Origin of the sequence: Streptomyces sp. NPDC053493 (genome assembly GCF_044544825.1) — a bacterium.
Taxonomy (GTDB): domain Bacteria; phylum Actinomycetota; class Actinomycetes; order Streptomycetales; family Streptomycetaceae; genus Streptomyces.
Map to the genome: position 1 here is coordinate 287,548 of NZ_JBITXS010000010.1, position 53,125 is coordinate 340,672.

At 73.1% G+C, this 53,125-nt stretch carries 49 protein-coding genes (1 of these 49 cut by a window edge); 35 read left to right on the forward strand and 14 right to left on the reverse strand.

Features of this window, described 5'->3' with window-relative positions:
• From leuS to ACIGO8_RS26845, 6 genes are all read left to right on the forward strand, one after another.
• Positions 1-1,901 carry the 3' portion of a leucine--tRNA ligase gene (gene leuS, locus ACIGO8_RS26820; protein ID WP_399735696.1) on the forward strand. The gene continues 970 nt to the left of window position 1, outside the view, so only the last 1,901 of its 2,871 coding nucleotides appear in the window; the start codon falls outside the window, past its left edge; it ends in the stop codon at positions 1,899-1,901.
• A gap of 116 nt (positions 1,902-2,017) precedes the next feature.
• Positions 2,018-2,725 carry a hypothetical protein gene (locus ACIGO8_RS26825; protein WP_399735698.1) on the forward strand — a complete coding sequence of 236 codons (708 nt, stop codon included), beginning with the start codon at positions 2,018-2,020 and terminating at the stop codon, positions 2,723-2,725.
• A 282-nt stretch (positions 2,726-3,007) separates the two neighbouring features.
• Positions 3,008-3,853 (forward strand): DegV family protein, encoded by an 846-nt coding sequence (locus tag ACIGO8_RS26830; protein WP_399735701.1) that lies wholly within the window; start codon positions 3,008-3,010, stop codon positions 3,851-3,853.
• A gap of 325 nt (positions 3,854-4,178) precedes the next feature.
• Entirely contained in the window at positions 4,179-5,051 is an 873-nt protein-coding gene (locus ACIGO8_RS26835; protein WP_399735703.1) for a helix-hairpin-helix domain-containing protein, read from the forward strand.
• Positions 5,048-7,582, forward strand: coding sequence for a ComEC/Rec2 family competence protein (locus tag ACIGO8_RS26840; RefSeq protein WP_399735706.1), 2,535 nt, complete (start codon positions 5,048-5,050; stop codon positions 7,580-7,582). The genes ACIGO8_RS26835 and ACIGO8_RS26840 overlap by 4 nt, the downstream gene beginning before the upstream one ends.
• Positions 7,583-7,730: 148 nt before the next feature.
• Positions 7,731-8,615 carry a YceI family protein gene (locus ACIGO8_RS26845; protein WP_399735708.1) on the forward strand — a complete coding sequence of 295 codons (885 nt, stop codon included), beginning with the start codon at positions 7,731-7,733 and terminating at the stop codon, positions 8,613-8,615.
• A 9-nt stretch (positions 8,616-8,624) separates the two neighbouring features.
• Here ACIGO8_RS26845 and ACIGO8_RS26850 read toward each other — a convergent pair whose 3' ends face one another.
• Complete coding sequence (locus tag ACIGO8_RS26850) at positions 8,625-8,870, reverse strand: hypothetical protein (RefSeq protein ID WP_399735710.1); 246 nt, start codon at positions 8,868-8,870, stop codon at positions 8,625-8,627.
• Positions 8,871-8,926: 56 nt separating this feature from the next.
• On the opposite strand from ACIGO8_RS26850, the gene holA reads away from it, so the two are divergent.
• Positions 8,927-9,916, forward strand: coding sequence for a DNA polymerase III subunit delta (gene holA, locus ACIGO8_RS26855; RefSeq protein WP_399735713.1), 990 nt, complete (start codon positions 8,927-8,929; stop codon positions 9,914-9,916).
• Between the two features lie 276 nt (positions 9,917-10,192).
• On the opposite strand, the gene ACIGO8_RS26860 is transcribed toward holA, so the two are convergent.
• Both ACIGO8_RS26860 and rpsT read right to left on the reverse strand, forming a co-directional pair.
• On the reverse strand, positions 10,193-10,534 hold the full coding sequence (locus tag ACIGO8_RS26860; protein WP_399735715.1) for a hypothetical protein: 342 nt from the start codon (positions 10,532-10,534) through the stop codon (positions 10,193-10,195).
• 204 nt (positions 10,535-10,738) lie between these two features.
• Positions 10,739-11,005: a 30S ribosomal protein S20 gene (gene rpsT / locus ACIGO8_RS26865; RefSeq protein ID WP_399735718.1), complete on the reverse strand. Its 267-nt coding sequence runs from the start codon at positions 11,003-11,005 to the stop codon at positions 10,739-10,741.
• A gap of 185 nt (positions 11,006-11,190) precedes the next feature.
• Between rpsT and lepA the strand changes: the two genes are divergently transcribed.
• The 3 genes from lepA (at position 11,191) to hemW (ending at position 16,437) form a co-directional block, all read left to right on the forward strand.
• Positions 11,191-13,059 carry a translation elongation factor 4 gene (gene lepA / locus ACIGO8_RS26870; RefSeq protein ID WP_399735721.1) on the forward strand — a complete coding sequence of 623 codons (1,869 nt, stop codon included), beginning with the start codon at positions 11,191-11,193 and terminating at the stop codon, positions 13,057-13,059.
• A gap of 191 nt (positions 13,060-13,250) precedes the next feature.
• A complete protein-coding gene (locus ACIGO8_RS26875; RefSeq protein WP_399735724.1) occupies positions 13,251-15,128 on the forward strand; it encodes an AMP-dependent synthetase/ligase in 1,878 nt (625 codons plus the stop codon).
• A gap of 76 nt (positions 15,129-15,204) precedes the next feature.
• Positions 15,205-16,437 (forward strand): radical SAM family heme chaperone HemW, encoded by a 1,233-nt coding sequence (hemW, locus tag ACIGO8_RS26880; RefSeq protein WP_399735728.1) that lies wholly within the window; start codon positions 15,205-15,207, stop codon positions 16,435-16,437.
• Positions 16,438-16,618: 181 nt separating this feature from the next.
• Here the strand turns inward: hemW and ACIGO8_RS26885 are convergent, their stop codons facing one another.
• Both ACIGO8_RS26885 and ACIGO8_RS26890 read right to left on the reverse strand, forming a co-directional pair.
• Positions 16,619-17,422, reverse strand: a complete 804-nt coding sequence (locus ACIGO8_RS26885) for a DUF3097 domain-containing protein (protein ID WP_399735730.1) — start codon at positions 17,420-17,422, stop codon at positions 16,619-16,621.
• Positions 17,423-17,432: 10 nt separating this feature from the next.
• On the reverse strand, positions 17,433-18,155 hold the full coding sequence (locus ACIGO8_RS26890; RefSeq protein WP_399735844.1) for an MBL fold metallo-hydrolase: 723 nt from the start codon (positions 18,153-18,155) through the stop codon (positions 17,433-17,435).
• A 168-nt stretch (positions 18,156-18,323) separates the two neighbouring features.
• Here ACIGO8_RS26890 and hrcA point away from each other — a divergent pair, with 168 nt between their 5' ends.
• From hrcA to ACIGO8_RS26925, 7 genes are all read left to right on the forward strand, one after another.
• The gene (hrcA, locus tag ACIGO8_RS26895) at positions 18,324-19,343 is read left to right on the forward strand and encodes a heat-inducible transcriptional repressor HrcA (protein ID WP_399735732.1); all 1,020 of its coding nucleotides are present in this window, start codon (positions 18,324-18,326) and stop codon (positions 19,341-19,343) included.
• Entirely contained in the window at positions 19,344-20,483 is a 1,140-nt protein-coding gene (dnaJ, locus tag ACIGO8_RS26900; protein ID WP_399735734.1) for a molecular chaperone DnaJ, read from the forward strand.
• Positions 20,484-20,683: 200 nt separating this feature from the next.
• Positions 20,684-21,772, forward strand: a complete 1,089-nt coding sequence (locus ACIGO8_RS26905) for a nitronate monooxygenase (protein WP_399735737.1) — start codon at positions 20,684-20,686, stop codon at positions 21,770-21,772.
• Entirely contained in the window at positions 21,769-22,512 is a 744-nt protein-coding gene (locus tag ACIGO8_RS26910) for a 16S rRNA (uracil(1498)-N(3))-methyltransferase (protein ID WP_399735739.1), read from the forward strand. Before ACIGO8_RS26905 ends, ACIGO8_RS26910 begins: the two co-directional genes overlap by 4 nt.
• Positions 22,513-22,709: 197 nt before the next feature.
• Entirely contained in the window at positions 22,710-23,069 is a 360-nt protein-coding gene (locus ACIGO8_RS26915) for a histidine triad nucleotide-binding protein (RefSeq protein ID WP_399735741.1), read from the forward strand.
• Positions 23,070-23,072: 3 nt separating this feature from the next.
• Positions 23,073-23,975 carry a ribonuclease Z gene (locus ACIGO8_RS26920; RefSeq protein ID WP_399735744.1) on the forward strand — a complete coding sequence of 301 codons (903 nt, stop codon included), beginning with the start codon at positions 23,073-23,075 and terminating at the stop codon, positions 23,973-23,975.
• A 10-nt stretch (positions 23,976-23,985) separates the two neighbouring features.
• Entirely contained in the window at positions 23,986-25,011 is a 1,026-nt protein-coding gene (locus ACIGO8_RS26925; protein ID WP_399735746.1) for an adenosine deaminase, read from the forward strand.
• Between the two features lie 26 nt (positions 25,012-25,037).
• Here ACIGO8_RS26925 and ACIGO8_RS26930 read toward each other — a convergent pair whose 3' ends face one another.
• Complete coding sequence (locus ACIGO8_RS26930; protein WP_399735748.1) at positions 25,038-26,372, reverse strand: MFS transporter; 1,335 nt, start codon at positions 26,370-26,372, stop codon at positions 25,038-25,040.
• 149 nt (positions 26,373-26,521) lie between these two features.
• On the opposite strand from ACIGO8_RS26930, the gene ACIGO8_RS26935 reads away from it, so the two are divergent.
• The 5 genes from ACIGO8_RS26935 (at position 26,522) to ACIGO8_RS26955 (ending at position 31,139) form a co-directional block, all read left to right on the forward strand.
• A complete protein-coding gene (locus ACIGO8_RS26935; protein WP_399735750.1) occupies positions 26,522-27,760 on the forward strand; it encodes a carbohydrate kinase family protein in 1,239 nt (412 codons plus the stop codon).
• Positions 27,761-27,926: 166 nt separating this feature from the next.
• Entirely contained in the window at positions 27,927-28,964 is a 1,038-nt protein-coding gene (locus ACIGO8_RS26940; RefSeq protein ID WP_399735752.1) for a PhoH family protein, read from the forward strand.
• 12 nt (positions 28,965-28,976) lie between these two features.
• Positions 28,977-29,474, forward strand: coding sequence for an rRNA maturation RNase YbeY (gene ybeY, locus ACIGO8_RS26945; protein WP_399735755.1), 498 nt, complete (start codon positions 28,977-28,979; stop codon positions 29,472-29,474).
• Positions 29,475-29,484: 10 nt separating this feature from the next.
• A complete protein-coding gene (locus tag ACIGO8_RS26950; RefSeq protein ID WP_399735757.1) occupies positions 29,485-30,789 on the forward strand; it encodes a hemolysin family protein in 1,305 nt (434 codons plus the stop codon).
• On the forward strand, positions 30,786-31,139 hold the full coding sequence (locus tag ACIGO8_RS26955; RefSeq protein WP_399735760.1) for an MmcQ/YjbR family DNA-binding protein: 354 nt from the start codon (positions 30,786-30,788) through the stop codon (positions 31,137-31,139). The genes ACIGO8_RS26950 and ACIGO8_RS26955 overlap by 4 nt, the downstream gene beginning before the upstream one ends.
• Before the next feature lie 23 nt (positions 31,140-31,162).
• On the opposite strand, the gene ACIGO8_RS26960 is transcribed toward ACIGO8_RS26955, so the two are convergent.
• Entirely contained in the window at positions 31,163-32,662 is a 1,500-nt protein-coding gene (locus ACIGO8_RS26960; protein ID WP_399735762.1) for an MFS transporter, read from the reverse strand.
• A gap of 156 nt (positions 32,663-32,818) precedes the next feature.
• Here ACIGO8_RS26960 and ACIGO8_RS26965 point away from each other — a divergent pair, with 156 nt between their 5' ends.
• The 7 genes from ACIGO8_RS26965 (at position 32,819) to era (ending at position 39,288) form a co-directional block, all read left to right on the forward strand.
• On the forward strand, positions 32,819-33,640 hold the full coding sequence (locus tag ACIGO8_RS26965; RefSeq protein ID WP_399735847.1) for a helix-turn-helix transcriptional regulator: 822 nt from the start codon (positions 32,819-32,821) through the stop codon (positions 33,638-33,640).
• Positions 33,641-33,907: 267 nt separating this feature from the next.
• On the forward strand, positions 33,908-34,639 hold the full coding sequence (locus ACIGO8_RS26970) for a hypothetical protein (protein ID WP_399735765.1): 732 nt from the start codon (positions 33,908-33,910) through the stop codon (positions 34,637-34,639).
• Positions 34,640-34,681: 42 nt separating this feature from the next.
• On the forward strand, positions 34,682-35,044 hold the full coding sequence (locus ACIGO8_RS26975; protein WP_399735768.1) for a cytidine deaminase: 363 nt from the start codon (positions 34,682-34,684) through the stop codon (positions 35,042-35,044).
• Between the two features lie 237 nt (positions 35,045-35,281).
• The gene (locus tag ACIGO8_RS26980) at positions 35,282-35,761 is read left to right on the forward strand and encodes a hypothetical protein (protein ID WP_399735770.1); all 480 of its coding nucleotides are present in this window, start codon (positions 35,282-35,284) and stop codon (positions 35,759-35,761) included.
• 190 nt (positions 35,762-35,951) lie between these two features.
• A complete protein-coding gene (locus ACIGO8_RS26985) occupies positions 35,952-37,298 on the forward strand; it encodes a beta-xylosidase (RefSeq protein WP_399735771.1) in 1,347 nt (448 codons plus the stop codon).
• A gap of 26 nt (positions 37,299-37,324) precedes the next feature.
• Complete coding sequence (locus ACIGO8_RS26990; RefSeq protein ID WP_399735774.1) at positions 37,325-38,308, forward strand: WxL protein peptidoglycan domain-containing protein; 984 nt, start codon at positions 37,325-37,327, stop codon at positions 38,306-38,308.
• Positions 38,309-38,346: 38 nt separating this feature from the next.
• Positions 38,347-39,288, forward strand: coding sequence for a GTPase Era (gene era / locus ACIGO8_RS26995; RefSeq protein WP_399735776.1), 942 nt, complete (start codon positions 38,347-38,349; stop codon positions 39,286-39,288).
• Positions 39,289-39,359: 71 nt separating this feature from the next.
• Here era and ACIGO8_RS27000 read toward each other — a convergent pair whose 3' ends face one another.
• The 3 genes from ACIGO8_RS27000 to ACIGO8_RS27010 form a co-directional block, all read right to left on the reverse strand.
• On the reverse strand, positions 39,360-41,237 hold the full coding sequence (locus ACIGO8_RS27000) for an exo-alpha-sialidase (RefSeq protein ID WP_399735779.1): 1,878 nt from the start codon (positions 41,235-41,237) through the stop codon (positions 39,360-39,362).
• Between the two features lie 161 nt (positions 41,238-41,398).
• Positions 41,399-41,662, reverse strand: a complete 264-nt coding sequence (locus ACIGO8_RS27005) for a protealysin inhibitor emfourin (protein WP_399735782.1) — start codon at positions 41,660-41,662, stop codon at positions 41,399-41,401.
• Between the two features lie 27 nt (positions 41,663-41,689).
• On the reverse strand, positions 41,690-42,775 hold the full coding sequence (locus ACIGO8_RS27010; protein WP_399735784.1) for a M4 family metallopeptidase: 1,086 nt from the start codon (positions 42,773-42,775) through the stop codon (positions 41,690-41,692).
• Between the two features lie 294 nt (positions 42,776-43,069).
• Here ACIGO8_RS27010 and leuA point away from each other — a divergent pair, with 294 nt between their 5' ends.
• From leuA to ACIGO8_RS27025, 3 genes are all read left to right on the forward strand, one after another.
• Positions 43,070-44,845 carry a 2-isopropylmalate synthase gene (gene leuA / locus ACIGO8_RS27015; RefSeq protein ID WP_399735787.1) on the forward strand — a complete coding sequence of 592 codons (1,776 nt, stop codon included), beginning with the start codon at positions 43,070-43,072 and terminating at the stop codon, positions 44,843-44,845.
• Positions 44,846-45,073: 228 nt separating this feature from the next.
• Positions 45,074-46,354, forward strand: a complete 1,281-nt coding sequence (locus ACIGO8_RS27020) for a choice-of-anchor A family protein (RefSeq protein WP_399735790.1) — start codon at positions 45,074-45,076, stop codon at positions 46,352-46,354.
• A gap of 161 nt (positions 46,355-46,515) precedes the next feature.
• The gene (locus ACIGO8_RS27025; RefSeq protein WP_399735792.1) at positions 46,516-47,208 is read left to right on the forward strand and encodes a TerB family tellurite resistance protein; all 693 of its coding nucleotides are present in this window, start codon (positions 46,516-46,518) and stop codon (positions 47,206-47,208) included.
• Between the two features lie 63 nt (positions 47,209-47,271).
• Here ACIGO8_RS27025 and ACIGO8_RS27030 read toward each other — a convergent pair whose 3' ends face one another.
• Together ACIGO8_RS27030 and ACIGO8_RS27035 are read right to left on the reverse strand one after the other, a co-directional pair.
• Positions 47,272-48,699: a LuxR family transcriptional regulator gene (locus ACIGO8_RS27030; RefSeq protein WP_399735795.1), complete on the reverse strand. Its 1,428-nt coding sequence runs from the start codon at positions 48,697-48,699 to the stop codon at positions 47,272-47,274.
• Between the two features lie 101 nt (positions 48,700-48,800).
• Entirely contained in the window at positions 48,801-50,174 is a 1,374-nt protein-coding gene (locus ACIGO8_RS27035; RefSeq protein ID WP_399735797.1) for an FAD-dependent oxidoreductase, read from the reverse strand.
• Between the two features lie 231 nt (positions 50,175-50,405).
• Here ACIGO8_RS27035 and ACIGO8_RS27040 point away from each other — a divergent pair, with 231 nt between their 5' ends.
• From ACIGO8_RS27040 to ACIGO8_RS27050, 3 genes are all read left to right on the forward strand, one after another.
• On the forward strand, positions 50,406-50,864 hold the full coding sequence (locus ACIGO8_RS27040) for a hypothetical protein (RefSeq protein ID WP_399735800.1): 459 nt from the start codon (positions 50,406-50,408) through the stop codon (positions 50,862-50,864).
• A gap of 55 nt (positions 50,865-50,919) precedes the next feature.
• Complete coding sequence (locus tag ACIGO8_RS27045) at positions 50,920-51,540, forward strand: TOPRIM nucleotidyl transferase/hydrolase domain-containing protein (RefSeq protein ID WP_399735802.1); 621 nt, start codon at positions 50,920-50,922, stop codon at positions 51,538-51,540.
• A 128-nt stretch (positions 51,541-51,668) separates the two neighbouring features.
• A complete protein-coding gene (locus ACIGO8_RS27050) occupies positions 51,669-52,235 on the forward strand; it encodes a ClpP family protease (protein ID WP_399735805.1) in 567 nt (188 codons plus the stop codon).
• Positions 52,236-52,273: 38 nt separating this feature from the next.
• Here the strand turns inward: ACIGO8_RS27050 and ACIGO8_RS27055 are convergent, their stop codons facing one another.
• Together ACIGO8_RS27055 and ACIGO8_RS27060 are read right to left on the reverse strand one after the other, a co-directional pair.
• Positions 52,274-52,543 carry a DUF397 domain-containing protein gene (locus tag ACIGO8_RS27055; protein WP_399735806.1) on the reverse strand — a complete coding sequence of 90 codons (270 nt, stop codon included), beginning with the start codon at positions 52,541-52,543 and terminating at the stop codon, positions 52,274-52,276.
• A partial coding sequence (locus tag ACIGO8_RS27060; RefSeq protein WP_399735809.1) for a DUF5753 domain-containing protein occupies positions 52,525-53,125 on the reverse strand: 601 nt, incomplete at its 5' end. The genes ACIGO8_RS27055 and ACIGO8_RS27060, both read right to left, overlap by 19 nt.

Here is a 53,125-nt window from a genome sequence, read left to right on the forward strand (position 1 = left end):
CCCTGTTCGGCGCCACCTACATGGTGCTGGCGCCGGAGCACGACCTGGTCGAGAAGATCGTCCCGGCCGCCTGGCCCGAGGGCACCCACGACGTGTGGACCGGCGGCCACGCCACCCCGGCCGAGGCCGTCGACGCCTACCGCAAGCAGGCCGCGGCCAAGTCCGACGTCGAGCGGCAGGCCGACGCCAAGGAGAAGACCGGCGTCTTCACCGGCGCGTACGCGACCAACCCGGTCAGCGGCGAGCAGGTCCCGGTCTTCATCGCCGACTACGTCCTGATGGGCTACGGCACCGGCGCCATCATGGCCGTCCCGGCGCACGACAGCCGCGACTTCGCCTTCGCCCGCGCCTTCGAGCTGCCGATGCGCTGCGTCGTGGAGCCGTCGGACGACCGCGGCACCGACCCGTCGACCTGGGACGACGCCTTCGGCTCGTACGAGGCCAAGCTGGTCAACTCCGCCAACGACGAGATCTCCCTGGACGGCCTGGGCGTCGTCGAGGCCAAGGAGAAGATCACCGCCTGGCTGGCCGACCGCGGCATCGGCGAGGGCACCGTCAACTTCCGTCTGCGCGACTGGCTGTTCAGCCGCCAGCGCTACTGGGGCGAGCCCTTCCCGATCGTCTACGACGAGGACGGCGTCGCCCACTCGCTTCCCGAGTCGATGCTGCCGCTGGAGCTGCCGGAGGTCGACGACTACTCGCCGCGCACCTTCGACCCGGACGACGCGGACACCCAGCCGGAGACGCCGCTGTCCCGCAACGAGGACTGGGTGAACGTCACCCTGGACCTGGGCGACGGGCCCAAGAAGTACCGCCGCGAGACCAACACCATGCCCAACTGGGCCGGTTCCTGCTGGTACGAGCTGCGCTACCTGGACCCGCACAACGACCAGAAGCTGGTCGACCCGGCGATCGAGCAGTACTGGATGGGCCCGCGCGAGGGCATGCCCACCGGTGGTGTCGACCTGTACGTGGGCGGCGCCGAGCACGCCGTGCTGCACCTGCTGTACGCGCGCTTCTGGTCCAAGATCCTGTTCGACCTGGGCCACGTGTCCTCGGCCGAGCCGTTCCACAAGCTGTACAACCAGGGCATGATCCAGGCCTTCGTCTACCGGGACTCCCGCGGCATCGCCGTCCCGGCCGCCGAGGTCGAGGAGCGCGACGGCGCGTTCTACTACCAGGGCGAGAAGGTCAGCCGCGTCCTGGGCAAGATGGGCAAGTCGCTGAAGAACGCGGTCACGCCGGACGAGATCTGCGTCGAGTACGGCGCCGACACCCTGCGCCTGTACGAGATGGCCATGGGCCCGCTGGACGTCTCCCGCCCGTGGGACACCCGCGCGGTCGTCGGCCAGTACCGGCTGCTGCAGCGCCTGTGGCGCAACATCGTCGACGAGACGACCGGCGAGGTCACCGTCGTCGACGAGCCGGCCGACGAGGACACCCTGCGTGCCCTGCACAAGGCCATCGACGGCGTCGCGCAGGACATGGCCGCGATGCGCTTCAACACCGCCATCGCCAAGATCACCGAGCTGAACAACCACCTCACCAAGTCCGGTGGCGCGGTCTCCCGCACGGTCGCCGAGCAGCTGGTGCTGCTGGTCGCCCCGCTGGCCCCGCACATCGCCGAGGAGCTGTGGCACCGCCTGGGCCACACCGACTCGGTCGTCCACCAGGACTTCCCGGTCGCCGACCCGGCCTACGTCGTCGACGAGACCGTGACCTGCGTCGTGCAGATCAAGGGCAAGGTCAAGGCGCGCCTGGAGGTCTCCCCGTCGATCACCGACGCGGAGCTGGAGGCGCTGGCGCTGGCCGACGCGAACGTCGTCGCCGCGCTCGGCGGCGCGCAGATCCGCAAGGTCGTCGTCCGCGCGCCGAAGCTGGTCAACATCGTCGCGGGCTGACGACTCCTCCCCCTAGGGGGAGCGTCGGGGCAGGTTGGGGGTTCCATCGGAACCGCCGGCCTGCCCCTTCCGTTTACCGTGGAGGAACCACAACCGAAGGCGGAGGGGCGAGGCACATGGAAGCCGCGATCACGATCATGGCGTTGCTGTTCGTCGCCCTCGTGGCCTTGGGCGTCTACGCCACGGTGAAAGTCGTCAAGGCGGCCAAGCGAGGCGTCGACCGCACGATCGACCACGCTCGGCGCACGGTCGAGGACACCACGCTGAGGGCGAAGAGCTTCGGCCAGACCGGCGTCGCGGGTGAGCTCGCCCAGCTGCGGCTCTCGCTGCGCAGCTCGATGCGCGCCACGCAGGACGCCCTGCACGCGGGCGTCGCCGAGGACGCCTCGCTGAAGGAGTCCCTGGACCTCTTCCAGCGACTCAGCGCCCACGGCCGCGAGCTGGACGAGGACCTCAAGCGGCTGGAGCGCGAGCCGGACCGGTCGCACGTCGCGGCCCGGATGCCGGACCTGCGGCGCCGCACCGAGCAGATCACCCACTCCGCCGACGCGCTGCGCTTCGCGGCCCGCGACCGGGCCCGGCAGTTCGCCGAGGACGACCTGTCGGCGCTGAGCGCCCAGATCGACGTGGAGGCGGGCGCCCTGCGGCACTGGACCACGACGGACGGTGCGGCCGCGGGCGCGGCCGGTGGCGAGCGGGGCCAGGCCTGGCCGGGCGCGGACGACCCGGCGCCCGAGCAGCAGCCGCAGGCGATCACCGCCCCCGACCCGCGCCGCACGGCGTACCCGTGGGAGAAGTCGACCCGGCCCGAGACGACGACCTGACGACGATTCGGCGGGGCGCGCCGAGGGTGATCTGACGACGGACCGAGGGCGGCCGGGCGACGGCCTGAGGGCAACTTGACGACGGCCCGAGGGCGATCCGACGAGGGCCTGAGGGTGGCCCGCGGCGGCCTGAGGACAATGTGACGACGGCTTGAGGGCGGCCGGCGGCGGGCCGCCGAGGACACGGGCGGACACAGTCGGACGCGGGCGCCCGAGGGCGCGGGGACCCGCTGACGGGGGCCGGGCTGCCGGGCGGCGGGCCCGGCGGGTAACCTCCCGCTCATGTCCCGGCATGTCGCGATCGTCACCGATTCCACGGCCTACCTGCCACCCCAGACGATGGAGCGGCACGCCATCACCGCCGTCCCGCTCACCGTCGTGATCGGCGACCGCGCGCTGGAGGAAGGGACCGAGATCTCGGCCCGCTCGCTCGCGGAGGCGCTGCAGAAGCGGCGCTCGGTGACCACCTCGCGGCCCGCGCCCGAGGTCTTCGCCGCGGCCTATCGCGCCGCCGCCGAGGCGGGCGCCCGCGGCATCGTCTCGCTCCACCTGTCCGGCGAGTTCTCCGGCACCTACGACGCCGCCGTGCTCGCCGCCAAGGACGCGCCCGTGCCCGTCCGGGTCGTCGACACCCGCATGGTGGGCATGGCGCTCGGCTTCTGCGCCCTGGCGGCGGCGGAGGTCGCCGACGCGGGCGGCTCGCTGGACGAGGCGGCGGCCGCGGCCGAGAAGCGGGCCGCGAGCACCTCCGCCTTCTTCTACGTCGACACGCTCGACTACCTGCGCCGCGGCGGGCGCATCGGGGCCGCGCAGGCGCTCCTCGGCTCCGCGCTGGCGGTGAAGCCCCTGCTCGAACTCGACGGCGGGCGGATCGAGCTGCGGGAGAAGGTGCGCACGGCGTCGAAGGCGATCGCGCGCCTGGAGGAGATCGCGGTCGAGCGGGCCGGGGCCGGCCCCGTCGACATCGCCGTGCACCACCTCTCCGCGCCGGACCGGGCGGCCGTCCTGGCCGACCGGCTGCGCGAGCGGCTGCCGGCCGTCGAGGACCTCCAGGTCACCGAGGTCGGCGCGGTCATCGGCGCGCACACCGGCCCCGGGCTGCTCGCGGTGGTCGTCTCCTCGCACTGACGGCTCCGGCGCTGTTCCGTCGCTCGTGCGGGTGACGGAGTTTTCCACAACTCGCGGGTTGTCCACGGAAGTCGAGCGGTCTCGGCAGATCGCCCGGAATCCGGCCTACGGTCGTTCCATGACTCTTCGTACGCATGTCGCAGCACGCCGTCACTCCGCGACGAGCGGCCCCGGCCGGCCGCCGGGATCGGACGGAAGGACACGGTCGCGAGGCCGTGGCGGCCGAAGCCGGGGAAGGCACGCGGTCGGGGCCGTTCCGGGATCGGTACGGCGCAGGGGCGAGGCCCTGTTCCCGCCGCTGCCGTCGCCGCCGACGTTCTCGCCCGTGCCCCTGCCCGAGGAACCACCGGACCCGCACCTCGACGTGGACGTCGGGCCGGCCGCCGACCCGGGCGCGGGCCTGGACGCCGGCCTGGACGCGGAACGGGACGGGCGCCCGGGCCTGGAGGCGGGTGCGGATCGTGAGCGCGCGGGGCCGGAGCCGCCCGCGCGGCGCGGGGAGCGGTTACGGCTCGCGCTGCGGGACCGGCTGCCGCTGTGGGTGCAGACCCGCTGCGGTCTCGAACGGCGCTCGCTGGCCGCTCTGTCCGTGGTCCTGGTCGTCGCGGCCGGGGCCGCCGGGGCCTACTTCTGGTCGGGCCGGCCCGAGCAGGTCAGGGCGCCCGAGGTGGTGGCGGCCGCCCGCCCGCTGCCCGAGGCCGCCGGGCCCGCGCTTCCGGAGCCCGCGGCACCCTCGCCGACGGGGACGAGCGCGGTCGTGGTGGTGGACGTCGGCGGCAAGGTGCGCGAGCCGGGAGTGTTCACGCTGCCCGCCGGATCCCGCGTGACCGACGCCCTGCGCGCGGCCGGCGGCATCCGCCCGGGCGCCGACCTGACCGGCCTCAACCGGGCGCGCGTCCTCCTGGACGGCGAACAGGTCGTGGTCGGCGTCCCGGCCGCGGCCGGGACCGGCGCGGTCGGCGGCGTGAGCGCGGCGGGCGGAGCGGTCGGGGCGGCGGGCCCGTCGGCTCCGCTGAGTCTCAACGCCGCGACCGTCGAACAGCTCGACACCCTGCCCGGCGTCGGACCGGTCCTCGCCCGGCACATCGTCGAACACCGCGTCCAGCACGGCGGGTTCCGGTCGGTCGCCGAACTGCGGGACGTCAACGGGATCGGCGCGCGCCGGTTCGCGGACCTCGAACCGCTGGTGCGGCCATGAGCGAGGACCTCCGGGCCGCCGAGCACGCCGTGGTCACGCGCGCACCGGTGTGGGAGGAGGGCCCGGCCGATCTGCGGCTGGTGCCGCCGGCGCTCGCCGCCTGGGGCGGCGCGGCGCTCGCGATCGGCGCCGCGGGCTGGTGGACCGTCGCGGGCGTGCTGCTGTGCCTGGCCGGAGCGGCGCTGCTGACGGTCCCCGCCGCACGGCGCGGGCTGAGGACGACCGCCTGCGCCGGCGTGCTGCTCTGCGCCGCCGCGGGCGCCGCGTCCGGCGGCCTGCACGCGGCCGATCTGCGGCGCGGTCCGGTGCCCGCACTCGCGCGCGACACCGGCCGGGTCGTGGCCGAGGTGACGGTCACCTCCGATCCGCGGCTCACCGCCCCGAGAGTGAGCGGAAGCCGGGCGGCGCCGGTGTCGGTCGTGACGGAGGCCGAGGTGCTCCGTGTCGAGTCGCGGGACGGCGCGACGCACCGGACCAGAGCGCCGGTCCTGCTCGTGGTGCGGGCCGGAGAGGGCCGCCGGGCATGGCTGGGGCTGCTGCCCTCCACCCGGCTGAGAGTGGCGGGCAGGCTCGCCGTGCCGGTGCGGCCGGGCGACCCGTTCGCCGCGGTGCTGCGGGTCGACGGCACCGGCCCGCCCCGGATCACCGGTCCGCCGAGCGTGCCGCAGCGCACGGCCGGTGCGCTGCGCGCCGGACTGCGGCGGGCCACGGAGGGACTGTCCCCGGACGCCCGGGCGCTGCTGCCGGGCCTGGTGGTGGGCGACACCTCCCGGATCGGGCCCGAGCTGAAGCGGGCCTTCGAGGACACGGACCTGTCCCACCTGCTGGCCGTGTCCGGATCGAACCTGACCGTGATCCTGCTGCTGCTCATCGGCCGGCCCGGCACGGCGCAGCAGATCGAGCGGGGCGGGCTCGCCCCGAGGCTCGGCATGCCGCTCCGGACGACCGCGATCGCCGGCGGCGGGCTGACGCTCGCCTTCGTGGTGGTGTGCCGTCCCGACCCGAGCGTGCTGCGGGCGGCGGCGTGCGGGCTCGTCACGCTGCTCGCCGTCGCGACGGGCCGGCGCCGCTCGCTGATCCCGGCCCTCGCCGCCGTGGTGCTCGCCCTGGTGCTCTACGACCCGTGGCTGGCGCGGAGTTACGGCTTCCTGCTCTCGGTCCTGGCGACCGGGGCGCTGCTGACCGTGGCGCCGCGCTGGAGCGAGGCGCTGCGGCGGCGCCGGGTGCCGGGCAGGGTCGCGGAGGCGCTGGGCGCGACGCTGGCGGCGCAGGTGGTGTGCGCGCCGGTCGTGGTGGTCTTCGCCGCCCGGGTGAGCCTGGTGGCGGTCCCCGCCAATCTGCTCGCGGAGCCGGCGGTGGCGCCGGCCACCGTCCTGGGCTTCGCCACGCTGGGCCTGGCCCCCGTGTGGCCGGGCGCGGCGGAGGCGGTGGCATGGGTCGCCGGCCTGGCCGCCGGGTGGATCGCGTGGGTGGCCCGCACCGGGGCGGGGCTGCCCGGGGCGCGGGCGGCCTGGCCGGAGGGCTGGTGGGGCGGTCTGCTGCTCGCGGCGCTGTCGGGGCTGGTGCTCGCCGCGGTGGGGCGGCTGCCGTACCGGCGGTGGATCGGTGCGGGCTGCGCGGTGCTGCTGTGCCTCGTGGTGGTGCGGCCGCCGCCGCTGGTCCGGCTGGTGACGGGCTGGCCGCCGCCGGGCTGGGTGTTCGCGATGTGCCAGGTCGGTCAGGGTGACGCGACCGTGCTCGCGGCCGGCGGCGACAGCGCGGTCGTGGTGGACGCCGGGCCGGACCCGGCGGCGGTGGACCGGTGCCTGAGCGACCTCGGTGTGCGCCGGATCCCGCTGCTGGTGCTGACCCACTTCCACGCGGACCATGTGGCCGGCCTGCCGGGTGTGCTGCGCGGCCGGGCGGTGGGCGCGATCCAGACGACGGGACTCCAGGAGCCGCCGGAGCAGGCGGAGTTCGTGCGGCGGACGGCGCGCGCGGCCGGCGTGCCGGTGGTGCGGGCCGAGGCGGGCGAGCGGCGGCGGCTCGGGCCGCTGGAGTGGCGGGTCCTGTGGCCGCGCGCGGACCCACGTGGCGACCCGCGGTCCGGCCCGCGCGGCGGGGGAGTGGCGGGCGGCCTCGGGGCGGAGGAGTCGGGGGAGTCGGGGGCCAACGACGCCAGCGTCACCCTGTTCGTGCGGGCCGCCGGCGGGCTCACCCTGCTGCTGCTCGGCGATCTCGAACCGCCCGCTCAACAGGGCCTGTTGCGGGAGTACCCGGCGCTGCCGCCGGTCGATGTGCTCAAGGTCGCGCACCATGGCTCGGCCCATCAGGATCCCGCGCTGATACGCGCGGCGCGGCCGCGGCTGGCGCTGGTGTCGGCCGGCCGGGACAACCCGTACGGCCATCCGTCGCCGCTGACGGTGGCGGCGCTGCGGGCCGGTGGCGCCCGGGTGCTGAGCACGGACCGGGACGGTGCGATCGCGGTGACCGGCGCGGGCGCGGGCCTCACGGCGCACACGGTCGCGGTCGCCGTGGCCGGTCCGGGCTGAGGAGCGTGCCGTCGGAGTCCGGCGCGCACCGGCGGGTCATATCGGACCCTGGGTAACAGATGCGCCGTTTGCCTCGAACGCCTCAACAGTGATCGAATGCGTCTTCGTTGAGGCAAGAGGTCAGCGATGTGCTCGGGGGTACGGGGAAGTGTTCGGTCTGTTCGGCAAGCGTGGTGCGGGAGCCTCCCGGGGCGGACCGCTGGCGGGCCTCCCGGTGCCGGCCACGGCGGGCGTGCTGAGCTGCCGGGTCCTCGACCCCGTCCACGAGCCGGTCCGCCAGGCCGAGTTCGTCGTCAGCGACACCGCGGGCCGCAAGGTGCTCGCCGGCGAGACCGACCCGTACGGCAGTGTCCTCGCCGCCGTGCCGGCCGGGGAGTACCGGCTGGCGGTGACGTCGGAGGGCTACACGCCCTACCACGGCAGCGCCGTCGTGGCGGAGAGCGGTCACGCCCACCTGGGCGACGTGCTCCTCCAGGTCGCGCCGCAGCCGCCGCTGCCCGAGCCGGGCGACTGGGAGATCGACCCCGCGCACTCGCAGATCGGCTTCACCGCGCGGCACATCGGACTCGCCCGCATCCACGGGCGGTTCAACAGCTTCGCCGGCGCGGTCCGGATCGCCGACCGGATGGAGCGGTCGGCGATGCACGTGGTGATCGACGCCGCCTCCATCGACACCGGCGTGCAGATGCGCGACGACCACCTGCGCTCCGGCGACTTCCTCGACGTCGGCGCGTATCCGACGATGGAGTTCTTCAGCGAGCGCTTCGTCCACAAGGGCGGCAGCCGCTGGGCCGTCAGCGGCGCGCTCACCCTGCACGGCGTGAGCCGCACGGTCACCCTCGACACGCAGTACCTCGGCCTCGGCAACGGCCTGGAGGGCGAGACCCGCGTCGCCTGCCGCGCGACCACCGAACTCCACCGCGAGGACTTCACCCTGACCTGGCAGACGCTGCTCGCCCGCGGCATCGCCGCGGTCGGCTCCAGCATCACCATCGACCTGGACGTCCAGATCGTGCCGAAGAAGCAGGCCTAGCGGCACCGGCTAGGGAGCCTCCAGCCAGCCCTCGTACTCGGCGGCCAGGGCGTCGAGGGCCGCCGGGTCGAGGCGGGCGTCGGGGTCCTCGACGACGACCAGCCACTGGGCGTCCTCGGCGTCGTCCTCGCCGGCCAGCGCGTCCCGGACGAGCTGGGGCTCCTCGGCCACGCCGAAGCGGTCCGGCAGCTCGCCCGCGACCTCCTCCGCGGCGTCGCGGTCGGGCAGCACCAGTACGTGTCTCACATCGCTCACGTGCACATTCTCGACGATGGCCGGACTGTCGGTGCCGCGTGGGATGCTGGAGCGCGATGGCCACCAGAAAGACTTCCTCCGACGACCTCCTCGCCCCGGTCACGCTCGCCGTGGGCCAGGAGGACCTGCTGCTCGACCGCGCGGTCCGCGAGGTGGTGGCGGCGGCGCGCGCCGCCGACGCCGACACGGACGTGCGCGACCTCGCACCCGAACAGCTTCAGCCCGGCGCGCTGGCGGAGCTGACCAGCCCCTCGCTCTTCGCCGAGCGCAAGGTGCTGGTGATGCGCAACGCGCAGGACCTGCCGGCGGACACCGTCAAGGAGATCAAGGCGTATCTCGACGCGCCGGCCGAGGAGATCACCCTCGTGCTGCTGCACGCGGGCGGCGCCAAGGGCAAGGGACTCCTCGACGCGGCCCGCAAGGCGGGAGCGCGTGAGGTGGCCTGCCCGAAGACGACGAAGCCGGCGGAGCGGCTGACGTTCGTGCGCCAGGAGTTCCGGTCGCTCGGGCGTTCGGCCACGCCCGAGGCGTGCCAGGCGCTCGTCGACTCGATCGGCAGCGACCTGCGGGAGCTGGCCTCCGCGGTGGCGCAGCTGACCGCGGACGTCGACGGCACGATCGACGAGGCGGTCGTCGGCCGCTATTACACGGGCCGCGCCGAGGCCTCGTCCTTCACGGTCGCCGACCGCGCCGTCGAGGGCCGGGCGGCGGAGGCCCTGGAGGCCCTGCGCTGGTCGCTGTCGACCGGCGTCGCACCCGTCCTGATCACCAGTGCGCTCGCCCAGGGCGTCCGGGCCATCGGCAAGCTCTCCTCGGCCCGCGGCGGCCGGCCGGCGGACCTCGCGCGCGAGCTGGGCATGCCGCCGTGGAAGATCGACCGCGTCCGTCAGCAGATGCGCGGCTGGACGCCTGACGGCGTCGCCGTCGCCCTGCGGGCGGTCGCGGAGGCCGACGCGGGCGTGAAGGGCGGCGGCGACGACCCGGAGTACGCCCTGGAGAAGGCCGTGGTCGCCATCGCCCGCGCCGCCCGCATGCGCCGCAGCTGAGGCCAGGCATCGCCGGCCGGTAGGCCAGGGCAGCACCGGCCCCTCCACCAGCGGCACCGGCCGGTCGGCCCGGCACCGGCCGGTCGGTCAGCTGGCGCCGGCCGCTCCACCAGCCGGCAACGGCCGGTCGGCCCGGCATCGGCCGGTCGGTCAGGCGGCACCGGCCCCTCGACCAACGGCAACGGCCGGTCGGTCAACCCGCGCCGGCCGCTCGACCAGCGGCAACGGCCGCTCGACCAGCCGGCACCGGTCCCTTGACCCGTCGGCGCCCGCCCGTCAGCGGCGGTGTGGTCGTCTGCCGCCGCGTGCCGCGCGTGCGGTGCGACGGACCGCGCGGGTGAGGAGGCCCGGGCGGCGTCGGGGCGGGGTGAGCGGTCTGCGCGCCGGCCGGAAGCCGTCGGGCGACACCAGCGGCGTCTTGCGCTCGGCCTGCGCCCGGATCTCCACGTACGACTCGTGCGCCGTGATCCTGAACGCCTCGTCGTGCGCGGCCAGCGCCGCCGTGATCGCCGCGCCCGCCGTGCCCCGGCGGCGCGCCACGACGGCCAGGCGGGCCAGCAGTCCCAGCACCCCGGCGAGCGCCGCGGCGATCACCAGGAGCGGCAGGAAGTCGGTCATGCGGCGAGCGTACGCGCCCCACGGCGTACGGCGAAGGCCCCGTCGCCTCCTGGGGAAGGAGGGCGGCGGGGCCTTCGTCGTACAACACGGGTGGCCCGTACACGCGTGGCGAACGCGTCTCGCGTACGAGGCCGGGTGGCCGGGCGGGAGCGGTTAGAGGGCCCGCTGGGTCCCGTACGGCCGGTGAAGCCTTGAGATCAGAGCTCAGCCCTGGAGGGAGGCAACCTTCTGAGCCAGCGCCGACTTCTTGTTGGCGGCCGAGTTCTTGTGGATGACACCCTTCGAGACAGCCTTGTCGAGCTGACGCGAAGCGGCACGAGCGGCCACGGTGGCCTTCTCGAGGTCGCCGGCGGCGACAGCCTCACGGGCCTTGCGGATCGCGGTCTTGAGCGACGACTTGACGGCCTTGTTGCGCAGGCGCGCCTTCTCGTTGGTCTTGTTCCGCTTGATCTGGGACTTGATGTTCGCCACGAAAAGAGCCTTTACAGGTTCGATGTTTCTTCAGGATGTGCCACGCAGCTGAGAGGGCACACGAGACACAGCTGTCCACGGTATCAGCCGCTCTCCACCCCGCCCAAACCGAGCACCGGCCCGCAGCCATGGGACCATGGAGCCTACGTATCCGTTCTGAACATCGCCCGAGACGAGAACCCTGCGTGCCCGCGACTCCTACCCACGTGCCCGAGCCGAGCCGAACCGACCCGGCTCTGATCCGCAACTTCTGCATCATCGCGCACATCGACCACGGCAAGTCCACGCTCGCCGACCGGATGCTCCAGCTGACCGGTGTGGTCGACCAGCGGCAGATGCGCGCCCAGTATCTCGACCGGATGGACATCGAGCGTGAGCGCGGCATCACGATCAAGTCCCAGGCGGTCCGGCTGCCCTGGGCCCCCTCCGAGGGGCCCGAGCAGGGCACGACGCACATCCTGAACATGATCGACACCCCCGGGCACGTCGACTTCACCTACGAGGTCTCGCGTTCGCTCGCGGCCTGCGAGGGCACGATCCTGCTGGTCGACGCCGCGCAGGGCATCGAGGCGCAGACCCTGGCCAACCTGTACCTGGCCATGGAGAACGACCTCACCATCGTCCCGGTGCTCAACAAGATCGACCTGCCGGCCGCCCAGCCGGAGAAGTTCGCCGAGGAGCTGGCCAACCTCATCGGCTGCCAGCCGGAGGACGTGCTCAAGGTCTCCGCCAAGACCGGCATGGGCGTCGAGGCGCTGCTCGACCGCGTCGTCCGGGACATCCCGGCCCCGGTCGGCGTCGCCGACGCACCCGCCCGCGCGATGATCTTCGACTCGGTCTACGACTCCTACCGTGGCGTGGTCACCTACGTCCGTGTGGTCGACGGCCAGCTCAACAAGCGCGAGCGCATCCGGATGATGTCGACCGGCGCGACCCACGAGCTGCTGGAGATCGGCACCAACTCGCCCGAGATGCTGCCGGCCGACGGCCTCGGCGTCGGCGAGGTGGGCTACCTGATCACCGGTGTGAAGGACGTCCGCCAGTCCAAGGTCGGTGACACGATCACCTCCCAGAGCAAGGGAGCCGAGGAGGCGCTCGGCGGCTACAAGGACCCGAAGCCGATGGTCTTCTCCGGTCTGTATCCGCTGGACGGCTCGGACTACCCCGAGCTGCGCGACGCCCTCGACAAGCTCCAGCTCAACGACGCCGCGCTGGTCTACGAGCCCGAGACCTCCGCCGCCCTCGGCTTCGGCTTCCGCGTCGGCTTCCTCGGCCTGCTCCACCTGGACGTGATCCGCGAGCGCCTGGAGCGCGAGTTCGGTCTCGACCTGATCGCCACCGCCCCCAACGTGGTCTACCGCGTGGTCATGGAGGACGGCAGCGAGCACACGGTCACCAACCCGAGCGAGTTCCCCGAGGGCAAGATCAGCGAGGTCTACGAGCCGGTCGTGCGCGCCACGATCCTCGCCCCGACCGAGTTCATCGGCTCGATCATGGAGCTGTGCCAGAACCGGCGCGGCACCCTGCTCGGCATGGACTACCTCTCCGAGGACCGGGTCGAGATCCGCTACACCCTGCCACTGGCCGAGATCGTCTTCGACTTCTTCGACCAGCTGAAGTCCAAGACCCGCGGCTACGCCTCGCTCGACTACGAGCCCACCGGCGAGCAGGCCTCCAGCCTGGTCAAGGTCGACATCCTGCTGCACGGCGACAAGGTCGACGCCTTCTCGGCCATCACCCACAAGGACGCGGCGTACGCGTACGGCGTCCGGCTGGTCGCCAAGCTGCGCGAGCTGATCCCGCGGCAGGCCTTCGAGGTGCCGATCCAGGCCGCCATCGGCTCCCGGGTGATCGCCCGGGAGACCATCCGCGCCATCCGCAAGGACGTCCTCGCCAAGTGCTACGGCGGTGACATCTCCCGTAAGCGGAAGCTGCTCGAGAAGCAGAAGGAAGGCAAGAAGCGGATGAAGATGGTCGGCTCGGTGGAGGTCCCGCAGGAGGCCTTCATCGCCGTCCTGTCCAGCGACGAGTCGGCGGGCAAGGCCAAGAAGTAGGCCATGCGGTAGCTGCCGTGTACACCGAACGGGTCTGTGCGCCGAGTGCGCGCAGACCCGTTCGTTATATGCAAGCCCTTACGCGCCAGTCTCAGGCGCTCTACTCTGAAGCCGCTCGAAGGTTACTCGCCAGTTAGTTACGCACTGCCCGACCCACCGCCTGACCGCACCGCCGCCGCCCGGAGGACGTCGTGAGCGACACACAGACCCTGATCGAGAACCGGCCGCCGTCCGTGGCGACCCTTTTCCTTGAGCGCGTCGAGCGGACTCCGGATGCGGAGGCCTACCGCTATCCCGTCCCCGCCGCCTCCGGCCAGGGCCCCGAGGAGTGGAAGTCGCTGAGCTGGGCGCAGGCCGCCGAGCGGGTCTACGGGATCGCCGCCGGCCTCGTCGACCTCGGCGTCCAGCCGGAGGAGCGGATCGCGCTCGCCTCCTCGACCCGGGTCGAGTGGATCCTCGCCGACCTCGGCATCATGTGCGCCGGCGCCGCCGTCACCACCGTCTACCCGCAGACCAACGCCGAGGAGTCGGCGTTCATCCTCTCCGACTCCGACTCCCGCGTGCTGATCGCCGAGAACGCCGCCCAGCTCGCCAAGGCCGTCGAGCGCCGCGCCGACCTGCCGCACCTCCACCACGTCGTCGTCATCGATCCCGAGGGCGCGGACACCTCCGACGAATGGGTGATCACCCTCGCCGACCTGGAGAAGCGCGGCAGGGCGTACCTCGAGAAGCACCCGGAGGCCGTCAAGGAGCGGGTCGCGGCGATCACCGCCGACCAGCTGGCCACGCTCATCTACACCTCGGGCACCACCGGCCGCCCCAAGGGCGTCCGGCTCCCGCACGACAACTGGTCGTACATGGCCAAGGCCATCGCCGCCACCGGCCTCGTCACCCAGGACGACGTCCAGTACCTGTGGCTGCCGCTCGCCCACGTCTTCGGCAAGGTCCTCACCTCCGGCCAGATCGAGGTCGGCCACGTCACCGCCGTCGACGGCCGCATCGACAAGATCATCGTCAATCTGCCGGTCGTGCAGCCCACCTACATGGCCGCCGTCCCGCGCATCTTCGAGAAGGTCTACAACGGCGTCGCCGCCAAGGCCCGCGAGGGCGGCGCCGCCAAGTACAAGATCTTCCAGTGGGCGGCCGGCGTCGCCCGCGAGTACGCCAAGGTCACCCAGGACAACTTCCGCCGCACCGGCACCGCCTCCGCGCCCTTCGGCCTCGCCGCCAAGCACAAGGTCGCCGACGCGCTCGTCTACAAGAAGCTCCGCGAGGCCTTCGGCGGCCGGCTGCGCGCCGCCGTCTCCGGCTCCGTCGCCCTGGCTCCCGAGATCGGCTACTTCTTCTCCGGCGCGGGCATCCACATCCTGGAGGGCTACGGCCTCACCGAGTCCTCCGCCGCCTCCTTCGTCAACCCCGGCGAGGCCTACCGCACCGGCACCGTCGGCAAGCCGCTGCCCGGCACCGAGGTCCGCATCGCCGACGACGGCGAGATCCTGCTGCGCAGCCCCGGCATCATGGAGGGCTACCACGGCCTGCCGGAGAAGACCGCCGAGGTCCTGGAGGCCGACGGCTGGTTCCACACCGGCGACATCGGCGAGCTGTCCGCCGACGGCTACCTGCGGATCACCGACCGCAAGAAGGACCTGTTCAAGACCTCCGGCGGCAAGTACATCGCCCCGACGGAGATCGAGGGCCAGTTCAAGGCCGTCTGCCCCTTCGTCTCCAACATCGTGGTGCTCGGCGCCGACCGGAACTACTGCAGCGCGCTCATCGCCCTCGACGAGCCCGCCATCCTCGGCTGGGCCGCCGAGCACGGCCTCGACGGCAAGACCTACGCCGAGGTCGTCGCCTCCCCGCAGACCGAGCAGCTGATCGAGGGCTACGTCGGCCGGCTCAACGAGGGCCTGCAGCGCTGGCAGACGATCAAGAAGTTCCGGCTGCTGCCGCGCGACCTCGACGTCGAGCACGGCGAGCTCACGCCCAGCCTGAAGATGAAGCGGCCGGTCGTGGAGCGGACGTACCAGCACCTGATCGACGAGATGTACGCGGGAGCGCGGGAGGCCTGACCTGGGCTTTCTCTGAACGCCGGGGAGTTGTCCACAGGCTCGCCGGAGATGTCGGGCAGTACGGGACAATGGCTTCATGCCTTCCGTACTGCCCGATGGTGAGCCCATGCCCGAGGACGGGGCGCTGCCCGCCCACGCCCTGACGGGCGCTGGGGAGCGGCCGCTCGGGTTCTATCTGCACGTGCCGTACTGCGCCACCCGGTGCGGCTACTGCGACTTCAACACCTACACCGCGAGCGAGCTGCGCGGTGCCGGCGGCGTGCTCGCCTCCCGGGAGAACTACGCGGGGCAGGTCGCGGAGGAGATACGCCTCGCCCGCAAGGTCCTCGGCGACGACCCGCGCCCGGTCCGGACCGTCTTCGTCGGTGGCGGCACGCCCACGCTGCTCGACGCGGGCGACCTCGTGGCCATGCTCGGCACGATCCGCGAGGAGTTCGGGCTCGCCGAGGACGCCGAGGTGACCACCGAGGCGAATCCGGAGTCCGTCGACCCGGCGTATCTGGAGGAGCTGAGGGCCGGCGGCTTCAACCGGATCTCCTTCGGCATGCAGAGCGCCCGGCAGCACGTCCTGAAGATCCTCGACCGCAGCCACACCCCGGGACGGCCCGAGCGCTGCGTCGCGGAGGCGCGGGCGGCCGGCTTCGACCACGTCAACCTCGACCTCATCTACGGCACGCCCGGCGAGTCCGACGACGACTGGCGGGCCTCCCTCGACGCGGCGATCGGCGCCGGACCTGACCACGTCAGCGCGTACGCGCTCATCGTGGAGGAGGGCACCCAGCTGGCCCGGCGCATCCGGCGCGGCGAGATACCGATGACCGACGACGACGTGCACGCCGACCGGTACCTGATGGCGGAGGAGGTGCTGTCCGGCGCGGGATTCGCGTGGTACGAGGTGTCCAACTGGGCCACCTCGGACGCCGGCCGCTGCCTCCACAACGAGCTGTACTGGCGCGGCGCCGACTGGTGGGGCGCCGGGCCGGGCGCGCACAGCCACGTCGGCGGCGTGCGCTGGTGGAACGTGAAGCACCCGGGCGCCTACGCGGCGGCGCTGGGCTCGGGCGTGTCGCCGGGCGCCGGACGCGAGGTGCTGTCGGAGGAGGACCGCCGGGTGGAGCGGGTGCTCCTTGAGCTGCGACTGCGGGAGGGCGTGGAGCTCGGCCTGCTGAAGCCGGCGGGTCTGGCCGCCGCGCGGAAGGCGCTGGAGGACGGACTCCTCGCGGCCGAGCCGTACGCCGAGGGGCGGGCCGTGCTGACGCTGCGCGGACGCCTGCTCGCGGACGCGGTGGTGCGGGACCTGGTCGACTAGGGCCTGTCGGGCGATCAGAGCCCTGTCCGGCCCCTCGCCGCCGTCCGGCGTGGTGCGGGGCGGGAGCGGGAGGAGGAGGCGCCCGCCCGGGCGGCGTCCCGTGCACCCGCCCGTCCCGCCCCGCGGGACGACCGCCCGCGACGGGACGGCGTCGTCCGTCGCGCCCGCCGCGGCCCACCCCCTAAGGGGCCGTCACGAAGTCGATCAGCTCCTCGACGCGGCCCAGGAGCGCCGGCTCCAGGTCCTTGTAGGAGTGGACCCGGGAGAGGATGTGCTGCCAGGCGGCGCCGGTGTTCGGCGGCCAGCCGAGGGCGTGGCAGACGCCGGTCTTCCAGTCCTGGCCGCGCGGCACGGTGGGCCAGGCCGGGATGCCGAGGGAGGAGGGCTTCACGGCCTCCCAGACGTCGATGTACGGGTGGCCGACGACCAGGACGTCCGGGGAGGAGATCTGGGCGGCGATGCGGGACTCCTTGGAGCCCTCCACGAGGTGGTCGACCAGGACGCCCAGCCGGGCGTCCGGCCCAGGGCGGAAGTCGGCGACGACGGCCGGCAGGTCGTCGACGCCCTCCAGATACTCCACGACCACGCCCTCGATCCGCAGGTCGTCGCCCCAGACCCGTTCCACCAGCTCCGCGTCGTGCCGGCCCTCGACGTAGATCCGGCCGGCCCGGGCGACCCGCGCCCGGGCGCCCGGGACCGCGACCGAGCCGGAGGCCGTGCGCGTGGGGCGGGCGGGTGCGCCCGAGGCCGGGCGGACCAGGGTGACGACCCGGCCCTCCAGGAGGAAGCCGCGCGGCTCCATCGGGAAGACCCGGTGTTTGCCGAAGCGGTCCTCCAGGGTCACGGTGCCCGCCTCGCAGCGGATCACCGCTCCGCAGAAGCCCGTCGCGACCTCCTCGACGACGAGGTCGCGGTCCGCCGGGACCTCCGGGACGGGCGCCGGGCGTTTCCAAGACGGTGTCAGGTCCGGGTCGTAGCTGCGCATTCGGGGGACGTTATGCCACGGAGAAGCGCCGTGCCAGTTCATCGCGCTGGCGTCGTACGAAGGCGGCGTCGACCACCGCCCCGTGGCCCGGCACGTACGCCGCGTCCTCGCCGCCGAGGGCGAGGAGCCGGTCCAGGGCGGCCGGCCAGCGGCCCGGGATGGCGTCCGGGCCGGCCTGCGGCTCGCCCGACTCCTCCACCAGGTCGCCGCAGAACACCACCTCGGGCGCGCCGGGCACGAACAGCGCCAGGTCGTGGCCGGTGTGGCCGGGTCCGACGTTCGCAAGCAGCACCTGCCGGCCGCCGAGGTCCAGGGTCCATTCGCCGGTCACGGTGTGCCGCGGCGCGACCAGCACCTCGGCCGCCTCCGTCGCGGCCGCCTCGTCAACGCCCTGCCGCACCGCGTCCAGGCGCAGCTCGTCGGCCTCGCGCCGCATCAGCGCGTCCACGCCGACCGCGCCGAAGACCTCCGCGCCGGCGAAGACCGCCGTGCCGAGGACATGGTCGAAGTGCGGGTGGCTGAGTGCGATGTGCGTCACCCTGCGGCCGCCCGTGAGAGCCGCCACATCCGCGTGGAGCTCGGCGCCCTGCGCGAGCGTGGCGCCCGTGTCGTAGAGGAGCACCGCGTCCCGCCCGATCACCAGGCCCGCCGTGGCGTCCCAGCCCCGCAGTCTGCGGCGTCCCACGCCCTCGCCGAGCCGCTCCCAGCCGTACGCTTCCCAGTCCACGTGGATGTCCATGTCCATGCCGCGACGCTATCCGCTCCGGCGCCGTCGACGTCGCCTCCTTGCCAGGAGCGATGTCCGCCGCCTTACACTGGCCGGGGGTTTCCTGGCACTCGGGCAGGGCGAGTGCCAAAAGTGGAGCAACCGGAACCGGATCGACAGCTGGAGGTGCGTGCGATGCTCAGCGAACGCAGACTCGAGGTGCTCCGCGCCATCGTCCAGGACTATGTCGGGACGGAGGAGCCGGTCGGCTCCAAGGCGCTGACCGAGCGCCACAAGCTCGGCGTCTCGCCCGCCACCGTGCGCAACGACATGGCGGTCCTGGAGGAGGAGGGCTACATCGCCCAGCCTCACACCAGCGCCGGACGCATCCCCACCGACAAGGGCTACCGCCTCTTCGTCGACCGGCTGGCCGGCGTCAAGCCGCTGTCGACCCCCGAGCGGCGCGCCATCCACAACTTCCTCGACGGAGCCGTCGACCTCGACGACGTCGTCGGCCGCACCGTGCGGCTGCTCGCGCAGCTCACCCGGCAGGTCGCCGTCGTGCAGTACCCGTCGCTGACCCGCTCGACGGTCCGGCACGTGGAACTGCTGTCGCTGGCGCCCGCCCGGCTGATGCTGGTGCTGATCACCGACACCGGCCGGGTCGAGCAGCGGGTGATCGACTGCCCGGCGCCGTTCGGCGAGACCTCCCTCGCCGATCTGCGGGCCCGGCTCAACAGCCGGGTCGTCGGCCGCCGGTTCGCCGACGTGCCGCAGCTGGTGCAGGACCTGCCGGAGTCCTTCGAGGAGACCGAGGACCGCGGCACGGTCTCGACGGTGCTCGCGACCCTTCTCGAGACGCTCGTGGAGGAGCACGAGGAGCGGCTGATGATCGGCGGCACCGCCAATCTGACCCGCTTCGGACACGACTTCCCCCTGACGATCAGGCCCGTCCTGGAAGCCCTTGAGGAGCAGGTCGTGCTCCTCAAGCTGCTCGGCGAGGCCAAGGAATCGGGCATGACCGTACGGATCGGGCACGAGAACGCCCACGAGGGCCTGACGTCCACGTCCGTCGTCTCGGTCGGCTACGGTTCCGGCGGCGAAGCAGTCGCCAAACTCGGCGTGGTCGGACCGACCCGCATGGACTACCCCGGAACGATGGGAGCGGTACGCGCAGTGGCACGTTACGTCGGACAGATCCTGGCGGAGTCGTAAGTGGCCACGGACTACTACGCCGTACTCGGCGTACGCCGCGACGCGTCGCAGGACGAGATCAAGAAGGCCTTCCGCCGACTCGCCCGCGAGCTTCACCCGGACGTGAACCCGGATCCGAAGACCCAGGAGCGGTTCAAGGAGATCAACGCCGCTTACGAGGTGCTGTCGGACCCGCAGAAGAAGCAGGTCTACGACCTTGGCGGCGACCCGCTGTCCGCCTCCGGCGGCGGCGGTGGCGCGGGCGGCTTCGGCGCGGGCGGCTTCGGGAACTTCTCGGACATCATGGACGCCTTCTTCGGTACGGCGTCCCAGCGCGGCCCGCGCTCGCGCACCCGGCGCGGCCAGGACGCGATGATCCGCCTGGAGGTGACCCTCGACGAGGCCGCCTTCGGCACCACCAAGGACATCCAGGTCGACACGGCCGTCGTCTGCACCACCTGCTCCGGCGAGGGCGCCGCGCCCGGCACCTCCGCGCAGACCTGTGACATGTGCCGCGGCCGCGGCGAGGTCTCCCAGGTCACGCGGTCCTTCCTGGGCCAGGTCATGACCTCCCGCCCCTGCCCGCAGTGCCAGGGCTTCGGCACCGTGGTCCCGACCCCGTGCCCCGAGTGCGCGGGCGACGGCCGGGTGCGGTCGCGCCGGACGCTCACGGTCAAGATCCCGGCCGGTGTCGACAACGGCACGCGCATCCAGCTGGCCGGCGAGGGCGAGGTCGGCCCCGGCGGCGGCCCGGCCGGCGACCTGTACGTGGAGATCCACGAGGTCCCGCACGAGGTCTTCCAGCGCCGCGGCGACGACCTGCACTGCACGGTGACCATCCCGATGACGGCGGCCGCGCTCGGCACGAAGGTGCAGCTGCAGACGCTGGACGGCCTCGAGGACGTCGACATCCGCCCGGGCACCCAGTCCGGCCAGTCGATCCCGCTGCACGGCCGGGGCGTCACGCACCTGCGCGGCAACGGGCGCGGCGACCTGATCGTCCACGTCGAGGTCCAGACCCCGACGAAGCTCGACCCGGAGCAGGAGCGGCTGCTGCGCGAGCTCGCCAAGCTGCGCGGCGAGGAGCGGCCCACGGGGCAGTTCCAGCCGGGCCAGCAGGGCCTCTTCTCCCGGCTCAAGGACGCGTTCAACGGCCGCTGAGGCCGCTTCCGTACGGCGCCGGCGCCGGTTCCGTACGGCGTCCAGGCCAAGCGCGTAACGGCGCCCAGGCCGGTTCCGTACGGCGTCCAGGCCGGGCGTGAAACGGCGCGAGGGGCGGCCCGCACCAGGTGCGGGCCGCCCCTCGCGCGTGCTCCGGCCGTCGATTCGGCGCCGTCGCGCCGTCATGGCACGATGCCTGCATGTCCACCCCGCTGAGCGATCTCTCCCGCCATCCGATCGTGCAGGCCCCCATGGCCGGCGGGGCCTCCTGCCCCGAGCTCGTCGGTGCCGTGTGCGAGGCGGGCGCGCTCGGCTTCCTGGCCGGCGGATACAAGACGGCCGGCGGGCTCTACCAGGAGATCAAGCAGGTCCGCGCGCTCACCGGCCGGCCCTTCGGGGTCAACCTCTTCATGCCGCCGAGCGGCCAGCCCGCCGACCCCGGCGCCCTCGAGGTCTACCGGCACCAGCTGGCCGGCGAGGCCGGCTGGTACGAGACCGCGCTCGGCGACCCGGAGCAGGGCGGCCGGGACGACGCGTACGACGCCAAGCTGGCGATCCTCCTCGACGACCCCGTGCCGGTCGTCTCCTTCACCTTCGGCTGCCCCGACCGCGACGCGCTCGACGCCTTCCACCGGGCGGGCAGCTTCACGATCGTCACCGTCACCTCCGTCGACGAGGCCCGCACCGCCGAACGGGCCGGCGCCGGCGCGGTCTGCGTGCAGGGCATCGAGGCCGGCGGGCACCAGGGCACCTACCGGGACGACCCGGCCGACGGGCCGTCCGCCGGCAGCGGCGCCGGGCTGCTCCCGCTGCTCACCGAGGTCCGCGAGAGCGTCCGGCTGCCGATCGTCGCGACCGGCGGGATCATGCGCGGCCGGCAGATCGCCGCCGTGTTGGCCGCGGGCGCCGACGCCGCGCAGCTGGGCACCGCGTTCCTGGTCTGCCCCGAGTCGGGCGCGCACCCGCTGCACAAGCGGGCCATGATCGATCCGCTCTTCACCCGCACCGAGCTCACCCGGGCGTTCTCCGGGCGTCCGGCCCGCGGTCTGGTGAACCGTTTCATGCGCGAGCACGGGCCGTACGCGCCCGCCGGCTATCCGGAGATCCACCACCTCACCGCGCCGCTGCGCAAGGCCGCCGCGACCGCGGGCGACCCGCAGGGCATGGCCCTGTGGGCCGGACAGGGCCACCGGCTCGCCCGCGACCTGCCCGCCGGGCGGCTGGTGGAGGTCCTCGCCGCCGAACTCGACACCGCCCTCTCCGACCCGGCCCACAGGAGTGCCTCGTGACCGCGCCCGTCTTCCTCGTCGACACCGTGCCCGCCGCCGGCGGATTCCTCCTGGACGGGCCGGAGGGCCGGCACGCCGTCTCCGTGAAGCGGCTGCGCGCGGGCGAGGAGCTGGTGCTCACCGACGGGCAGGGCCGCTGGGCCGAGTGCGTCGTCGCCGCGGCCGAGGGCAAGGACCAGCTGACCGTCGAGGTCACCGCCGTCCACGAGGACCCGGCCCCCGAGCCCCGCGTCACCGTCGTGCAGGCCCTGCCCAAGGGCGACCGCGGCGAACTGGCCGTCGAGACCATGACGGAGACCGGCGTCGACGCGATCGTGCCGTGGGCCGCGTCCCGCTGCATCACCCAGTGGAAGGGCGAGCGCGGTCTGAAGGCGCTCGGCAAGTGGCGGGCCACCGCGCGCGAGGCCGGCAAGCAGTCGCGCCGCACCCGCTTCCCCGAGGTGACGGACCTGATGACGGGCAAGCAGGTCGCGGCGCTGCTCGCCGACGCCGACTTCGCGGCCGTCCTGCACGAGGACCGCGACCACCCGAGCGGGGCGCTGGCCACCGCCGAGCTGCCGGCCAAGGGCTCGGTCGTGCTGGTCGTCGGGCCCGAAGGCGGCGTGTCGCCGGAGGAGTTGGCGCTGTTCGAGGAGGCCGGCGCCAAGCCGTACCGCCTCGGGCCCAGCGTCCTGCGCACCAGCACGGCGGGTACGGCCGCCACGGCGCTCGTCCTCGGCCGCACCGGCCGCTGGTCCTAGCAGGGGCCTCGCGGCCGCCCCGGCCCCGAGGAGCCTCGCGCCCGCCCCGGCCAGCCGCGCCGGTTCGCGCGGCGGCCCCGCCCGCCGCGTGAGTTCGTGCGTCCGCCGGGTCCCGGTGGTCGTCGCGGCCGTTCCCGGGGACGGCCGGATAGCATGCGGGTGTACGGATCACCGACGGAGGCGAGGAGGCCCGGGCCATGGCCGGAGAGCCGCAGAGCGACTGCCTGTTCTGCAAGATCGCGGAGGGGGAGGTCCCGGCGACGATCGTGCGCGAGACGGAGACGACGGTCGCCTTCCGCGACATCAACCCGCAGGCGCCGAGCCACGTCCTGGTCATCCCGCGCGTGCACTACCCGGACGCCGCCTCGCTGGCCGCCGCCGCGCCGACCGTCGCCGCCGACGTGCTGCGCGAGGCGGGCGAGGTCGCCGAGCAGGAGAAGATCGACGGCTCCGGCTTCCGGATCGTCTTCAACACCGGCGCCGGCGCCGGGCAGACCGTCTTCCACGCCCACGCGCACGTCCTGGGCGGCCGCGGCCTCAACTGGCCGCCCGGATAAGCCGTGTCCGTACGCGAACTGGTCGTCCTCGGGACGGCCAGCCAGGTCCCGACCCGGCACCGCAACCACAACGGCTATCTGCTGCGCTGGGACGGGCAGGGCATCCTCTTCGACCCGGGCGAGGGCACCCAGCGGCAGATGCTCAGGGCCGGCGTCGCGGCGCACGACCTGAACCGGATCTGCGTCACGCACTTCCACGGCGACCACTCGCTCGGCCTGGCCGGGGTGATCCAGCGGATCAACCTCGACCAGGTCCCGCACCCGGTCACCGCGCACTACCCGGCCGACGGGCAGCGCTTCTTCGAGCGGCTGCGGTACGCGACGGCCTACCGCGAGACGGTGCGGCTCACCGAGGCGCCGGTCTCGGCCGACGGGCCGCTCGCGGTCACCGAGTCGTACACGCTGGAGGCCTGCCGGCTGTCCCATCCCGTGGAGTCGTACGGCTACCGCCTCGTCGAGCCGGACGGGCGCCGCATCCTGCCCGAGCGGCTCGCGGCGCTCGGCATCAAGGGCCCCGACGTGGGCCGGATCCAGCGCGAGGGCGTGCTGGACGGCGTCACGCTGGACCAGGTGAGCGAGGTGCGGCGCGGGCAGCGGTTCGCGTTCGTGATGGACACCCGGCTGTGCGACGGCGTGCACGCGCTCGCGGAGGGCGCGGACATGCTCGTCATCGAGTCCACCTTCCTCGACGAGGACGTCCGGCTGGCCACCGACCACGGACACCTGACGGCCGGTCAGGCGGCATCGGTGGCGCGGCAGGCGGGCGTGCGGCACCTGGTGCTGACGCACTTCTCGCAGCGCTACTCCGAGCCGGAGGAGTTCGAGCGGCAGGCGCGGGCGGCCGGGTTCGAGGGGGAGCTGAGCATTGCCCAGGACCTGATGAGGGTCCCCGTACCGAAGAGATAGACGCACCACCATGCCCCTTCCGAAGGCCGAACTCCACCTCCACATCGAAGGCACCCTCGAACCCGAGCTGGCCTTCGCGCTCGCCGCGCGCAACGGCGTGACGCTGCCCTACGGGGACACGGACGCGCTGCGGGAGGCGTACCGGTTCAGCGACCTGCAGTCCTTCCTCGACCTGTACTACGGCCTGATGGCGGTCCTGCGCACCGCCGAGGACTTCACCGAACTCGCCGACGCCTATCTGGCGCGGGCGGCGGAGCAGGGCGTGCGGCACGCCGAGATCTTCTTCGACCCGCAGGCGCACGCGGCGCGCGGCGTGCCGATGGGCGTGGTGGTGGAGGGCCTCGGCGCGGCCCTCGACCGCGCCGAGGAGCGCCACGGCGTCTCCACCCGGCTCATCATGTGCTTCCTGCGCGACGAGTCGGCCGAGTCGGCGTGGGCGACGCTGGAGGCGGCGAAGCCGTACCTGGACCGGATCACGGGCGTCGGGCTGGACTCGGCGGAGGTCGGGCACCCGCCGGCGAAGTTCCGCGCGGTGTACGAGGAGGCCGCGCGGCTCGGTCTGCGGCGGGTCGCGCACGCGGGCGAGGAGGGCCCGGCGGAGTACGTGCGCGAGGCGCTCGACGTCCTGGGCGTGGAGCGGATCGACCACGGGCTGCGCTGCCTGGAGGATCCCGGGCTCGTCGAGCGGCTGGTTCACGACCGGGTCCCGCTGACCCTGTGCCCGCTGTCCAACGTCCGCCTGCGGGCGGTCGACGTCCTCGAGGCGCACCCGCTGCCCACGATGCTCGCGGCGGGCCTCGTCGCGACGGTCAACTCCGACGACCCGGCGTACTTCGGCGGCTACGTCGGCGACAACTTCGACGCGGTCCGCGCGGAGCTCGGCCTCACGCCGGAGGACCTGCGCACCCTCGCCCGGAACTCCTTCCTGGCCTCGTTCCTGGAGGACGACGAACCGCGCCGGGAGCGGTACCTGGCGGAGGTCGAGGCGTACACCTTCCCCGACCCGACGCAGCCGACGCAGCCGACGCAGACGTAAGCGCCGAAGCCGAAGCCGAAGCCCCGCTAGTCGCGGCCGTCCGGGCGGGCCAGGCGGAAGGCGGACCTCGTCGCGCGGGCCGGCCGCGCGGCGACGGCGATCTCGGCGACCTGCTGTTCCGGGGCGCCCATCTGGGGCACCTGGGGCGGCGTCGCGGACGCCGTGCCGGCCAGCACGGCGGTGGGCGCGCCGCCGCGGCGGCGCACGGAGCCCGGGACGAGCGGACGCCCGGAGGTGTGGTGGGCGACGGCGGTCATGGGCAGGGCGGTCAGGAGCAGCAGCGCGCACAGGGCCACGCCCATGCCGGGATAGCCGGCCGCCTCGGACAGGAGGCTGCCGGTGACCGGGCCGCAGGCCACGCCGAGGGACGAGGCGGAGCCGACCAGGACGGCCCAGCGGCCGCGCGGGTCGAGGGAGGCGGCGAGGCCGAGGAGGTACGAGAGGACGACGGGGTACAGCGCGTTCCACAGGATCTCGCCGGCCGCGAAGGAGGCCGGGCCCCGGGCGGCCGAGCTGAGCAGCACGCAGCCGGCGATCAGGGCCGTGCCCGCGCCGACGGGCACCGCGCGGCCGAGCCGTGAGCCCAGCGCCCCGGCCGCGGTGACGCCCACCAGGCCGGCGCCGAGCGCCGCGGCGAAGACCATGCCGAGGGCCACCTCGGACAGTCCCGCCTGGGTCAGGCCGATGCGGCCGCTCACGCCCCACAGCGCGTTCTGGGCCATCGACCAGAGCAGGACGGCGCCCGCGAGGACCGCGCCGGATCCGCGGTGGGGCGCCGGCCCCGCCACGGACGGGGCGTCGCGGACGGACCGGCCGGCGGCCGGCAGCCAGGCCGTCACCGGCCACACCAGCACCGCCGCGGCCGCGATCGCCGCGAACGGCAGCGCGTGCCCGCCGCCCAGGTGCGGCAGCGTCAGATAGAGCGCGCCCGCCGCCGCGGAGACCGACAGCAGGCCCAGGGTGGAGGTGCGCTGCGGGTCCGGGCGGCCCGCGATGCCGGCCGCGGCGACCGCCGTCGACGTGCCGGAGCCGAAGCCGCCGACCACCGCGCCGAGCACGACCGGCGCGACCGAGTCCGTCGCCGCCGCCGTGCCGTAGCCGAGCACCATGGCGAGCAGGCCGAGCCGCGCCGCCCGGCGCGGGCCGACGCGGTCGACGCGGGCGGCGAGCGTGAAGCCCGCGCAGGCCGAGCCGAGCAGCAGGATCGAGCCGACCAGACCGGCCTGGGCGGGGCCGAGACCGAGGCCGGCGGACAGCCGGCCGACGACGGTCGGCAGCAGATACGGGGCGAGGTAACCGGCCGTGAACAGGGCGACGAGCGCGGTGGGCGCTCCCAGGGCACGCGGGTGGCGCGACGGCATGGGCGTTCCAGGAACTGAACGGAGAAATGAGACGGCGCCCGGTGGGCCACGGGATCGCGGCACCATGTGTATCAAGCATCCGAGTGGGCGGAGAAGGCGGTATCCCCCGATTCGGTCTGTGATGTGGGTCACGATCGGTTTGGGGCAGGATGAGCCGGGTAAGAGGGTGCGATCTCATCGCGTGCCACCTCCGTCACCCCGTCCTCTTCGGGCACACTGTCTGGATCGGCACCCTCAGCACCCGTGCCGACCCACCCGACGACGCACCACCGACCGGGGAGCCTGCCGTGACCGAACGCGACACCGACGTCGACCCGCTGGTGCGCCTGCGCGAACCCACCGACCCCGGTTGCGACGTCTTCCTCACCGGCACAGTCTTCCTCGACATCATCTTCACCGGCCTCGACAGCGCGCCCGTGCGCGGCACCGAGTCCTGGGCCCGCGGCATGGGATCCAGCCCCGGCGGCGTCGCGAACATGGCCACCGCCCTCGCCCGGCTCGGCCTGCGCACCTCGCTGGCCGCCGCCTTCGGCGACGACCACTACGGCGAGTACTGCTGGGACGCCCTGGAGCAGGGTGAGGGCATCGACCTGTCGCTGTCCAGGACCGTCCCCGGCTGGCACTCGCCCGTCACCGTCTCCATGGCCTACGAGGGCGAGCGGACCATGGTCTCCCACGGCCACGCCGCCCCGACCGTCGACGGCACCCTGCCCGCCTGTCCGCCGCGCGCCCGCGCCGCCGTCGCCTCCCTCGTGCCCGGCCGCAGCGAGGAGTGGGTGTCCCGGGCCGCCCGGGACGGCGCCAAGGTCTTCGCCGACGTCGGCTGGGACGACACCGGCCGCTGGGACCTGGCGGGACTGACCGACCTGGAGCACTGCGAGGCCTTCCTGCCCAACGCCGCCGAGGCGATGCGCTACACCCGCACCGACTGCCCGCGCGCCGCCGCCCACGCCCTCGCCGACAAGGTGCGCTACGCCGTCGTCACGCTCGGCGCCGAGGGCGCCTACGCCGTGGACGGCGCCACCGGCGAGACCGCCGAGGTGCCCGCCATCCAGGTCGCCGCCCTCGACCCGACCGGCGCCGGCGACGTCTTCGTGGCCGGGTTCGTCACCGGCACCCTGGCCGGCTGGCCGCTCGCCGACCGGCTCGCCTTCGCCGGGCTGACCGCCGCCCTGTCCGTGCAGGAGTTCGGCGGCTCGCTCTCCGCGCCGACCTGGGGCGAGATCGCGGCCTGGTGGCAGCACGTGCAGGGCCACGAGGGCCAGGACCCGGCGGCCCTGCGCGACCGCTACGCCTTCCTGGAGCGGCTGCTGCCCGCCCCGGACCGGCCCTGGCCGCTGCGCCGAGCGGTCCCGACCATCGGCTTCCGGCGGGCCGCGGCCTCCTGACGCCCCGCCCGCGGCCCCGGCGCGGCGCCCGGCCGTGACCGGCCGCCCCCACTCCGTAAAAACCGTTCAGGGATGTCCGAGCCGAGTCGTAGGCTTGGTACCCGAGAGGTTGTCGAGCAGCGAGAACCCTGCAACGGGAGGTATGTGCAGGCCACAGTGCCGGCCCATGACTCAGACACCCACAGACCGTGCCCCCGCGCCGGGGCAGGCGCGCGCACAGTTCACCGTCCCCGCGAAGCATCCGATGGTGATGATGCTGGGTTCCGGCGACTCCCTCCTGCGCGTCATAGAGAAGGCGTTCCCGGCGACGGACATCCACGTCCGGGGAAACGAGATCAGCGCGGTGGGCGACGCGAGGGAAGTCGCCCTGATCCAGCGCCTGTTCGACGAGATGATGCTGGTGCTCCGCACCGGACAGCCGATGACGGAGGATGCCGTGGAACGTTCGATCGCCATGCTGCGTGAGGAGAACGGAGAAGCGGCGGTCGAGACGCCCTCCGAGGTGCTCACCCAGAACATCCTCTCCAGCCGCGGTCGCACCATCCGCCCCAAGACGCTCAACCAGAAGCGCTACGTCGACGCCATCGACAAGCACACGATCGTCTTCGGCATCGGCCCCGCCGGCACCGGCAAGACGTATCTGGCCATGGCCAAGGCGGTCCAGGCCCTGCAGTCCAAGCAGGTCACCCGGATCATCCTGACCCGGCCGGCCGTCGAGGCGGGCGAGCGCCTGGGCTTCCTGCCCGGCACGCTCTACGAGAAGATCGACCCGTATCTGCGGCCGCTGTACGACGCGCTGCACGACATGCTCGACCCCGACTCCATCCCCAAGCTGATGGCGAACGGGACGATCGAGGTCGCGCCGCTGGCGTACATGCGCGGCCGGACGCTCAACGACGCGTTCATCATCCTCGACGAGGCGCAGAACACGAATCCCGAGCAGATGAAGATGTTCCTCACCCGCCTCGGCTTCGACTCGAAGATCGTCATCACCGGTGACATCACCCAGGTCGACCTGCCCGGCGGCACCAAGAGCGGTCTGCGCCAGGTGCGGGACATCCTCGACGGGGTCCCCGACGTGCACTTCTCCGCGCTCACGTCGCAGGATGTCGTACGGCACAAGCTCGTCGGCCGTATCGTCGACGCGTACGAGCAGTACGACAGCCGCAACGGCGGCCGTCAGGAAAGCCGCAACGGGAAGTAGAAGCAACCGCACATGTCGATCGACGTCAACAACGAGTCCGGCACCGAGGTCGACGAGCAGGCGATCCTCGACATCGCCCGCTACGCGCTCGCGCGCATGCGTATCCACCCGCTCTCCGAGCTCTCGGTGATCGTGGTGGACGCGGAGGCGATGGAGCAGCTCCACATCCAGTGGATGGACCTGCCCGGCCCCACCGACGTCATGTCCTTCCCGATGGACGAGCTGCGCCCGCCGGCCAAGGACGACGAGGAGCCCCCGCAGGGGCTCCTCGGCGACATCGTGCTCTGCCCCGAGGTCGCCAAGAAGCAGGGCGAGGACGCCCCGACGCGGCACTCCATGGACGAGGAGCTCCAGCTCCTCACCGTCCACGGCGTGCTGCACCTGCTGGGTTACGACCACGAGGAGCCGGACGAGAAGGCCGAGATGTTCGGCCTCCAGGCGGCCATCGTGGACGGCTGGCGCGCGGAGAAGGGCCTGACCGGCCCGTCGCCCGCGCCGACCGTCTCCTGAGCGGGCGGCCATGAGTGCTCAGTTGATCCTGGGCGCGGTCGCCCTGGTCGTCGTGGCCTGGCTCGCCGCCTGCGCCGAGGCCGGCATCGCCCGCGTCTCCAGTTTCCGCGCCGCCGAGGCCGTACGGTCGGGGCGGCGCGGCGCGGAGCGGCTGACGCAGGTCGCCTCCGACCCCACCCGCTACCTCAACGTGGCGCTGCTCGTCCGCGTCGCCTGCGAGATGGCGGCCGGCGCCCTCGTCACGTACGCCTGCCTGGAGGAGTTCCCGGAGACCTGGCAGGCGCTGCTCGTCGCGATCGCCGTGATGGTGCTGGTGTCGTACGTCGCCGTCGGCGTCTCACCGCGCACCATCGGCCGCCAGCACCCGCTGAACACGGCGACCGCCGCCGCGTACGTGCTGCTCCCGCTGGCCCGGATCATGGGCCCGATCCCGCAGCTGCTCATCCTCATCGGCAATGCGGTCACGCCCGGCAAGGGCTTCCGCAAGGGCCCCTTCGCCTCCGAGGCCGAGCTGCGGGCGATGGTCGACCTCGCCGAGCAGGAGTCGCTGATCGAGGACGACGAGCGCCGCATGGTGCACTCGGTCTTCGAGCTCGGCGACACCCTGGTGCGCGAGGTGATGGTGCCGCGCACCGACCTCGTCTGCATCGAGCGCTACAAGACCGTCCGCCAGGCCCTCACCCTCGCGCTGCGCTCCGGTTTCTCCCGCATCCCGGTGACCGGCGAGAACGAGGACGACATCGTCGGCATCGTGTATCTGAAGGACCTGGTCCGCAAGACGCACATCAACCGGGACGCGGAGGCGGACCTGGTGTCCACGGCCATGCGCCCGGCGGCGTTCGTGCCCGACACCAAGAACGCGGGCGATCTGCTGCGCGAGATGCAGCAGGAGCGCAACCACGTCGCCGTCGTCATCGACGAGTACGGCGGCACGGCCGGCATCGTCACCATCGAGGACATCCTCGAGGAGATCGTCGGCGAGATCACCGACGAGTACGACCGGGAGCTGCCGCCCGTCGAGGAGCTCGGCGAGGACCGCTACCGGGTCACCGCCCGCCTCGACATCGGCGACCTCGGCGAGCTCTACGGCTTCGGCCAGGACGAGTACGACGACGAGGACGTGGAGACCGTCGGCGGACTGCTCGCCAAGGCCCTCGGCCGGGTGCCGATCGCCGGCGCGAACGCCGTCGTGGAGCTGCCCGACCGCCGCACGCTGCGGCTGACCGCCGAGTCGCCGGCCGGCCGCCGCAACAAGATCGTGACCGTGCTCGTCGAACCGCTCGCCAAGGCCGGCGAGGAGGAGGCGGAGGCGTGACGCCCGACCAGCTGCGCGCGTTCTGCCTGGACTTCAACGACGCGACCGAGGAGTTCCCGTTCGGCGCGGACGTCTCGGTCTTCAAGGTGGCCGGGAAGATGTTCGCGCTGTCGTGGCTGGACGCCGAACCGCTCACCGTCAACCTCAAGTGCGATCCGGAGGACGCCGTACGGCTCCGCGAGGAGTATCCGGCGATCGCTCCCGGCTATCACATGAACAAGCGGCACTGGAACACCGTGAGCGTGGCCGGGCTCCCGGACCGGATGGTCCGGGAGCTGATCGAGGACTCCTACGACCTCGTCGTCGCCGGTCTGCCGAAGGCGGTACGGCTCCGCCTCGACCGCCCCTAGGAAGTGGCTCGCCCCGGGCGGGCTCACTTCGCGGCGCGCCGCAGTCCCACGGCGACCAGGGCCGCGGTCACCAGCACGATCACCGCGTCCAGGCCGATGACGGTGCGGACACCGGAGAACAGGTCCTGGCTCGTGGTGGCGAGCACACCGAGCATCGGGATGCCGACGGTGAGGCCGACCTGCTGGGTCGTGGTGACCAGGCCCGTCGCCAGGCCCTGCTCCTCGTCCGGGACGCCGGAGGTGACGGTCACGCCGTACGAGATGATCGCGGCCAGGTGGAACATGGACGCCAGCGTCACCAGGACCGTCGCCACGACCGCGCCCGACTCCTGTCCGATGCCGAGCAGCCCGGCCGTGAGCAGGCCCTGGCCGGCGAGGCCCACCACCAGCGTGCGGCGGGCGCCGAGCCGGCCGATCACCCTCGGGGTGACCATGCCGGCGAGGACCGAGAACAGGCCCTGGACACCGAAGACGACGCCGGAGGCGAAGGCCGACAGGCCCAGCGTCTCCTGCAGGTAGAGCGTCAGCACGAACACGATGGTCGACATCATCGAGAAGGTGACCAGACCGCCGATGTTGCCGAAGGCGACGGTGCGGCGGCGCAGCACCGGCAGCGAGACCAGCGGCGCCGGGTGCCGGGACTCGACGACGGCGAACACCGCGAGCAGCAGCACGCCCGCCACCAGGGTGACCAGGACGTCCGCGCCGCCGAAGCCGTGCTCGGCGGCCGTGGACAGGGCGTAGATCAGGGACAGCAGACCGCCGGTGACGGTCACCGCGCCGGGCACGTCGAGCCGCGGCCGCTCCGGGGTGCGGGACTCGGGCAGCAGACCGGGCGCGAGCGGCAGCACCACCAGCGTGAAGACGGCGAGCAGGGCCATCGTGGAGCGCCAGCCGAGGGTGTCGGTCATGACACCGCCGAGGACCATGCCGATGGTGAAGCCGAGGGACATCAGCGTGCCGGAGATGCCGAGCGCGCGCTCCCGCAGCGGACCTTCGGGGAAGACGGTGGTCAGCAGCGCCATGCCGGTGGGCACGATCGCCGCCGCGCCGAGGCCCTGCAGGGCGCGGCCGGCGAGGAAGGCGCCGGGGCTCCAGGCGAGGGTGGCGAGCAGGGAGGCGGCGCCGAAGAGCGTGAGGCCGGCCAGGAACAGCTTCTTGCGGCCGAACAGGTCGCCGATGCGGCCGAAGAGGAGCAGGAAGCCGCCGGACGGCAGGGCGAAGGCGGTGACCGCCCACTGCAGGGCGGCCGGGTCGAAGCCGAGGTCGGCGCCGAGGACGGGCAGGGCCACGTTCAGGACGGAGAAGTCGAGGGCGACCATGAACTGGGCGGCGCACAGCACGAACAGCACGAGCCGGGCGCGGCCGGTGAGCGCGGCGTCCGGCACCGGGTGCGCGGCGGCCGGGCCGGCCGCCGCCGGCGCGGGAGCGGAAGCGGAGGCGGCGGACGCGGCGGACGCGGCGGGAGGCGTGGAGGGCGTCGAGGGCGTCGGGTCGGAGGGGCGAGAGGTCACTGTTGCCATGCCCACGACTCTCGCGGCCCGGGAACAATGCTGGGGAGCGGGAACTTATCCTGTTGGTCGCACCACCAGGCATCCGGGGGAGGATCACACGTGGCCACCGCACTGGAGAGCGCCGACGGCAAGGCCCACCGTCTGGCCGAGCTGCGCGAGTTCCTGATGAGCCGGCGGGCCCGGGTGAGCCCCGCCGAGGCCGGACTGCCGGACGGCGGCGCCCGGCGCCGCACGCCCGGGCTGCGCCGCGAGGAGGTCGCCGTCCTCGCCGGTGTCGGAGTGTCCTGGTACCAGTGGCTGGAGCAGGGCCGGGACATCACGGTCTCGCCGCAGGTCCTCGACTCGGTGGCGCGGGTGCTGCGGCTCAGCCCGACCGAGCGCCGCCACCTCTACGTGCTGGCCGCGCTCAACCCGCCGGCGCCGGAGCTCGCGCCGGAGGACCGGGACATGTGCCACGGCCTGCGGCGGCTGATCGACACCTGGATGCCGTTCCCCGCGCACATCATGGACCAGTACTGGAACACCGTGATGTACAACGACGCGGCGGCGATCGTGCTCGGCATGCGGCCGGAGATCGTGCAGAACTGCCTGATCGCGTTCTTCACGGACCCGCTGTACCGCACCTACTCCCAGCGCTGGGAGGAGCTGGCGCCGAAGGTCGTCGCGCAGTTCCGGGCGGCGTGCTCGGAGTGCCCGGACGACGAGGGCTTCCGGGCGGTGGTCGAGGAGGCCAAGGCCGCGAGCGAGGAGTTCGCGGAGCTGTGGGAGCGGCGGGACATCCTGCCGGGCGGCCAGAACCGCAAGGAGATGGAGCACCCGCTGGTGGGCCGGCTGCACGTCGAGGCGACCCAGCTGCGGGTCCCGGCGCGCCCTGACCTGGTGATCGTGCTGCACACGCCGCTCCCGGAGGCGGACACGGCGGCGAAGCTGGAGTGGCTGGTGTCGCCGGAGGGCCGGCGCGGGGCGATGTACCCGGTGGCGGGCTGACCGGAGCCGGCGGACCGGCGCGCGGCGGCGCGTCCGTGGCGGGCCGGCCGGAGCCGAAGGGCCGGCGCGCGGCGGCGCCTCCGTGGCGGGCCGGCCGGAGCCGGAGGAGCGCCCCATGGCGGGCCGGCCGGAGCCGGGCCGGCGGCGCCGGATGTCGGGGGCCGTTCGCCCGGGTGTCACCCGCGGCGGCTATTCTCCTGGCCGACCGGCCTCCGCTCGTACGGCCGTTCGTCTCCCCGTACCCTCACTTCAAGGGCTTGTGCACTCATGCGTACGCGTATCTCCCGCGGCCTGGCCGCCGCCCTCGCCGTCTCGGCGCTCTCGCTGACCGCCGCCTGCAACGGCTCGGACGACCCCGCGAAGGACGGCGCCGACAAGCCGTCCGCCGGCGCGACCGGCACCGCCTCGGCGGCGCCCACGTCCAAGGCGCCCGCCACGCCGCTGACGGCCGCGCAGATGAAGGCCGCCGCCATGGAGCTGAAGGACCTGCCGGCGGGCTGGAAGGTCGCCAAGACGGACGACGACAACACCAACTACAAGGCCGACAAGGCCGAGTGCCAGCCGCTCGCCGCGGTCATGAGCGCCGACGTCGAGGGCTCGACCCTGGGCGCCAGCGCCGACTTCGTCCTCGGCAGGCAGCAGTCCGAGCTGAGCGAGGAGGTCGTGACCTTCTCCGGTACGGGTGCGGCCGACTACACCAAGAAGCTCGCCACGGCCCTGGACGCCTGCACCGACTTCACCGTCGACGTGGAGGGCCAGAAGACGAAGTTCTCGGTGCGCAAGCTCACCGCGCCGCAGGGCGCCGAGGAGGTCCTCGCCTTCGGCCTCACGATGGAGGTCGCGCCCGGCATCAAGATCGAGCCGAACCTCGTCGTCGGCCGTCAGGGCGCCGGCGTGTTCCGCATGGTGCACCTCGCGGACACCACGTCGACCAAGAAGGACTTCGACTCCTTCGCCAAGCTGGCCACGGAGAAGTTCGCCAAGGCCGCCCAGGGCTGAGCCCACCGCCCGGCCCGCTCCGGCCCGACCTATCCTCGGATCATGACACTCAACCGCGAGCACGACGACCTCGGCGCCGAGGACCTCAAGATCATCACGCTGGCGCGCAGCGCCCGCGCCCGCAACGGGGTGCCGGAGGGCGCGGCGGTGCGCGACGAGACCGGGCGGACGTACGTCGCCGGGACCGTGGCCCTCGAGTCGCTCAAGCTGAGCGCGCTGCAGACCGCGGTCGCCATGGCCGTCGCCAGCGGCGCCCAGTCGCTGGAGGCCGCGGCCGTCGTCTCCACCGCCGAGGCCGCGTCCGACGCGGACCGCGCGGCGGTACGGGACCTGGGCGGGCCGCAGACCCCGGTGCTGCTCGCGGGTCCGGACGGGCAGCTGCGGGCGGCGGTCACCGCGGGCTGAACGCGGACGCCGTACGGGGCCGGATCCCGGCACCGTACGAGCGGAGGCCCGGCGCGAACGCAAGGCGCCGGGCCTTCGTGGTACCGCTCCCGCACGGGCCTTGTGCTCTTGTGAAGAATGCGCATCAATAGCTGCGAACGGCCCGACGGGCCGTCAGGTCTCCGCCGTTCTCGCGGAGTCTCCTCGACGCAGTGCCCGCACCCCTGCGTTCGTCAACGGAAGGGGTACGACCTCGCCATGAGAACCAGAAGCAGCTTAGGGCTCGCCGCGATGCTCTCCGGCGCGCTCGCCGCCACGGCGCTCGTCTTCGCTCCGGGCGCCGCGGCCGTCTCGCCCGGCACGGCCACCGCCACGTACGACTGCGGGTCCTGGGGCGGCGGCGGTGCCACCCTCACCGCCACGCAGAGCGGCACCGCCGCGACCGTCACCCTCACCTCGGCCGTCAAGACGCCCATCGCGGTGGGCGCCGACCAGATCAACGCCACGCTGACGCTGGCCAGGGCCGGCGGCGGCACCCGGGTCTTCTCCGGCAAGAAGAACCCGGCGCTCGCCGCGAACCAGTCCGTGACCATCGGCCCGCTCAGTGGGACCGTCGCCTCCGGCGACAGCCTCAACTCCTACTTCGCGGGCACGGCGCTGAAGATGGTGATCTTCGGGGTCACGGTGAACTGCGACGCGCTCACCTCGCAGTCGCCCGGCCCGTTCGTGTTCAGCTGAGCTCCTTCCGCACGGCCGGCCGGTACCGCCGAGGGCGGTACCGGCCTCTGCTGTGACCTGCGCGAATCCGGCAAGTGCGCCGATCTTGACAGCATCTGATGGGTCATCAGTCGATGGGTTTCGACGCCATTGACTTCTCTCGGCCCGCAGCCGTCAATGGCGCCCTCTCATCCCTCAGGAGGGGGCCCACATGGCACTCGAACGAAGCCGCGCGGCGGCCCGAAGACGGCGACGCTGGACCGCCGTCCTCGGCGCCACCGCGCTCGCGGTCACTGCCGGCGGAGCGCTCGCCGCCCCGGCCGGCGCGCTCACCGCCGCCTCCACGCCCGTGGAGTTCGCCACCCACTGCGTGCCGCCGCCCATCGCCGGCATCCCGCCGATCGACGGCACCACCACCGCCCAGATCACCGTCGACAACGCCGTGCCCAAGGTCGGCGACACGGTCACCGTCACCTACACGGTCACCAAGCCCGCCGCCTCCAACCCGGTCGACCTCGCCCTCCCGGCCGACATCATGACGCCGAGCGGCAAGGTCACCCTCGGCGGCGCCCAGTCCGGCGCCGTCACCGTCACCGGCGAGAAGAAGAACCCGCCCGTCCCCGGCAAGGGCACCTTCCCGCCCTTCTCGATGAAGGGCACCTTCACGGTGACCGCGCCCGGCGCGATCACCCTCTCGCCCGGCGACTACAACATCCACACCAGCTACCTCATGGAGCTGGACACGCCCTGCACCGTCACCCACCCGCCCGCGCCCGTCTCCGAGACGGTCACCGCCGCCGCCCAGCCCGGCGCCAACGAGCGGGCCCTGCAGCTCGACAACGCCTCCGGCGCGCCCGGCGTCCGCGTCACCGTCACCGGCACCAAGTTCACCCCGCTCACCGAGGTCACCGTCGTCGGCCGGGCCGGAGCCGCCGAGACCGCCGACAAGATGACCGTCACGACCGACAGCGAGGGCGGCTTCGCCGCGCGCCTGAAGGTCAACGACAAGGCGACCACCGGAATCGTGGCGTACGAGGGCGCCGCCTGGGACGCCGACAAGGGCGCGGGCCCCGTCGCGTACCAGGTCGTCGACGACACCCCGGCCCCGCCGAACAGCCAGAAGATCACCGCCTCGGTCAAGGCGGGCGCCCTGTCGATGACCCAGGCCGGCGACGCCGTCCAGCTCTCGGCCGTCGACTTCGGCCAGGGCGGCGCGGCCACCGGATCCCTGCGGACGGTGACGGTCAAGGACTTCCGCGGCGGCCCCGCCGGCTGGTCCCTGACCGGCAAGGTCACCGACTTCACCGGCCCCGGCGGCGCCATCGGAGCCGGCCGGCTCAGCTGGACCCCGGCCTGCACCACCAAGGCCGGCAGCCCCAGCACCTGCGTCCCCGGCAGCGCGGGACCGGTCGGCAGCGGCGGCGCGACCCTCGCCTCCACGCCCAACGGCACCCTCACCGGTGGCGAGTTCACCGTCGACGCGGGTCTCTCCCTCGACGTCCCGGCCTTCACCGCGCCGGGCTCGTACGCGGGCGTGCTCACGCTGACGCTGTCCTGACCGAGACGACGAAGGGGTCCGCACCCGTGCGCCAGCCGTACGCCCTCCTCCGACCCGTCCGACACGTCCTCGGCCTCCTGTGCGCCGTGCTGCTGCTCGGTGCGCAGGGGGCCGGGGCGCCCACCGCCTCCGCCGCCGAGAACGGCGAGTGGGCCGTCTATCCGGCCGCCGCCGGCCTCGGCAACCGCCCGTACTTCTACCTCTCCGCCGACCCGGGCACCACCGTCACCGACCGGGTCACCGTCACCAACAAGTCGGCCGCCCCGCTCACCTTCCTCCTCTACGGCGCCGACGCCTACAACACCGAACGCGACGGCGGCTTCGCCGTCCGCACCCGGCAGGAGAAGCAGACCGGCGCCGGCGCCTGGATCCGGCCCGCCCGGGACCGGGTCACCGTCCCGCCGCGCTCCGCCGTCACCGTGCCCTACACCCTCACCGTGCCCGCCGACGCCGAACCCGGCGACCACCCCGGCGCGCTCGTCGCCCTCGACGAGCGCGTCGCCCGCGGCACCGGCGGCGCCGTCGCGCTCGGCGTGCAGCGCGCGGTCGGCGCCCGCGTGTACCTGCGGGTCGGCGGCCCCACCGTGCCCGCCCTCTCCGTCGAGGACGTCACCCTCGAACAGCACCGGCCGCTGGTCCCCGGCGCCGGCACCAGCAGCGCCGTCGTCTCGTACACCCTCCACAACCGCGGCAACGTCACCCTCAGCCCCAAGGTCGCCCTGGAGGCCCGTGGCCTCTTCGGCCGCACACTGCTCTCCCGCGACCTCGACCGGCTGCCCGCCGAGCTGCTGCCCCGGCAGAAGATCCGCCTCACCGCGCGGTGGACGGGCTCGCCGCAGTTCGACCGCGGTGAAGTGGTCCTGACGGCCACCGCCAAGGACGTCCGCGAGTCCGGCCGGGTCTCCTTCCTGGCCCTGCCCTGGCTGCCGCTCGCGGTGCTGCTCACCGGCGCCGCCGGAGGCGCCGGCGCCCTGTGGATCCGCCGCCGCCGGGCCGCGAACGCGCACTGAGTACGTGAGGCGGGCGCTCATCGGCGACAATGGCCCCCATGAGCGTTCGCACTGATGAGAACACCGCCCCCCACCGGGCCGGCTTCGCCTGCTTCGTCGGCCGCCCCAACGCGGGCAAGTCCACCCTCACGAACGCTCTCGTCGGTCAGAAGGTGGCGATCACCTCCAACCGGCCGCAGACGACGCGGCACACCGTCCGCGGCATCGTGCACCGCCCCGACGCCCAGCTGATCCTGGTCGACACCCCGGGCCTCCACAAGCCGCGCACCCTGCTCGGCGAGCGCCTCAACGACGTCGTGCGCACCACCTGGGCCGAGGTCGACGTGATCGGCTTCTGCCTGCCCGCCGACCAGAAGCTCGGCCCCGGCGACCGCTTCATCGCCAAGGAACTCGCCGAGATCAGGAAGACCCCGAAGGTCGCGATCGTCACCAAGACCGACCTCGTCGACTCCAAGACGCTCGCCGAGCAGCTCATCGCCATCGACCAGCTCGGCAAGGAGCTGGGCATCGAGTGGGCCCAGATCGTGCCCGTCTCCGCCGTCGGCAACAAGCAGGTCCAGCTCGTCGCCGACCTGCTCATCCCGCTCCTGCCGGAGTCCCCGCCGCTCTACCCGGAGGGCGACCTCACCGACGAGCCCGAGATGGTCATGGTCGCCGAGCTGATCCGCGAGGCCGCGCTCGAAGGCGTACGCGACGAGCTGCCGCACTCCATCGCGGTGGTCGTGGAGGAGATGCTGCCGCGCGAGAACCGCCCGGCGGACCGGCCGCTGCTCGACATCCACGCCAACGTGTACATCGAGCGGCCCAGCCAGAAGGGCATCATCATCGGCCCCAAGGGCAAGCGCCTGAAGGAGGTCGGGATGAAGTCCCGCAAGCACATCGAGGCGCTGCTCGGGACCCCGGTCTTCCTCGACCTGCACGTGAAGGTCGCGAAGGACTGGCAGCGGGACCCCAAGCAGCTGCGCAAGCTCGGCTTCTAGGCGCTCCGGGCCCGGCGCTTCTGCGCCGGGCCCGGGCCGCCGGTCCAGTCCATGCGGCCGGGCCCGGGTCCCTAGTTCCAGAGGCTGGAGAAGCCCAGCCGGAGGCGTTCGGCCGTGGCGTCGACGTTCTGGCTGTTGCCCGCGGACGTCGCCTCGGCGGGCGTCAGCGCCCGGGCGAAGAGGCGGATCTCGTCGAGCGCCCCGGTGAAGCGGTCCGCGCCGTCGGGCCGCGTGCCGACCCGCAGGACGGGAGGCCCGGCGGGCGTGATCGCACCGCTCGCGTTCCGGCCGGCGGCCGACACGGCCGTCACACCGTCCACGGAGAGCCGCAGCTGCTGGCCTTCCCGGGTGAGGACCACGAGGTGCCACGCCGGGTCGTTGAACGCGCCGGGCACCGCGACGTCCACCGCGTCGGCCGTGCCGGTGTCCACCAGCGCGTGGATCCGGCCCTTGCCCTGGTCGGCGCCCGGCTCCGCGCGCAGCCAGAACTGCGGCTCGTCCGGTCCCTGGCCGTACGCCCACAGGATCGTGTGGGAGCCGCTCGTCGCGCCGTAGCGGAACCAGGCGGTCACGGTGAAGTCGGACGCGCCGACCGCCAGGTCGGACGAGCAGGTCGTGGTCTCCAGGTAGTCGTCCACGCCGTCGAAGGCCAGGGCCTTGCCGGCGCCTCGGGTGGCGGGGACCGGGCCGCCGCGCACGGCGGGGTGGTCGCGGTAGAGGCCGGCGGTGTCGGTGGTGCGCCGCTCGCGCACGACCGTCTCCTCGTTCTTCAGCTGGGCGTCGTCGAAGGTCGTGAAGCGGACGTAGCCGTGCGGTGTCTTCGTGGCCCATTCGTAGACCATGCCGACCTTGTCGGGCGACAGGGCCGCCAGGTCGGAGTAGCCGGAGAGCCCGGGCACGATGCGCGTTCCCCTGCCGGACCAGGTGCCGCCGCCGTCGGTGGTGGACCGGATGGTGAGGTCCTGGCGGTCCAGCACGGTGCCGCCCGAGCGGTTGGACGCGGAGAAGAGGATGCGGTCGTGCAGCCGCAGCAGGGAGCCGAAGACCGGCGGCGCGTCGAGATCGGTGACGGCCTTGAACGCGGTGGTGAAGCTGTCGCCGCCGTCGGTCGACTCGGCCGCGAGCCGCCGCTCGTTGTAGCCGCAGGAGTTCTTGTCCCGCGCGTTGAAGTAGAGCGAGCCGTCGGCCCGCTCGACGACGGCGATCTCGTTGGGCGCCTGCGGGAGCGGCTCGCCGGGCGCGGCGACGAGGGACTCGTCGGTGGTCCCGGTCATGCGCCAGGTCCGGCCGCCGTCGTCGCTGACGTACAGCTGGGCGCCGCCGCGGGTCTTGCCCTGGTTCTGGTGGTCGCCGGTGACGACGAGCCGGCCGGCGTGCGCGCCCTGGGCGAGCTGGATGCCGTGGCCGGGGCCGACGGAGGTCCAGCCCCAGTCGGCCGGCTTGGTGCCGACGGCCCGGTCCGCGGTCCAGGTCGAGCCGTTGTCGTCGCTGTTGACGACGCGCACGCTGCGCTTGACGCGGTCGTGGACCGGGGAGGTGGCGTAGACGAGCGAGATCCGGCCGCTGGCGCGGTCGACGACGGGGGAGGGGTTGCCGTTGGCGAGCGTGTCGTTCGTGCCGACGACGACGACGGTCTCCTCCGCCGGCCAGGTGGCACCGCCGTCGTGGGATCGCTTCATGACGATGTCGATGTGCGTGTCGTCGGAGCAGTCGTCCTTGCGTCCCTCGGCGAAGACGAGGAGGTCGCCGTTGGCGGCCTTGATCACCGACGGGATGCGGAAGCAGGCATAGCCCTCGTCGAGGCCGAACGGCTGCGACTCGTAGACCTTGATGGGCGCGGGTTCGTCCGCGGCGCCGGCCGGGGAGGCCACGGCGGGGACGAGACCGCAGGCCGTCGCGAGGGCGAGTGCCCCCGCGGTGGTCGCGCGGCTTAAGCGTGGTGAGAACACGGGATCCTTCGTGGGCTACGTTGATGATCTTGCTGACGCGAAGGACTCTAAGAGCGGGTTGAACTAAGTACAAGCCGTTTCCGAACGTGGTTCACATGATGGACACGGTTAAAGGCGCCGACCGCCCGCGAGGGCCGTCGGCGCCTTGAGTGCGCCGTGCGTTACGCGCCTTCCTTCAGGACCCGCTGGACCAGGGCCCGCTGGGCCTCGGTGAGATGCGGGTCGCGGCAGTGGACCGTGCGGCCGTCGACCGTGATCTCGTACGAGAAGCCGTCCGGCACGCCCGCTCCCGTGCCGTCGCCGTCGGCGAGGACCGCCGACGCCAGGGAGTGCCACTCGCCGGCGTCCGGCCGGCCCGCGGTGTCCACCTCCGCCGACCGCCCGATCCCCGCGAAACCGCCCGTGCGCCGCACCCGAATCCGCATACGCCCTGTCTATCAGGAGCGGCGGACTCAGGAGGTCGCTACGCCGACGACCGACCAGGCCTTCAGAACGGCCTCGACCTCGTCGCCGCCCTCGCCGAACAGCTTCTTGGCCGAGGCCACCGTGGCCCGCGCGAACTCGGAGAAGCGGGTCTCCTCGGTCAGCGTGCCGCCCGTCATCACGTCGTACCAGATCCGCCCGGCCCGCTCCCACGCCGAGCCGCCGAGCTCGGTGGCCAGGACGTAGAAGGCGTGGTTCGGGATGCCCGAGTTGATGTGGACGCCGCCGTTGTCGGAGCTGGTGCGGACGTAGTCGTCCATCGTCGCGGGCTGCGGGTCCTTGCCGAGCACGTCGTCGTCGTACGCCGTGCCCGGGGCCTTCATGGAGCGCAGCGCCGTGCCCCGGTCCACGGCCGGCCCGAGCAGACCGGCACCGATGAGCCAGTCGGCCTGCTCCGCGGTCTGCCCGAGCGCGTACTGCTTGACCAGCGAGCCGAAGACGTCGGAGACGGACTCGTTGAGCGCGCCGGGCTGGCCGTAGTAGGCGAGGTTCGCGGTGTGCTGGGTGAAGCCGTGGGTCAGCTCGTGGCCGATGACGTCGACCGGGATCGTGAAGTCGAGGAACAGCTCGCCGTCGCCGTCGCCGAACACCATCTGCTCGCCGTTCCAGAAGGCGTTGTCGTACTTCTCGTCGTAGTGGACCGTCGCCAGGAGCGGCATCCCGGCCCCGTCGATCGAGCGGCGGCCGAAGCCCTTGAGGAAGAGCTCGAAGGTGGCGCCGAGGCCGGCGTAGGCGCGGTTGACGGTGGCGTCCTGGCCGGCCGGATCGCCCTCGCCGCGCACCCGCACGCCCGGCAGCGCGGTGCCGTGGCGGGCGTCGTACAGCGTGCGCCGCGGGCTGTCGGAGTCCGCGCCGGCCGCGCCGGCCGCGCCCGCCGCGGGCGCCTCGGCGCGGGCGGTGCGCTGGGCCGCGTCCACCGCGAGGGTGCGCCGTGCGGCCTCGGCGTGTGCCGGGTTCCCCGACTCGGCCAGCCGCTCCAGGATGTGCGGCGGGACGATCGAGCAGAAGACGGAGGAGGCGGAGGAAGAGGCGGAGGCAGACGTGTGGGGAGTCATGACGGCAATGTGGCACTGTGTGGTGCCGCTGTCACGACCTGCGACCATGATTGCCGAAATGGAGTGATGGGTCACGTTTCGGGCTTGACGCGGAGGCCGTCCCGCATACTGAAACGGGACGTCCGCCTCCGCCGGGCCTGGGCTATGGTGACGCACATCATGCGTTTCGGGCTGCTTCTCCTTAGCTGCCGCGGCGAGGGCCTGTAGTCGTAGGCCGACCCCCTCCCCGCGGGTTTCGGTGTTGCGTTCGACAGTCGGCCGTCCCCCCCGCAGGACCCCGAGGAGCCCTACGCAATGTCCCAGCACCAGTCGCAGTCTCCGTTCGTCGACCGTCCGACGCCCGTCACCAACGCGACCCACGCGCAGAAGCCGTCCGGAATGCCCGTCCACAAGTACGGGCAGTACGAGGCCGTCGACATCCCCGACCGCACCTGGCCCGAGCGGCGCATCACCAAGGCCCCCCGCTGGCTGTCCACGGACCTGCGCGACGGCAACCAGGCCCTGATCGACCCGATGAGCCCGGCCCGCAAGCGCGAGATGTTCGACCTGCTCGTACGCATGGGCTACAAGGAGATCGAGGTCGGCTTCCCGTCCTCCGGCGAGACCGACTTCGCCTTCGTGCGCTCCATCATCGAAGAGGGCGCCATCCCGGACGACGTCACCATCTCCGTCCTGACCCAGGCCCGCGAGGACCTGATCGAGCGGACCGTGGAGTCGCTGAAGGGCGCCAGGCGCGCCACCGTGCACCTGTACAACGCGACCGCGCCCACCTTCCGCCGGGTCGTCTTCCGCGGCTCGAAGGAGGACATCAAGCAGATCGCGGTCGACGGCACCCGCCTGGTGATGGAGTACGCCGAGAAGCTGCTGGGCCCGGAGACGACCTTCGGCTACCAGTACAGCCCGGAGATCTTCACCGACACCGAGCTGGACTTCGCCCTGGAGGTCTGCGAGGCGGTCTGTGACGTCTGGCAGCCCGGCCCGGGCCGCGAGATCATCCTCAACCTGCCCGCCACCGTGGAGCGTTCGACGCCGTCCACGCACGCGGACCGCTTCGAGTGGATGTCCCGCAACCTGACCCGCCGCGAGTACGTCTGTCTGTCCGTCCACCCGCACAACGACCGCGGTACGGCGGTGGCGGCGGCCGAGCTGGCGATCATGGCCGGCGCGGACCGCATCGAGGGCTGCCTGTTCGGGCAGGGCGAGCGCACCGGCAACGTCGACCTGGTGACCCTGGGCATGAACCTGTTCAGCCAGGGCGTCGACCCGCAGATCGACTTCTCGCAGATCGACGAGATCCGCCGGACCTCCGAGTACTGCAACCAGATGGAGGTCCACCCGCGCCACCCGTACGCCGGCGACCTCGTCTACACCGCCTTCTCCGGCTCCCACCAGGACGCCATCAAGAAGGGCTTCGACGCCATGGAGGCGGACGCCGCCGCCCAGGGCAAGACCGTCGACGAGATCGAGTGGGCCGTTCCGTACCTGCCGATCGACCCGAAGGACGTCGGCCGCTCCTACGAGGCCGTCATCCGGGTCAACTCGCAGTCCGGCAAGGGCGGCATCGCCTACGTCCTGAAGAACGACCACAAGCTGGACCTGCCGCGCCGCATGCAGATCGAGTTCTCGCGGATCATCCAGGCGAAGACCGACGCCGAGGGCGGCGAGGTCACGCCGAAGGAGATCTGGTCCGTCTTCCAGGACGAGTACCTGCCCAACCCGGACAACCCGTGGGGCCGCATCCAGCTGCGCTCGGGCCAGTCCACCTCCGACACCGACGGCACCGACACGCTGAAGGTCGAGGCGGTCGTCGACGGCGTCGAGACCGTCCTGACCGGCTCCGGCAACGGTCCGATCTCCGCCTTCTTCGCCGCCCTGCAGGCGATCGGCGTGGACGCCCGCCTGCTGGACTACCAGGAGCACACGATGAGCGAGGGCGCCTCCGCGCAGGCCGCCTCCTACATCGAGTGCGCCATCGACGGCAAGGTGCTGTGGGGCATCGGCATCGACGCCAACACCACCCGCGCCTCCCTGAAGGCGGTCGTCTCGGCGGTCAACCGCTCCGCGCGCTGACGCCCCTTCCCACGGTGCCCCGCATCCCTTCCAAGGGATGCGGGGCACCGTCGCGTGTGGCGTGCGTCACGGTTTCAGGTTCGCTTAAGGAAGATTGTTCGGCCATGCCGGAATCGGCGTCATATCAGCTGAGTTGACGCCACATCAGCGACTGGCGGAAGGTCGGCTCGTCCGCTCGGACACCCTCCCCGGAAGACCCCCTCCCCGCACTCCCGACCTGGAGCTCGCATGCGCACGCCCGCCGCCGTGGCCGCCGTTCTCGCGGTGACCGGTGCCGCCCTGACCTGGGCCCCCGCCGCCTCCGCCACCACCGCGTGCGCGCCGCATCCGCTCGGCACCGCCGGCCGCTACGCCGAGTTCGTCGAGAAGGACTCCGTGCGCCACTCCGACTCCGAAGGCGCGGTCGCCGTCGGCGGCGACGCCACCTTCGGCAGCCCCGAGCAGCGCTCCGGCTTCTCCGTCGGCAGCCGGCTCACCTCCGCCGACCTCGCCGCGCTGCCCGGCGGCCACAGCCTCGTCGTCGGCGGCACCCTCTACGCGAACCAGGTCGTCCTCGACAAGGGCACCGGCGTCGCGGGCAAGGTCGTCGACCGCTCCACCCAGGGCGCCGGCTTCGGCGTCGACGGCGACAAGGTCAAGGAGGGCCCCTCGCCCGTCGACTTCGGCAAGGAGTTCACCGCCCTGCGCGCCCTGTCCACCGGCTGGGCGGGCGTCACGCCGAACGGCACCGTGGCCGGCTCGGGCGACGGCCTGTTCCTCACCGGCACGGACCGGCGGCTCAACGTCTTCGCCGTCGCCGCCGCCGACCTGGAGAAGGCCCGCGCGATCACCCTGAAGGTCCCGGCCGGCGCCTCGACCCTGGTCAACGTGCTCGGCGCCGCGTACGACATGAACGCCTCCGGCACCTACGGCGTCTACTACCAGGGCGCGAGCGGCGCTCCCGTCATCGACGACTACGACCTGCCCGGCGACGAGCTCCGGCAGATCCGCGCCGGGCTGCTGTGGAACTTCCCGCAGGCCCGCAGCGTGAAGAAGAACCACACCTCCTGGCCCGGCACGATCCTGGCGCCGAACGCCACCGTCGAGATGGGCGGCAAGGGCGTGGGCCCCGGCCACGTCAACGGCTCCGTGATCGCCGAGAAGCTGCTCACCGTGCCCGGCGCCGAGACCCACCAGATGAACTTCTCCGGCTGCCTGCCGAAGCCGGCCACGCCCGGCCCGGTCGTCACCCCGGAGCAGCCGAAGCCGACCGAGACCCCGGTCCCCACGGCCTCGACGCCCACCGGCACCGCCGCCCCGAAGCCCTCCTCCCCGGCCACTTCCGCTCCGGCCCCGTCCGAGTCCTCCTCGGGAGCGGCGCCCGCGCCCGCGCCGTCGTCCACCCCGGAGGGTGATCTCGCCACGACCGGTTCGTCCCTCGGACCTGGCGCGATGGGCGTCGCCGGAGCGGCCGTCCTCGTCGGCGGCGGCTTCCTGGCCTTCGCGAAGCTGCGCAAGCGCGCGTCCTGAGGCCCGCCGGGGCGCGGCGGGTCTCGGCCATCTCCGTGGCGTTCTGCTGACGAGGTGCTGACGCCACATCATCGATGTGGCTAACATCACGCCAACGCAGGCGGTGTTGCCTGGGGGTACCTCCCGTGCCGAGGGCTACGGGGGCGTGAAGGAGGTGCGGCGTGCGATCAGCGCGGAAGTCTCGTGAGCGAAGCCTGGTTCTCTGCGGAATCCGCACCTCGTGGAACACGGTCGGCGACGGCGAGTTCTTCTGCGAGGAGTGCGGCGGGGACCGCAACTACCGGCGCCGCACCGGCCGCCGCCGGTTCGCCCTGCTGGGCGTGCCGGTGCTGCCGCGCGGTCAGGCCGGGCCGGTCGTCGAGTGCGCCGCCTGCCACACCCACTTCGGTACGGAGGTGCTGGCCCACCCGACGACCAGCAGGTTCTCGGGGATGCTCCGGGACGCGGTGCACACCGTCGCGCTCGCCGTCCTCGCGGCCGGCGGCACCTCCTCGCGTACCGCCGTGGACATCGCCGCCGCCGGCGTGCGGGCGGCCGGGTTCGCGGACTGTACCGGCCTCCAGCTCGTCGAGCTGGTCGAGGCGCTCGCGGCCGACACCGGCCGCTTCCTGCCCGACGCGAGCAGCGGCGGAGCGGCCCTCGCCATCGAGCTCCACGAGGCGCTCGAACCGCTCTCCCCGCACCTCGCGGTCTCCGGCCGCGAGTCGATCCTGCTGCAGGGCGCCCGCATCGCCCTCGCGGACGGCCCGTACACCCCGGCCGAGCGCGAGGCCCTCGGCACCGTCGGCAACGCGCTGGCCCTGTGCGCCGACGACACGGCCCGGCTCCTGGCGTCGGCGCGCAAGGTGGCCTGAGGCCGGGCCTCCGGCTTCGGCCGCGGCCGGTCGCGGCCGGGCGGCCCAGTGGGGAGCCGGCCGTCAGGTCGGGCCGGGGTCGTCGGCGCCGGTCAGGAGGGTGGTCGCCTTGCGGGCGGCCGGGGTGGCGCCGAGGTGTTCGAAGGTGGTGCGGGCGGCGGTCAGGCCGCGGCGGGCCGCCTCCTCGTCGCCCGCCGCCCGGTCGGCCGCCGCGAGCAGCGTCCGTACCCGCGCCGCCTCGTACGGCACCCGCAGCTCCAGCCAGAGTGCGAGCGCCCGCCGCAGCGGCCCGCGCGCCAGGTCCACCGCACCGCGCGCGGTGGCGGCCATGGCGGCGAGCAGCGGCGCGTCGGCGCCCGCGAGCCGTTCCAGCTCCTCGGCCGCGTCCGCGGCGGCGGACCGCTCGCCGAGGGCGAGGCTCACCTCGGTGAGCGCGGCGAGCAGCCGGGCCCGGCCGAGGAGGTCGTGCGCCGGGTCGGACTGGCAGGCCAGGGCCAGCCGCACACCGGCGAGCGCCGCGTCGGGCCGGCCCTGGGCGAGCCGCAGCAGCGCGAGCCCCGGCTGCGGCACCCGGCCGAGCTCATGGGCGTGCGCGTACGAGCGGGCCGCCTCCTCCAGGCGTCCCTGCCGCCGCTGGATCTCACCGAGCGCGTACGCCGCGGCGGCCGCCGCCCCGAGGCTGTCGGGCAGCACCTCCCGGCCCACGAGCCGCGCCTCGTCCTCCGCCCGCGCCCAGTCGCCGCGCAGGTCGAGCACCTCGGCGTGGTGGACACGGCAGGGCCCGCGGAAGGGACGGCCGGCCGGGAGCGCGCACCATGCCGTCGCCGCGTCCGTCCACCGGACCACGCGGTCGAGGTCCGCGGCGCCCATGCAGCGGGCGAGGGCCAGGCAGTACAGCCGGCCCGTGACGACGCCGCTCAGCTCGCCCGCCGTGACCGGGCGCATCGCCACGTCGAGGAGCGCGAGGGCTTCCGTCCGCCGGCCCTGGGCGAGGAGGACGGAGGCCTCGGCCTGGCGGCTCAGGGCGAGGAGGTCGGCGCTGCCTGCCCGGACCGCGAGCCGCGTCATGCGCCGGGCGGCGGCGAGGGCCGCGGCCGGGTCGTGGTGCTCCTCGGCCTCCTCGGCATCCGCCCAGGCGAGGTAGCACTGCTCGGGGCCGTCGGGCCGGCCCTCCAGGTGGTGCCGGGCCCGGCGCAGCCAGCCCGCGGCGGCCGCCGGCCGGCCCAGGTGGCGGTACTCGAAGGACAGCCACCACGCCGTGAGCCCGGCACCGCGCACGTCGCCCGCCGCCACGTAGGCGGCGTGGGCCCGCAGCCGGGCCGCGACGGACTCGTCGACGTGGCCGGACCACCAGGCGGAGTCGGCGAGGACGTCCAGGTCGCCGGGCCCGAGCGGCCCGGTGGGATGCCGGTCGGCCTCGTGCAGGAGGGCGTACGCACCGGCCCAGTCCTCGCGGGCCGCCGCGTTCCTGGCCCGTTCCATGACGGCCATGGCGGCTCCTTCCCGACCCTCTCAGGGTAGGACCGGGAAGCGCGACGGGCCCGGTCCGGACCTCAGGGGAGACCGAACCGGGCCCGTTCCTTCACGCGGGCTCAGGCGAGTTCGACGCCGCTCGCGCGCAGCATGTCCTCGCGCTCCACGATCTTCACGCGCTCGCGGCCCTGCGGCTCGCCGAGCGCCTTCTCGGCGGCGTCCAGCCGGTACCAGCCCTCCCACGTGGTGTACGTGAGGCCCTTCTCCTCCAGGAAGGACACGACCGCGTCCTCCTCCGGGTGGTCGGGCGTGAGCAGCCGGCCGTTCGCGTGGTCGTCGAGCAGGTTGGCCACGGTCTCGTTGGCGTCGCCCTTGGTGTGGCCGATGAGGCCGACGGGGCCGCGCCGGATCCAGCCGGTGACGTAGGTGGAGGCCATGTGCTCGCCGTTCTCCTCCAGCACCCGGCCGCCCTCGTCGGGCACGGTGCCGCTGACGGTGTCCCAGGGCAGCTTGGGCAGCTCGTCGGAGAGGTAGCCGACGGCGCGGTAGACGGCCTGGACGTCCCAGTCGGTGGTCCGGCCGGTGCCGGTGACGTTGCCGGTGCCGTCGAGCTCGGTGCGCTCGGTGCGCAGGCCGACGACCTTGCCGTCCTCGCCGAGGATCTCGACGGGCGACTCGAAGAAGTGCAGGAAGAGCTTGTGCGGGCGGTCGCCGACGTCGCGGATCGCCCAGTTCTCCAGGGTCTTGGCGACCATGTCGGTCTGCTTGTTCTTGCGGCGCTCGGCGATCGAGCCCTCGTCGTAGTCGATGTCCTCGGGGTTGACGACGACCTCGATGGTGGGGGAGTGGTCCAGCTCGCGCAGCTCCATCGGGCTGAACTTGGCCTGGGCCGGGCCGCGGCGGCCGAAGACGTGGATCTCCTTGGCCCTGTTGGCCTTGAGACCGTCGTAGACGTTCGGCGGGATCTCGGTCGGCAGCAGCTCGTCGGCGGTCTTGGCGAGGATGCGGGCGATGTCGAGGGCGACGTTGCCGACGCCGAGGACGGCGACCTTCTCGGCCTCCAGCTCCCAGGTGCGCGGGACGTCCGGGTGGCCGTCGTACCAGGAGGCGAAGTCGGCGGCGCCGAAGGAGCCGTCGAGCTCGACGCCCGGGATGCGGAGCTCGCGGTCGGCCATGGCGCCGGTGGAGAAGACGACGGCGTCGTAGAAGGCGCGGAGGTCGTCGAGGTGGATGTCGGTGCCGTAGTCGACGTTGCCGAAGAGCCGGACCTGCGGCTTGTCGAGGACCTGGTGGAGGGCGGTGATGATGCCCTTGATGCGCGGGTGGTCGGGCGCCACGCCGTAGCGGATGAGGCCGAACGGCGCCGGCATCCGCTCGAAGAGGTCGATGGACACGCCCGGTTCGGCGGCGGCCTCGGACTTCAGCAGCGCATCAGCGGCGTAGATCCCGGCGGGGCCGGCGCCGACGATCGCGACCCGGAGGGGGCGGGGCATGACGGGTTTCCCTTCGCAAGCGACGTGGCGGCGAGAGGCCGCCGCCACTTAGGTCACCCTAAATAACGCTCCAAATGATCCGGTACCCGGCCCCGGCCTATGACCTCATAAGCCGCGCTTATGGGATCACAAAGGGAACCCTGGACTCCGCCACCGGCCCGGCCGGGGCCGCGAGGTGCCCCGCAGGTGTTCCTGGGGTGTCCCTTAGGGTGGGTTTTCATGCGGAATTGGATGTTCGGCGGCATTTACGGCACGGTGCTGGCGAGTGCGCTGCTGGCCGCCCTCCAGAGCGAGGGCGAGAGCTTCACGCCCGTGTACGACGCGCTGTGGATCCTGGTCACGGCGGTGGCCTCGGGCCTCGTCCACGGCTACGCGCACCACATGGCCACCCATCACACCGGCAGCGCCTCGGTCCGCTGGCGACGCCTGCTCACCGCCCTGGGCGACGAATGGCCGCTGGTGGCCGCCGTCCTGCCGACCGTCGTGCTGCTCCTGCTCGCGGGCGCGGCCGACTGGCCCGAGCCCCCGGTCACGACGGCCGGCCTCACCCTCAACACCCTGCTCCTGGGCGCCTGGGGCACCTTCGCCGCCCTGAAGTCCGGCTACCGCCGCGGCTCGGCGGTCCTGGTGGGCCTGGCCGACGCGACGATCGGCCTGGCGATCGCGGTGGCCAACGCGCTCATCAAGTAGGACGGCCGACGGTAAATGCCTGGCACGGGGCCCGAAAGAGGCCGAGACTCGCCCCATGGCTGACATGAGGTCCTTCCGGGAAGCGGTCATCGGGTGGGCGGCGGCCGGCCCCGACGACGCCGAGAGGCCGCGGGAGGCCGCGCGCGAGCTGGCCGGGCGGCTGTCCGTCCAGGCCGTGGTCCTGCTCGAAGGACCGAGTGACGTCGCGGCCGTGGACGCGCTGGCAGTGCGCCGCGGCCGCGACCTGGCGGCGGAGGGCGTCTGCGTCCTGCCGATCGGCGGCGCGATGGCCGTCGGGCGCTTCGCCCGCCTGCTCGGACCGTCCGGCCTGGGCCTGCGCCTCACCGGCCTGTGCGACGAACGCGAGAGTCCCTACTACGCCCGAGGCCTGGAACGGCAGCGCTTCTTCGTCTGCGCGGCGGACCTGGAGGACGAGCTGATCCGCGCGCTCGGCGTGGAGCGCGTCGCGGAGCTCGTACGGGCGGAGGGCGACGAACGGGCCCTGCGGACCTTCCTGCGCCAGCCCGCACAACAGGGCAGGCCCGAGCAGCAGCGGCTGCGCCGCTTCTTCGGCACGAAGAAGGGCCGCAAGATCCACTACGGCCGCGTGCTCGTGGACGCCCTCGACGCCGACCGCGTACCGGCACCGCTGGAGGACCTGTTCGCCGTCCTCTGAGGCCGGCTCGTGTCCCCCATCGGGGGTACCGCCTGTGAGGACCGGGACGGCCGGTGGAAGGCATGCCTGCACAGCCCGACCCAGCCCGACCCAGCCCGAACGGACCTTCCCTCTGTCTGGAGGCCGGTATGCCTTCTGCCTCCTCCGGCTCCTCCGAGGACGACGCCGTCGTCGAGCGGCTGCTGCGGCACCGCATCATCCACGTCGCCGAGCCGATCTCCGGCGCGACCGCCGACCGCGTCACCGCCGAACTGCTGCTGCTGGCCGCCGAGAGCGACCTGCCCGTCACCCTCTACATCAACTCGTCGGGCGGCTCGGTGCCCGCCGGCATGGCGATCTACGACACCATGCAGTACATCCGGAACGACGTGGTCACCATCGGCCTCGGCTACTGCGCCTCGATGGCCCAGTTCCTCGTCTCCGCCGGCACCCCGGGCAAGCGCTACGCGCTGCCCAACACCCGCATGATGCTGCATCTGCCGTCCTTCGCCGACGCGGGCGCCGCGGACAGCGAGGGCACGCCGGTCGGCGAACTGCACCACACCAGGGCCCGGATCACCGATCTCATCGCCCGCCACACCCACCGCGAACCGGCCCAGGTCGCCGCCGACTTCGCCGACGACCGCTGGCTCACTCCGGCGGAGGCGAAGGACTACGGGCTCATCGACGACGTCCTGGCTGCCGCGACGCCGTGACGGCCGACGCGGTGGCCGTCAGACACTCAGCAGCGTCGTCACGCCTTCACGCCGGCCACGAACGCGGCCCACGCGGCGGCGGGAACGACGAGCGCCGGGCCGTCCGGGACCTTGCTGTCGCGGACGGGGACGACGCCGGGGACACCGTCGAGGACTTCGAGGCAGTCGCCGCCCGACCCGTTGCTGTACGAGCTCTTGCGCCAGGCGGCGCCGGCGAAGTCGTAGGAGACCTCCACGCAGGATCCGCCCTCGCCGTTGCTGTGGGAGCTCTTGAACCAGTGGGCGTTGTTCAGGTCGTACGCGCGCATCGTCTGAAGTCCTCCGCCGCCGACTCGATCAGTGCGAGGGACGCCTCCGGCGACAGCGTGGCGACCCTGAGCAGATCGTAGGTCCGCTGCGCCTGCTTCACCACTGCCGGATCATCGAGGAGAGTCCCCGAAAACTCCGTTTCTGTATAGGCCGTTGGCGGCTGGTCCGCGAACTCCATGAGTTTGAGGGTTCCGGTCATGTGCGCGTGTGCGCCGACCTTGCGGGGCAGCACGGTCACCAGCACCCAACGCTGCCGCGCCAGCGCCGCGATGTGCTCCAGCTGAGCCGCCATGACCGCCGTCCCGCCCACGGGAGTGAGCAGGGCGTTCTCATGCAGAATGACCCAATACTCAGGCCTTGTAGCGCCCTTGAGGATCGTCTGCCTCTTGATCCGTGAGGTGACCTTCTCCTCGATGTAGTCCTCCGCGGCGAACGGATGCACAGCCAGCGTCACCGCACGCGCGTACTCCGGAGTCTGAAGCAGCCCCGGCACCACCATTGGCGCGAACTCGCACAGCTTCGTCGCCACCGACTCCAGCTCCGCCACCTCGTGGAAATACGAGGCGTACGGCGAGCCGTCG

Bases quoted from the DNA above. Each gene is read 5' to 3' on its own strand.
- ACIGO8_RS26825 (WP_399735698.1), top strand. From the start codon at position 2,018: ATGGAAGCCGCGATCACGATCATGGCGTTGCTGTTCGTCGCCCTCGTG.
- ACIGO8_RS26830 (WP_399735701.1), top strand. From the start codon at position 3,008: ATGTCCCGGCATGTCGCGATCGTCACCGATTCCACGGCCTACCTGCCA.
- ACIGO8_RS26840 (WP_399735706.1), top strand. From the start codon at position 5,048: ATGAGCGAGGACCTCCGGGCCGCCGAGCACGCCGTGGTCACGCGCGCA.
- holA (WP_399735713.1), top strand. From the start codon at position 8,927: ATGGCCACCAGAAAGACTTCCTCCGACGACCTCCTCGCCCCGGTCACG.
- ACIGO8_RS26860 (WP_399735715.1), bottom strand. From the start codon at position 10,534: ATGACCGACTTCCTGCCGCTCCTGGTGATCGCCGCGGCGCTCGCCGGG.
- hemW (WP_399735728.1), top strand. From the start codon at position 15,205: ATGCCTTCCGTACTGCCCGATGGTGAGCCCATGCCCGAGGACGGGGCG.
- ACIGO8_RS26885 (WP_399735730.1), bottom strand. From the start codon at position 17,422: ATGCGCAGCTACGACCCGGACCTGACACCGTCTTGGAAACGCCCGGCG.
- hrcA (WP_399735732.1), top strand. From the start codon at position 18,324: ATGCTCAGCGAACGCAGACTCGAGGTGCTCCGCGCCATCGTCCAGGAC.
- ACIGO8_RS26905 (WP_399735737.1), top strand. From the start codon at position 20,684: ATGTCCACCCCGCTGAGCGATCTCTCCCGCCATCCGATCGTGCAGGCC.
- ACIGO8_RS26915 (WP_399735741.1), top strand. From the start codon at position 22,710: ATGGCCGGAGAGCCGCAGAGCGACTGCCTGTTCTGCAAGATCGCGGAG.
- ACIGO8_RS26925 (WP_399735746.1), top strand. From the start codon at position 23,986: ATGCCCCTTCCGAAGGCCGAACTCCACCTCCACATCGAAGGCACCCTC.
- ACIGO8_RS26930 (WP_399735748.1), bottom strand. From the start codon at position 26,372: ATGCCGTCGCGCCACCCGCGTGCCCTGGGAGCGCCCACCGCGCTCGTC.
- ACIGO8_RS26935 (WP_399735750.1), top strand. From the start codon at position 26,522: ATGAGCCGGGTAAGAGGGTGCGATCTCATCGCGTGCCACCTCCGTCAC.
- ACIGO8_RS26940 (WP_399735752.1), top strand. From the start codon at position 27,927: ATGACTCAGACACCCACAGACCGTGCCCCCGCGCCGGGGCAGGCGCGC.
- ybeY (WP_399735755.1), top strand. From the start codon at position 28,977: ATGTCGATCGACGTCAACAACGAGTCCGGCACCGAGGTCGACGAGCAG.
- ACIGO8_RS26950 (WP_399735757.1), top strand. From the start codon at position 29,485: ATGAGTGCTCAGTTGATCCTGGGCGCGGTCGCCCTGGTCGTCGTGGCC.
- ACIGO8_RS26960 (WP_399735762.1), bottom strand. From the start codon at position 32,662: ATGGCAACAGTGACCTCTCGCCCCTCCGACCCGACGCCCTCGACGCCC.
- ACIGO8_RS26965 (WP_399735847.1), top strand. From the start codon at position 32,819: ATGAGCCGGCGGGCCCGGGTGAGCCCCGCCGAGGCCGGACTGCCGGAC.
- ACIGO8_RS26970 (WP_399735765.1), top strand. From the start codon at position 33,908: ATGCGTACGCGTATCTCCCGCGGCCTGGCCGCCGCCCTCGCCGTCTCG.
- ACIGO8_RS26975 (WP_399735768.1), top strand. From the start codon at position 34,682: ATGACACTCAACCGCGAGCACGACGACCTCGGCGCCGAGGACCTCAAG.
- ACIGO8_RS26980 (WP_399735770.1), top strand. From the start codon at position 35,282: ATGAGAACCAGAAGCAGCTTAGGGCTCGCCGCGATGCTCTCCGGCGCG.
- ACIGO8_RS26985 (WP_399735771.1), top strand. From the start codon at position 35,952: ATGGCACTCGAACGAAGCCGCGCGGCGGCCCGAAGACGGCGACGCTGG.
- era (WP_399735776.1), top strand. From the start codon at position 38,347: ATGAGCGTTCGCACTGATGAGAACACCGCCCCCCACCGGGCCGGCTTC.
- ACIGO8_RS27005 (WP_399735782.1), bottom strand. From the start codon at position 41,662: ATGCGGATTCGGGTGCGGCGCACGGGCGGTTTCGCGGGGATCGGGCGG.
- ACIGO8_RS27010 (WP_399735784.1), bottom strand. From the start codon at position 42,775: ATGACTCCCCACACGTCTGCCTCCGCCTCTTCCTCCGCCTCCTCCGTC.
- leuA (WP_399735787.1), top strand. From the start codon at position 43,070: ATGTCCCAGCACCAGTCGCAGTCTCCGTTCGTCGACCGTCCGACGCCC.
- ACIGO8_RS27020 (WP_399735790.1), top strand. From the start codon at position 45,074: ATGCGCACGCCCGCCGCCGTGGCCGCCGTTCTCGCGGTGACCGGTGCC.
- ACIGO8_RS27030 (WP_399735795.1), bottom strand. From the start codon at position 48,699: ATGGCCGTCATGGAACGGGCCAGGAACGCGGCGGCCCGCGAGGACTGG.
- ACIGO8_RS27035 (WP_399735797.1), bottom strand. From the start codon at position 50,174: ATGCCCCGCCCCCTCCGGGTCGCGATCGTCGGCGCCGGCCCCGCCGGG.
- ACIGO8_RS27040 (WP_399735800.1), top strand. From the start codon at position 50,406: ATGTTCGGCGGCATTTACGGCACGGTGCTGGCGAGTGCGCTGCTGGCC.
- ACIGO8_RS27045 (WP_399735802.1), top strand. From the start codon at position 50,920: ATGGCTGACATGAGGTCCTTCCGGGAAGCGGTCATCGGGTGGGCGGCG.
- ACIGO8_RS27050 (WP_399735805.1), top strand. From the start codon at position 51,669: ATGCCTTCTGCCTCCTCCGGCTCCTCCGAGGACGACGCCGTCGTCGAG.
- ACIGO8_RS27055 (WP_399735806.1), bottom strand. From the start codon at position 52,543: ATGCGCGCGTACGACCTGAACAACGCCCACTGGTTCAAGAGCTCCCAC.